At 60.0% G+C, this 53,524-nt stretch carries 42 protein-coding genes, 3 tRNA genes and 1 pseudogene (1 of these 46 only partly in view); 30 read left to right on the top strand and 16 right to left on the bottom strand.

From position 1 onward, the window contains the following. From AC559A_RS03665 to AC559A_RS03635, 7 genes are all read left to right on the top strand, one after another. The coding region (locus AC559A_RS03665) for a proton-conducting transporter transmembrane domain-containing protein (protein WP_498816301.1) at positions 1-459 on the top strand (459 nt) is incomplete at its 5' end. Between the two features lie 51 nt (positions 460-510). Then, positions 511-1,026, top strand: coding sequence for a 4Fe-4S dicluster domain-containing protein (locus AC559A_RS03660; RefSeq protein WP_498816300.1), 516 nt, complete (start codon positions 511-513; stop codon positions 1,024-1,026). A 77-nt stretch (positions 1,027-1,103) separates the two neighbouring features. Beyond that, positions 1,104-2,273: a sulfite exporter TauE/SafE family protein gene (locus AC559A_RS03655; RefSeq protein ID WP_498816299.1), complete on the top strand. Its 1,170-nt coding sequence runs from the start codon at positions 1,104-1,106 to the stop codon at positions 2,271-2,273. An 81-nt stretch (positions 2,274-2,354) separates the two neighbouring features. After that, positions 2,355-2,975 (top strand): hypothetical protein, encoded by a 621-nt coding sequence (locus AC559A_RS03650; RefSeq protein ID WP_498816298.1) that lies wholly within the window; start codon positions 2,355-2,357, stop codon positions 2,973-2,975. An 86-nt stretch (positions 2,976-3,061) separates the two neighbouring features. Beyond that, a complete protein-coding gene (locus AC559A_RS03645; RefSeq protein WP_498816296.1) occupies positions 3,062-3,985 on the top strand; it encodes a phosphate/phosphite/phosphonate ABC transporter substrate-binding protein in 924 nt (307 codons plus the stop codon). A gap of 96 nt (positions 3,986-4,081) precedes the next feature. Then, on the top strand, positions 4,082-6,175 hold the full coding sequence (locus AC559A_RS03640) for an ATP-binding protein (protein WP_498816295.1): 2,094 nt from the start codon (positions 4,082-4,084) through the stop codon (positions 6,173-6,175). Then, entirely contained in the window at positions 6,175-6,537 is a 363-nt protein-coding gene (locus AC559A_RS03635) for a response regulator (RefSeq protein ID WP_498816294.1), read from the top strand. Before AC559A_RS03640 ends, AC559A_RS03635 begins: the two co-directional genes overlap by 1 nt. A gap of 34 nt (positions 6,538-6,571) precedes the next feature. Here AC559A_RS03635 and AC559A_RS03630 read toward each other — a convergent pair whose 3' ends face one another. Next, positions 6,572-7,006, bottom strand: coding sequence for a HEPN domain-containing protein (locus AC559A_RS03630; protein WP_498816293.1), 435 nt, complete (start codon positions 7,004-7,006; stop codon positions 6,572-6,574). Further along, positions 6,993-7,319, bottom strand: a complete 327-nt coding sequence (locus AC559A_RS03625; protein ID WP_498816291.1) for a nucleotidyltransferase domain-containing protein — start codon at positions 7,317-7,319, stop codon at positions 6,993-6,995. The genes AC559A_RS03630 and AC559A_RS03625 overlap by 14 nt, the downstream gene beginning before the upstream one ends. A 151-nt stretch (positions 7,320-7,470) precedes the next feature. On the opposite strand from AC559A_RS03625, the gene AC559A_RS03620 reads away from it, so the two are divergent. Both AC559A_RS03620 and AC559A_RS03615 read left to right on the top strand, forming a co-directional pair. Beyond that, the gene (locus AC559A_RS03620; protein ID WP_498816290.1) at positions 7,471-10,062 is read left to right on the top strand and encodes a PEP/pyruvate-binding domain-containing protein; all 2,592 of its coding nucleotides are present in this window, start codon (positions 7,471-7,473) and stop codon (positions 10,060-10,062) included. Further along, positions 10,035-10,421: pseudogene (locus AC559A_RS03615) on the top strand (protein-tyrosine phosphatase family protein); the annotation flags it as partial. The gene AC559A_RS03620 and the pseudogene AC559A_RS03615, both read left to right, overlap by 28 nt. Positions 10,422-11,414: 993 nt before the next feature. On the opposite strand, the gene mtgA reads toward AC559A_RS03615, so the two are convergent. Then, the gene (gene mtgA, locus AC559A_RS03610) at positions 11,415-12,350 is read right to left on the bottom strand and encodes a monofunctional biosynthetic peptidoglycan transglycosylase (RefSeq protein ID WP_498816289.1); all 936 of its coding nucleotides are present in this window, start codon (positions 12,348-12,350) and stop codon (positions 11,415-11,417) included. A gap of 242 nt (positions 12,351-12,592) precedes the next feature. Between mtgA and rdgC the strand changes: the two genes are divergently transcribed. Beyond that, entirely contained in the window at positions 12,593-13,714 is a 1,122-nt protein-coding gene (gene rdgC / locus AC559A_RS03605; protein ID WP_498816287.1) for a recombination-associated protein RdgC, read from the top strand. Between the two features lie 142 nt (positions 13,715-13,856). Here the strand turns inward: rdgC and AC559A_RS03600 are convergent. From AC559A_RS03600 to AC559A_RS03585, 4 genes are all read right to left on the bottom strand, one after another. After that, positions 13,857-13,932 (bottom strand) — tRNA-Thr (locus AC559A_RS03600). Between the two features lie 123 nt (positions 13,933-14,055). Next, entirely contained in the window at positions 14,056-14,514 is a 459-nt protein-coding gene (locus AC559A_RS03595; protein ID WP_498816286.1) for a hypothetical protein, read from the bottom strand. A 79-nt stretch (positions 14,515-14,593) separates the two neighbouring features. Further along, on the bottom strand, positions 14,594-15,466 hold the full coding sequence (locus tag AC559A_RS03590) for a menaquinone biosynthesis protein (protein ID WP_498816285.1): 873 nt from the start codon (positions 15,464-15,466) through the stop codon (positions 14,594-14,596). Positions 15,467-15,534: 68 nt separating this feature from the next. Further along, positions 15,535-16,206, bottom strand: coding sequence for an adenylate kinase (locus tag AC559A_RS03585; RefSeq protein ID WP_028572441.1), 672 nt, complete (start codon positions 16,204-16,206; stop codon positions 15,535-15,537). Positions 16,207-16,394: 188 nt separating this feature from the next. Here AC559A_RS03585 and AC559A_RS03580 point away from each other — a divergent pair, with 188 nt between their 5' ends. The 5 genes from AC559A_RS03580 (at position 16,395) to AC559A_RS03560 (ending at position 22,842) form a co-directional block, all read left to right on the top strand. Next, positions 16,395-19,334 (top strand): insulinase family protein, encoded by a 2,940-nt coding sequence (locus AC559A_RS03580; protein WP_498816284.1) that lies wholly within the window; start codon positions 16,395-16,397, stop codon positions 19,332-19,334. 171 nt (positions 19,335-19,505) lie between these two features. After that, entirely contained in the window at positions 19,506-19,901 is a 396-nt protein-coding gene (locus tag AC559A_RS03575) for a cytochrome c3 family protein (RefSeq protein WP_498816282.1), read from the top strand. 136 nt (positions 19,902-20,037) lie between these two features. Next, positions 20,038-21,762, top strand: a complete 1,725-nt coding sequence (locus AC559A_RS03570) for a hypothetical protein (protein ID WP_498816281.1) — start codon at positions 20,038-20,040, stop codon at positions 21,760-21,762. A gap of 116 nt (positions 21,763-21,878) precedes the next feature. Beyond that, a complete protein-coding gene (locus AC559A_RS03565) occupies positions 21,879-22,073 on the top strand; it encodes a hypothetical protein (protein WP_498816279.1) in 195 nt (64 codons plus the stop codon). 19 nt (positions 22,074-22,092) lie between these two features. Continuing rightward, entirely contained in the window at positions 22,093-22,842 is a 750-nt protein-coding gene (locus AC559A_RS03560; RefSeq protein WP_498816278.1) for a ubiquinone/menaquinone biosynthesis methyltransferase, read from the top strand. On the opposite strand, the gene AC559A_RS03555 is transcribed toward AC559A_RS03560, so the two are convergent. Next, positions 22,839-23,030 carry a DUF2065 domain-containing protein gene (locus tag AC559A_RS03555; protein WP_498816276.1) on the bottom strand — a complete coding sequence of 64 codons (192 nt, stop codon included), beginning with the start codon at positions 23,028-23,030 and terminating at the stop codon, positions 22,839-22,841. The two genes, AC559A_RS03560 and AC559A_RS03555, sit on opposite strands and share 4 nt — an antisense overlap. Before the next feature lie 101 nt (positions 23,031-23,131). On the opposite strand from AC559A_RS03555, the gene mqnB reads away from it, so the two are divergent. The 7 genes from mqnB (at position 23,132) to lon (ending at position 31,346) form a co-directional block, all read left to right on the top strand. Continuing rightward, positions 23,132-23,926 (top strand): futalosine hydrolase, encoded by a 795-nt coding sequence (gene mqnB, locus AC559A_RS03550; protein ID WP_035261708.1) that lies wholly within the window; start codon positions 23,132-23,134, stop codon positions 23,924-23,926. Then, positions 23,914-24,738, top strand: coding sequence for a 1,4-dihydroxy-6-naphtoate synthase (locus AC559A_RS03545; RefSeq protein ID WP_498816274.1), 825 nt, complete (start codon positions 23,914-23,916; stop codon positions 24,736-24,738). Before mqnB ends, AC559A_RS03545 begins: the two co-directional genes overlap by 13 nt. A gap of 396 nt (positions 24,739-25,134) precedes the next feature. Continuing rightward, positions 25,135-25,218, top strand: a tRNA-Leu gene (locus tag AC559A_RS03540). Positions 25,219-25,444: 226 nt separating this feature from the next. Then, positions 25,445-26,791, top strand: coding sequence for a trigger factor (tig, locus tag AC559A_RS03535; protein ID WP_498816272.1), 1,347 nt, complete (start codon positions 25,445-25,447; stop codon positions 26,789-26,791). A gap of 205 nt (positions 26,792-26,996) precedes the next feature. Continuing rightward, positions 26,997-27,593 (top strand): ATP-dependent Clp endopeptidase proteolytic subunit ClpP, encoded by a 597-nt coding sequence (gene clpP, locus AC559A_RS03530; protein ID WP_028572449.1) that lies wholly within the window; start codon positions 26,997-26,999, stop codon positions 27,591-27,593. An 8-nt stretch (positions 27,594-27,601) separates the two neighbouring features. Next, positions 27,602-28,849: an ATP-dependent Clp protease ATP-binding subunit ClpX gene (clpX, locus tag AC559A_RS03525; RefSeq protein ID WP_028572450.1), complete on the top strand. Its 1,248-nt coding sequence runs from the start codon at positions 27,602-27,604 to the stop codon at positions 28,847-28,849. Positions 28,850-28,883: 34 nt separating this feature from the next. Then, on the top strand, positions 28,884-31,346 hold the full coding sequence (lon, locus tag AC559A_RS03520) for an endopeptidase La (protein WP_498816270.1): 2,463 nt from the start codon (positions 28,884-28,886) through the stop codon (positions 31,344-31,346). Between the two features lie 487 nt (positions 31,347-31,833). On the opposite strand, the gene AC559A_RS03515 is transcribed toward lon, so the two are convergent. Beyond that, a tRNA-Lys gene (locus AC559A_RS03515) sits at positions 31,834-31,909 on the bottom strand. 142 nt (positions 31,910-32,051) lie between these two features. Here AC559A_RS03515 and AC559A_RS03510 point away from each other — a divergent pair. Further along, positions 32,052-33,950: a protein-disulfide reductase DsbD family protein gene (locus AC559A_RS03510; protein WP_498816268.1), complete on the top strand. Its 1,899-nt coding sequence runs from the start codon at positions 32,052-32,054 to the stop codon at positions 33,948-33,950. A gap of 50 nt (positions 33,951-34,000) precedes the next feature. On the opposite strand, the gene AC559A_RS03505 is transcribed toward AC559A_RS03510, so the two are convergent. Then, entirely contained in the window at positions 34,001-35,074 is a 1,074-nt protein-coding gene (locus AC559A_RS03505; RefSeq protein WP_498816266.1) for a glycosyltransferase family 2 protein, read from the bottom strand. A gap of 143 nt (positions 35,075-35,217) precedes the next feature. Here AC559A_RS03505 and AC559A_RS03500 point away from each other — a divergent pair, with 143 nt between their 5' ends. The 3 genes from AC559A_RS03500 (at position 35,218) to AC559A_RS03490 (ending at position 39,605) form a co-directional block, all read left to right on the top strand. Then, entirely contained in the window at positions 35,218-36,663 is a 1,446-nt protein-coding gene (locus AC559A_RS03500) for an ATP-binding protein (protein WP_156932933.1), read from the top strand. Positions 36,664-36,751: 88 nt separating this feature from the next. Further along, positions 36,752-37,378, top strand: coding sequence for an XTP/dITP diphosphatase (locus tag AC559A_RS03495; RefSeq protein ID WP_498816265.1), 627 nt, complete (start codon positions 36,752-36,754; stop codon positions 37,376-37,378). Between the two features lie 418 nt (positions 37,379-37,796). Beyond that, the gene (locus AC559A_RS03490) at positions 37,797-39,605 is read left to right on the top strand and encodes an N-acetylmuramoyl-L-alanine amidase (protein WP_498816264.1); all 1,809 of its coding nucleotides are present in this window, start codon (positions 37,797-37,799) and stop codon (positions 39,603-39,605) included. 282 nt (positions 39,606-39,887) lie between these two features. On the opposite strand, the gene AC559A_RS03485 is transcribed toward AC559A_RS03490, so the two are convergent. The 4 genes from AC559A_RS03485 to AC559A_RS03470 all read right to left on the bottom strand — a co-directional run bounded on the left by AC559A_RS03485 (position 39,888) and on the right by AC559A_RS03470 (position 44,286). Continuing rightward, positions 39,888-41,084, bottom strand: a complete 1,197-nt coding sequence (locus tag AC559A_RS03485; protein ID WP_498816263.1) for an NAD(P)/FAD-dependent oxidoreductase — start codon at positions 41,082-41,084, stop codon at positions 39,888-39,890. A gap of 42 nt (positions 41,085-41,126) precedes the next feature. Next, positions 41,127-41,963 (bottom strand): rhodanese-like domain-containing protein, encoded by an 837-nt coding sequence (locus AC559A_RS03480; RefSeq protein ID WP_498816261.1) that lies wholly within the window; start codon positions 41,961-41,963, stop codon positions 41,127-41,129. Between the two features lie 47 nt (positions 41,964-42,010). Beyond that, complete coding sequence (locus AC559A_RS03475; RefSeq protein WP_498816260.1) at positions 42,011-43,399, bottom strand: deoxyribodipyrimidine photo-lyase; 1,389 nt, start codon at positions 43,397-43,399, stop codon at positions 42,011-42,013. A 137-nt stretch (positions 43,400-43,536) separates the two neighbouring features. Next, complete coding sequence (locus tag AC559A_RS03470; protein WP_498816259.1) at positions 43,537-44,286, bottom strand: polysaccharide deacetylase family protein; 750 nt, start codon at positions 44,284-44,286, stop codon at positions 43,537-43,539. Between the two features lie 42 nt (positions 44,287-44,328). On the opposite strand from AC559A_RS03470, the gene AC559A_RS03465 reads away from it, so the two are divergent. Further along, positions 44,329-45,537, top strand: a complete 1,209-nt coding sequence (locus tag AC559A_RS03465) for a glycosyltransferase family 4 protein (protein ID WP_498816258.1) — start codon at positions 44,329-44,331, stop codon at positions 45,535-45,537. Here AC559A_RS03465 and AC559A_RS03460 read toward each other — a convergent pair. Then, on the bottom strand, positions 45,488-47,539 hold the full coding sequence (locus AC559A_RS03460; RefSeq protein WP_498816257.1) for a SpoIIE family protein phosphatase: 2,052 nt from the start codon (positions 47,537-47,539) through the stop codon (positions 45,488-45,490). The two genes, AC559A_RS03465 and AC559A_RS03460, sit on opposite strands and share 50 nt — an antisense overlap. 92 nt (positions 47,540-47,631) lie before the next feature. Between AC559A_RS03460 and alr the strand changes: the two genes are divergently transcribed. From alr to AC559A_RS03445, 3 genes are read left to right on the top strand one after another with little or no spacing between them, the layout of a single operon-like run. Beyond that, positions 47,632-48,786, top strand: a complete 1,155-nt coding sequence (gene alr, locus AC559A_RS03455; protein WP_498816255.1) for an alanine racemase — start codon at positions 47,632-47,634, stop codon at positions 48,784-48,786. A gap of 20 nt (positions 48,787-48,806) precedes the next feature. Beyond that, complete coding sequence (locus AC559A_RS03450; protein WP_498816254.1) at positions 48,807-51,251, top strand: MFS transporter; 2,445 nt, start codon at positions 48,807-48,809, stop codon at positions 51,249-51,251. Positions 51,252-51,271: 20 nt separating this feature from the next. Continuing rightward, entirely contained in the window at positions 51,272-52,798 is a 1,527-nt protein-coding gene (locus AC559A_RS03445) for a glutamate-cysteine ligase family protein (RefSeq protein WP_498816253.1), read from the top strand. A 161-nt stretch (positions 52,799-52,959) separates the two neighbouring features. On the opposite strand, the gene AC559A_RS03440 is transcribed toward AC559A_RS03445, so the two are convergent. Beyond that, positions 52,960-53,524 carry the final stretch of an ABC transporter substrate-binding protein gene (locus AC559A_RS03440; protein WP_498816251.1) on the bottom strand. It continues 599 nt past the right edge of the window, so 565 of the gene's 1,164 nt are visible here — the last part of the coding sequence; the start codon falls outside the window, past its right edge — the gene reads right to left on this strand; its stop codon occupies positions 52,960-52,962.

Here is a 53,524-nt window from a genome sequence, read left to right as displayed (position 1 = left end):
GTCTACCTCTTAATGAACCTGGCCTGCTTCTGGGTGATCTGCCGTTTGTCCACGGACGGCCGCAACCTCAAGCTGGATGACTTAAACGGCCTGTATCAGCGTTCCCCCGGTCTGGCCCTGGTCCTGGCCGTGTCCGCCTTCGCCCTGGTGGGCCTGCCGCCCACAGCCGGGTTCATGGGCAAGCTGTTCCTGCTCAACTCCGCCTGGATGGCCGGCTATCACTGGCTGGTGATCGTCGCGGTGCTCAACTCGGCCATCGCCATCTACTACTACCTGAACCTGGTCCGCCACGCCTATACCCGTGACGCGCCCGTCAGCGCATCAGGCGACGTTCAGACGGTTCCCAACCCCGGCCTGCTCTGGGGTGGACTGCTCGCAGCCGCCGTGCTCTGGCTCGGCGTCGCGCCGGGGACGATCTTCACCATGGCCCAGGTCGCTGGTACTGCTCTGTTGCCGTAATTCTCCGAACTGATCCGTAACTGACTCTTAACCCTTGAAGGAGGTGTCCTTGTGAGCAAATATTTCATTAAGACAAACCAGAACCGCTGTATTGGGTGCAAGGCCTGCGAGGTCCATTGTCAGGCCAAGAACCGACTCACGCCGGACATGAAGTTCGGCCAGCTCATCTCCGTCGGGCCGATACGCCGCAAAGGCCTGCCCAAGATTCTGAGCATGTTCATGCCGTGTTTTCACTGTGAAAAACCCTGGTGCGTCGCGTCTTGCCCCACCGGGGCCATGACCCGCCGCGACAAGGATGGCATCATCTATGTTCAGGAAGAACTCTGCGTCGGCTGCAAGGCCTGCATCATCGCCTGCCCCTGGAAAGTTCCGCAGTGGGACGATGCCAGCGGTCGGGCCTTCAAGTGCGACTTCTGCATGGACCGTGTGGACCAGGGTCTGAACCCCGCCTGCGTCACCGGATGTACGGCCCACGCGCTGGACTTCAAGCGTCCCAACGTGGCTTCTCGTGAAACCAGGGAAGAGTATGGCAAAGGGGTTTTGATGAACAGGCTGAAGGATCGATAGCAGCACGCAGATTTTTAACAGCGACTGTTCAGTGAAGAATCAACCACCACAATTTAACGTAAAAGAGAGGAAGATGTATGCACAAAAAACTGGTTCTCGTACTGGCGTTGCTCATTGCATTCGGTGCGATTTCCATCGTCGCCGAAACATCCTGGGCTCAGGTGTCCAACCTCCAGGAGGCCATTGACGCTGCTCCCAGAGGCACGGAACGGGGCGAAATCGATCCCGCCGCGCCCCTCGGCTATCTCGGCATTCCGGGCGGTCCGCAGATCAACCTGATCCTGGCCTTCATCTGGGCCATCTGGGTCGGCTGGATTTTCTCCACCGTGGGCGCATTCGGCGGGATCATGGCCGGCGTCGGACACATCACGGTCTACGGGCTGGGCAACTATGCCGGTACGTTCCGACAGACCGCCCCGACCATCAACAGGGCCGTCACGGACTCCATCCGCGTCTCCAACCAGTTCATGGTCGGAACCAGTGCTCTGATCTCCTCCATCAACTACTACAAGATGGGCCGGCTCGTGTTGCCGGTGGCTGCGGCCCTGGCAATCGGCTCCATCGCTGGAAGCTATCTGATTCCCTTGCTGACAGCCGGTAAAGTATCCTTCCGCGATTATGTCGGGTACTTCGGAATCTTCGTCTTGTTCCTGGGCTGCTATATGCTCTACGAAACCACGCCGCGCGGTGCGGCCGGCAAGAAAAAGGCCAAGCAGGCCGCGGACGCTTTTGAATCCACGATGAAAAAGAAACGATCCGGCGAGAAAGTGGACACTAGTGAACTGGGCGTGAAGATGACCACCTTCTCGGTGTCCCGGATCGCGTTCACCTTCTACGGCGTCGAATTCTCCTTCAATCCCTTGTTTCCGGTTCTCGGCGGCTTCGTCATCGCGGCCATCGCGGCCTTCCTGGGCGTGGGCGGCGGGTTCATGCTCGTGCCCTTCCTGACCAGCGTCACCGGCCTGCCCATGTACCTCTCCGCCGGCACGTCCGCCCTGGCCGTGCTCATCGGGATGATCACCAGCATCCTGAGCTATCTGCAGCAGGGCGTTCTTGTTCACTGGCCGCTCATCGGCACCCAGCTGGTGGGCATTGTCGTCGGCTCCATGGTCGGTCCGTACACTTCCCAGTACATCCCGGACAAATGGCTGAAACGCGTGTTCATCGTCCTGGCCTTCTACGTCGGTCTGGACTTCATGGCCCGCGGCTTTCTGGGCAAGAACATCATGACCATGTTCTTCGGCTAGATCGACAACCTTCTTGGAGAAAAAGGCTGGCGGCTACCGTCAGCCTTTTTTTTCCCTTCAATCTGGGATATGTAATCCTCTATGCAAGAAATTCACGAAATCCTCGGCTCCATCCATCTCTGGCTGGATGCCTTCCTCATCTCCGCCTTTCGCCTCCTTTCCAATCCCGTCAGCGGTTTTTTCTTCGGCACATTTATTTTGACCGTCTGGTGTACCCTGGTCGGCGAGCTGACCTCTCTCGGGGTCGGGCGCATGAACCGTAAGTATATCAAGAAATTGGAACAGGAGTCCATCCGCCTGCACAACCTTTCCGTGAAGGCGATCATTCACAAGGACAAGGAGAGCTACCGGGCCTGCAACAAGATGGCCAATGAAGCCTGGGGCAAGTACTTTTTCGCCACCATTTCCCAGGGCGCGGCTTCGGTCTGGCCCGTGCCCTTCGCCCTGGCCTGGATGCACACCCGGTTCGCGGCCGTTGAATTCGAACTGGCCTATCCCATCCCCCTGCTGCCCGAGGTGGTGGGCTATCCGGCCGTGTTCATCCCCATGTACATCCTGGTCCGGATCTGCTTTGCCAAGCTCAAACCCTGGCTGCCCTTTTTCCATGGCGACGACGCGCCCAAACTGCGCCGTCCAGGGCAGGAAGAGGAAAAAATGATTACCTGGGCGGACGTGGACAAGCACAAAGGGTTGCCGGGTTGATCGCTTCGCCGACGTGCTCTCGCAACCGTCCTCCCTACCCCAAGGTTCCGCTGTCGCAGCGGCCACGTTCCGCCGGAGGCCCCGTAATGCCCAGACATCAGCTGATGATCCTGCCCGTCTTGTTGTTTCTTTTCTTCCTGACGGCGTGTGGCGATCAGCCAGAACCCGTCAAAGTAGACTTGACCTTGCGCGAGGAACAGGCATCCGGAGAGCGCCAGCCGGTGATCACCTATGCCTATCTGCCCCAGTTCTCGCATACCGTTTCCTTCGAGCGGCATCACAAGCTGGTCCAGTATCTCTCTGAAACCACGGGACTGAACATCCAGCAGATCTTTCCTGAAACCTTCCATGAGCACATGCTCATGGTCGCCCAAGGCAAGATCGACATTTCCTACGCCAACCCCTTTGTCTACGCCCTGACAGCGGAGCATTCAGGCGCCAAGGTTTTCGCCAAGATCGTGGAGCCCCGCGGCGAAGCAACCTTTGGGGGTCTGATCATCGCCCGGGCGGACAACCCGGACATCCGCACCCTGCAAGACTGTCGAGGCAAACGCTGGATCGCCGTGGACCAGTTCTCAGCAGGAGGCTATCTGTTCGGCCTCGGTCACTTCATGGATAACGGTATCCGGCCCGAGGACTTTGCGGAAATCGTCTTCGCTCCTGGACCGGGCGGCAAACAGGAAAGCGTCATCCTCGGCATCTACGCCGGGCGCTACGACGTGGGCACGGTTCGTGAGGGTGCGTTGGAACTACTGAAGGACAAGATCGACCTGGACCAGATCACCATTCTGGCCCGCACCCCGCGCTACCCGGGCTGGAGCTTTGCCGCCCGGGCCGGATTGGCTGACGAGGTTGTCCGGGACATCAAGGAGGCCATGTTCGTCCTGGACATCGCTGACCCGGAACACCGCCTGATCCTGGAAAGCGCGGCCATGCGCGGCATCCTCCCGGCCACCCCCGAGGACTTCGACCCCGTGCGCGAGCTGGTCCGGCGGGCCGGGCTGGAATAGCCGCCGACGGGGTCGCCCTCAGTCCGTTGAAAAACGCCCAATTGCTGCGTCGCTGCAATTGTTTTTGCCAACAAAGGACTTTTCCAGCACTCAGCCATGCACGCCGTTCTCCAGTACCTTTCCCGCCTTTCCTTCCAGACCAAGATCAATCTCGGCCTGGCCCTGATCATCGTCTGTTTCGGCCTTCTCCTGGGGGCCATCAACTACGCGGTCAGTTCCAGGGCCGTGCTTCGGGAAGCCCTGCTCCGGGGTGAAGTGCTCTCCGTGAACCTCTCGGCCCGCTCCACGGAGTCCATCCTGTCCATGAATTTCCTGCGACTGACCAACCTGGTGACCGAAATGGTGGACAGGGACGACCAAAAGGACCTGATCTACGCCTTCATCGTCGACCGCCACGGCCAGGTCATGGCCCACACCTTTCGCGACGGGTTTCCCGTGGCCCTGCTCCAGGTCAATCAGGTGGAGGACCACCGGCCCTTCGCCATGCGCTTTCTGGATACCGGGCGGGAACGGCTGTACGACTTCGCCGCGCCGGTGATGGTCGGAACCTCGCGGCTGGGCACGGTGCGCATTGCCTTGTCCCACACCACCATCAAGGCGGCCATCGACCGCCTGATGTGGATCAACCTGGCCGCCACCGCCGGGGCGACCCTGTTGGCCCTGATCGGCGGAAGCTTCTTCGCCCGCACCGTGACCCGACGGATCAACGCATTGCGCCACTCCGCGGAGCAAGTGGTCAAGGGCAACCTGGATGTGCAGATCAGCCCCGCTCCGGGCAGGAACTGCTGGGAAATCATGAACTGCAAGGAGCAGCGTTGCCCGGCCCACGAAGACCGTCTGCGCCGTTGCTGGTACCTCGCCGGAACCTTTTGTCCGGACTGCTCCCCGGGCAGCTTTCCGGAAAAGCTCGACGACTGCCGGAACTGTCCGGTCTACCGCCGCAACGCCGGCGACGAGATCCAGAGCCTGGCCGAATCCTTTGACTTCATGGCCCTGACCTTGAAGAACCACATCGAGGAACTCCGCCGTTCCGAGCGCAACCTGGCCCGACAAAAACAGCTGTTGAACACCATTCTGGACGTCACTCCGGACATGGTCACCCTCCAGGACGAAGAGCTGACCTATCTCGCCGTAAACAAGGCCTTTTTTCGCCATGTGGGCCGGGAGGAGTCCGAGATCATCGGCAGTACGGACTTCGACATCTTCAGCGACGAGCAGGCGGACCGAAATTTTCACGAAGACATGCAGATCCTGCTCACCAGCCATCCCCTGTCCAAGGAAATCATGACCCGGGGGAGCAAGGGCAAAAAATGGCACCATGTGGTCAAGGTTCCGGTGGTGGAGAACGACAGGATCATCGGACTCCTGACCACGGCCCGGGACATCACCGTGGTCAAGCAATACCAGGAAAAACTGATCCATTCCCAGAAAATGGAGGACCTGGGACGGCTGGCCGGAGGCGTGGCCCATGAAATCAACACCCCGCTGAGCATCATCCTCGGCTACTCCCAATTGTTGCTCAAGGATTTCCCCACCGACGACCCCGTGGCCCAGGACATCGGGATCATCGAAAAACAGGCCCAGGTCTGCCGCAAGATCGTGGCCGACCTGCTCAGTTTCTCCCGAACCACGGAACAAGCCGCCCAGCCCATGGACATCAACGACTCGCTGCGGGAGGTGTCCGCGTTGGTGGAGCACATCTTCAGGCAGAACCGGATCGTCATCAACCTTCGTCTGGACGATCGGATTCCGCCCATTTCCGGGGACAAGGAGCGCCTGAAACAGGTCTGGATAAATCTGTTCAACAACGCGGCGGACGCCATCGGGATGGACGGATGCATTTCCGTCACCTCCAAGCTCTGCGCCCATCGTCGCCGGCTGGTGGTGGCCGTGGCCGACACCGGCGGCGGGGTGGCCGAGGACGACCTGGACAAGATCTTCGAGCCGTTTTTCACCACCAAGCCCGTGGACAAGGGCACGGGCCTGGGGCTCTCCGTGACCTTCGGCATCATCAAGGACCATGGCGGCCGGATCAGCGCCATCAGCCCGGTGCCCAGCGAATACGTGGACGTCACCCCGAACTGCTCCGGCTATTCCGGACCGGGAACGGTCTTTTTCGTGGAGCTGCCTCTGGAAGGCAACGAACTCCCCCCGGACGAGTGCATTGAAATTCCCAAAAAGGAGGCATGATGGCCGAAATTCTGGTTTTGGACGACGTCTTGGACGTGGGCGTGATGCTGCGTCGCATCCTGACCCGCAAGGGCCACCAGGTTCATGTGTTCAGCGACGAGGAGCCTGCCTTGGAGCATGCCCGCAAAAACCCGGTGGACATGGCCATCCTGGACATCAAGCTGAAGAAGATGAGCGGCGTGGAAGTCCTGGATGAGCTGAAAAAAATCAACCCGAAGATCCGGGTGATGATGCTCACCGGCTACCCCACCCTGGAAACGGCCAAGGAGGCCTTACAGTTGGGAGCGGACGAGTACTGCGTCAAACCCATCGACATCGACGAACTGGAAGAGAAAACCGCCGAGATTCTGGCCAAGGGGTGAGGGGAGGTGCTGAAGATGCTGAAGAATGCGGTTGCTAGGGTGCGTAATCGCTTTCCCGCACTGGCAAGCCCTTATCGCTCAGTATCCGAGCAATGTGTTGCCTAACCTTTTTTGCGAGGGCAATCGCGAAGAGGGCTTCTGATTTGCTGACCTCGTCGTCCAGGCCAGGATATCGTGTCGTAACGGCAAACGGGGTCAACGCATCCGCATCCTGCAACGTTTGGAAGATGTCGTCGCCGCAGAGACGAATCAATTTCCTTATGTTGTGGGTGTATGGAAAGTCGATGTCGCTGAAGACCAAAAAAGCCTTGATGTACTTTTCAGCGCACTGTTGCGCGTGATAGGCTATGAGACGGTACGGACACCCACTGGCAAGCCGCAGGGCGTGTTCGGCCAATCGAAGGTCTTCCTCGGCAAAGTGCATCCACTTGCGAGCCTTTTCAGCCAACATATTTTCAGACTCGTTCATAAATGACCCTGCCATGGCCCCCGGCATGTCGGGCTATGGTGCCTGGAATGCGTTTTTCAATCTCGTACTCATCAGGAGTGAGAATCATCACATCCACGGCATGTTGCACATCGTCAAGCGCCCTGTTCATCTCGACCATCATTTGCCTTCTTTTGCCGCGAAGATCCGTGATGACCAGCAGATCGACGTCGCTCTTCTCATCCGCGGCCCCAGCGGCCTGGGATCCGAACAGTATGATTTTCGACAACTGGAAGCGAGAACTCAGCTTGTCCCGGATATGGAGTAGTTCTTGCTCGGTCACGGTGGTCGCCATGTGATGCCCTTGCCTGATTGGTTGATCATTTTTATGGCAATTTCATTCATTATCGAAGTAGAGTCAATCCTTTCGCTGCAACGCTCCAGCGCGGAAACGATACCCCTCTCAATGCATTTCTGCCAGCACCCAACAAAATCAAGGAACCACCATGGCTCTTGCATCCATCAAGCGCTGGGCTGAACGGGTCTTTACCCCGGATGAGGCGGTGCGCCGCCAATTCAGCCTGTTTCGCGAGTTGCTGCATGAAGACAAGCTCTGCCTGAAAGCCATTGCCCGCCTGGAAGAAATCGGCCGGGAACCGATTTTGGTCGACTGGTCACGGGTGGAACTGCTGACGCGTCACCTTCTGGACGATATGGACCGACTGGCGGACCGACTCCAGGGCATGGCCCCGGACGGCTACCCGGGCCTTGCCCCGGCTTGCGGGCGCATCCGCGAGGAGATTGAAATCCTGCTTGGCCGGGAAGACTGGCGAACGGAAGGGCCGTACGTGCTGCATCTCGAAAAAGGCCCCGCCACGGAGGGCGACCACGAAGTCATGGGCGGCAAGGCCCGTGGGCTGGCCCGGATCATCGCCCAAACTGAAATTCCGGTGCCCCCGGCCCTGGTGGTTACCACCAACGCCTACCAGCGCTTTCTGGAGTCCAACGGGCTACGAGAGATGATTCGCAAGAAGCTCCTGACCCTGGACTTTCGCCGACCCGAACGCCTGGAGCGGATCGCGGCCCGGATCCGGGAAGTTATCCTCCAGGGCGACGTTCCCGAGGACATGACAGAGGAGATCGAAACGGCCCTGGACCGGCTCAGCGCCCAGGCCAAAGCCCTGTCCGGAAGCACCGGCAAGACGCCGGTGGAACTGCTACTCGCCGTACGTAGCAGCGCCTTGGCCGAGGACGGCGACGCCTCTTTCGCCGGGCAGTACGCCACGCGACTCAACGTCTCCCGCCGGGATTTCTGGTCCGCCTACAAGGACGTCCTTGCCGGGAAGTTCACTTCCAAGGCCCTGACCTACCGCCTGCACTACGGACTGAGCGACGCCCAGACGGCCATGGCCGCGCTGGTTCTGCCGATGGTCGAGGCCAAAGCCAGCGGCGTGGTCTACAGCCGCGACCCGCTGGACCTGTGCAAGGGCGCCTGTCTGGTGATCTCCGCCGTGGCCGGGGCGGGAAGCAGATTGGTGGACGGCAGCGCGGTTCCGGACACCTTTCTGGTCTCCCGCCAGGATCCGGCCCGTTTTCTGGCCAAGCAGGCCGCTCCGGAACAGGACGACCGCCCCCTGCCCACCTTGCGACGCGACGAACTCTGCCTGGACGACGCCTCCGCCACGACCCTGGCCCGGTGGGGCTTGGAACTGGAGCAGGTCTTCGGTTGTCCCCAGGACATCGAATGGGCCCAGGATCACTCCGGCAACCTGATGATCCTTCAATCCCGCCCGATCCACGTCACAGCCACGGGGGAAGACAACGACAGCGCTCCGTCGGGAGTCATGGACGAGGCGGACCGCGCCACCCCCCAGCCCTCGGACCACGTGGCCTCGATCCTGGACCTGGGCACTCCGGCCAGCACCGGGGTCGCTTCGGGCCGGATACACCGCATCACTTCGGAAGCGGACCTGGACGCCGTGCCCCAGGGGGCCGTGGTCCTTGCTCCGGGCATTCCGCCCTCCCTGGTCCAAATCGTCCACAAGGCGGCCGGCGTGATCGCCGAGCAGGGCGGCAAAGCCAGCCATTTCGCCTCCGTGGCCCGGGAGTTCGGCCTGCCGGTGATCGTCGGTATCGGCAGCGGGGCCGCGATCCTGGAACAGGACCGCCTGGTGACCATGGACGCCCACCGCGGCGTGGTCTACGACGGCGAAGTCCGGGAGCTGCTTCAATGGCAACAAAAGCAGCGGGCCAAGCCGCCCACACCCTTCCAGCGACGGATGGCCCCGCTGCTCAAGCTGATCGCGTCCCTGAATCTGACCGATCCGGAGGCCGATACCTTCACCCCGGAGCACTGCCGCAGCGTGCACGACGTGGTCCGGTTCGTTCATGAGCACGGCACCCGGGAAATGTTCTCCCTGATGGACGTCAAGGGCCGGGGCATGCGCCGAGCTAAGCCGCTGGAAAGCGAGATTCCCATCGTGATGCACGTCCTGGACCTGGGCGACGGGCTTCACGCCGGGGCCGAGAACGAGCGCGCCCTGACCCTGGAGCACGTCCATAGCGGGCCGATGCTGGCCGTGTGGGCCGGACTGACGGACAAAGACGTGGCCTGGTCCGAAGGGCTACTGCATCTGGACTGGGAACGCTTCGATCAGGTCAGCGGCGGCATCTTCAGCCTCAAGTCCTCCCTTTTAAGCAGCTATGCCCTGCTGGCCCGCCACTACGCCCACCTGCTACTGCGCTTCGGCTACCATTTCGCCGTGCTGGACTGCCTGGCCGGAGAACGGGCCGAGGAAAACTACATCCAGTTCCGGTTCAAGGGCGGAGGCGGAGCCGACGATAAAAAAGCCTGGCGCCTGGAGATGATCCGGGCCGTGCTCCGGGCCTTTGACTTCCAGGTCCGAATCCGGGAAGACCTCCTGGAAGCCAAATGCACCCGCCAGGACCAGCGCCGCACCGAGCTGCGGCTGAACATCCTGGGGTACCTCCTGGGACGCACCCCTCTGCTGGACATGGCCCTGGAAAGCCGCGAACATGCGCTACGCTTGGCTGAGGAGATGCGGACCAAATGGAGCCGGCCCGAGGAGCGATCATGAGCGAGACAGGAGCATACCCCCTCTACTGGGTCACCCCGAACCTAGCCACCGGACCGGCTCCCATGTCCTACGACCACCTGGACCATCTCCGGGCCGAAGGCGTGGATGCTATTCTGAATCTGTGCGCCGAATACTGCGACCTGCACGACATCGAATTCAAGCAGGGCTTCGAGGTCCACTATCTGCCCATCGAGGACGAGGAAGCACCCCAACTCCAGGCATTGGAAGAAGCCCTGGCCTGGCTGGACGAGGCCATCTACCTGGGCAAGAAGGTCTACGTCCATTGCCGCCACGGCATTGGGCGGACCGGAACCGTCATCTCGGCCTACCTCCTGCGGCGAGGCCTGGGCAGCAAGCTGGTCAAGCAGAAGATCAAAAAGCTGCGCTCCCAGCCGGCCAATTTCGATCAATGGTGGCTGGTGCGCAAAATCGGCAAGAAGGAAGGCCGACTGACCATACGGGAACCCTCTCTGGAATGGAAGTCCCTGGTGGACCTGAGCCCGTTCTTCGCGGACCATGAAGCCCTGCTTTTCGAGATCGACAATCGCCTGCGGGAGCAGGGCGTCGACGCCCTCTGCGGGGCCGACCATGCCGTGTGCTGTTCACGCTGCGACGTGGAGGTATCCCTGGTCGAAGCGGCCCATCTGACGCACCATTTGAACCGGAAAATGCATAGCGCCCAACGGTTGGAGGTCATCAAGCAGTGCGGAGAGATTTCCAGGGCCTGTCGCGCCCTTCGCAAGCGCTCCAGAGAGCAAGGCGAGATCGACACACGGCTCAGCGCTCCGCAAGGTCACATCTGTCCGCTGTCCAGAGACGAACGCTGCCTGATTTTTTCCTCTCGCCCGCTGTCTTGCCGGTTTTCCGACCTGCCGGAAACCTCCTCCGAAATCGCGTTCATCAAGCACTGCCAAGACCGTACCGAGGAATTGTCCCAGGGGCTGTTCCTGGCCCTGGCCGGAAAATTTCCCCACCGCAAACACCTCTCCTTTCCTCTGATCGACGTGGTTTCCGGGAGGTTCATCCAGTCTTTTTTTCATCTGTTGTCCGGCCAGAACGCAGTGCCTGATGCCGGAACGAGCCAGACTGGAAGGATTGAACAGCCTCTTCCAGGCAGCACGCTCACGAGCCAGGGGGAATAGAATTAGGCGACGTTCATTTCCCTGATCTACCTGATCTACCTGATCTACCTGATCAGAGCACCCACCAAGGAGCTACTCGGCCCACAGCAATTCCACGTCCAACGTCCAAGAACCCGGAATTGCTGGAGTAAGCAGAAAATCTGTATCAATCCAGCTCTAGATTTACAGAGCGCACAGTTTTCAGCCATCATGACATCCCTTCCTCAACGTTCAGAGATGCTTCAGGTAGGACGCACCGAGATTGTTCATCTGCCTCTCAATTTGCCGAGTTCTTTGCTGCATGTACCCGGAAGGGGCAACGATGCTGAACCTTTTTGGATTGGGCAACACGGCGGCCATGAGCGCAGCCTCTCTCCTGGTCAGCTGAGAAGGCTCCTTACCGAGGAATATCACTGCCGCTGATTGCACCCCATAGACGCCGTCCCCAAACTCCGCGATGTTGAGATATATTTCCAGAATCCGTCTCTTGGACCAGAGCATCTCCATCAATAACGCAAACCAAGCTTCAAAACCTTTGCGCACAAAACTTTGGCCTTCCCACAGAAAAAGATTCTTGGCTGCCTGCTGTGTTATAGTGCTGGCTCCACGAATTCGCCCTTTGGTTCGCCTTTCTTCCAGAGCGTCACTAATGGATTGAAAATCAAACCCTCTGTGGTGTGGAAACTTCTGGTCCTCAGACGCAACCACGGCAAGGCCCATGTGCGGCGATATGAACTCCCAGTCTACCCATTGGTAATGGATTCGTGCAGACTTTTCCTGCTGAAACAAGCCGTCCAATTGTCTTTTGACCATGAACGCACTGGTTGGGGGAGGAACAAAGCGAAGAATTCCTATCAGGAAAACTGAAACGATCACCAAGGTAAAAACCGTAAACGCAACCATTCGTACGATAAATTTAGCGAGAATTAGCCGCCTCTTCGCTTTTGAGCTTGTTTTTCTTGATTTATTTCTTTTAAACATTTTCAAAACTTGATTATTTGTCGATTGCTGCAGCTCACCGAATCGCCAGCCAACCCGTGAACGTCTTCCGGAGCCAGGGATTATCAAAACCAGGACGTGCCAGGCAGGACGAGCCGCATGGCGTTCCTTGACCTTCAGCCAGCCGTCTTCTAGGGAAAGCTCGCTTGTTACCACCCTGATGCGCATGTCGTTTCCGTGAAACCATAACGTTGAAAAACTCCCAATTGCTGCGTCGCGGCAAAAAGTTCAAACTCTCACGTATCAATAAATACGCTTCGACCTTGATTCGATTGCCAGGATGGCAAATTGATAATGTGGCGAAGCCACAGCCCGTAGGGGCCGGACACAGGACGTGTCCGAATAGCTTTTTCTTGAACGGACTGCCGACAAAGGACGTTTTCAACACTCAGATAAAGGAGAAATATTTCATGGGATTTTTCAGTTCCTCTTCGCAAATATCGCGTTTTGCCCTGCCTAGCCTGGATGTCGCTGACTTCAAGGAAAGGCTGACCGCCTTCGCTTTCCAGGATATCGAGAAATCAGCCGAAGAACTTTCCGTCGGCTGGACCTCCATCGATGACATGGACGATACGACGTTCGCCCTGACCCCGATTCAGAAGGGGGTGCTGTACACCTGGGCCTTGCGCATCGATACGCGCAAAGTCAAGCCCGCTGTGTTGAGCCGTCTGGCCAAGAAACGCATCACGGAAGAAGCCGACCGGGAGGGCAAGGCCGTGCCCAAGGACCGGCGTCAGGAGATCAAGGAACAGACCAAGCTGCACCTGCTGATGAAGACCCAGCCCGAGGCCCGGACCATCGACGTGCTCTACGCTCCGCAGGAAGAGGTGGTCTATTTCTTCTCCAACAACAAGTTCGCGGTGGAAACCTTCACCGAGCTTTTCGAGCAAACCTTCGGAGTGGAACTGGAACGCCTGACTCCAGCCTGGCTGGCCAGACGCCTGGCGGGTCAAAAACGGGCCGAAGAGGTGTTCGAGGCTGGCATCGACGCCTATGACGCCCCTTTGCCGACCACAGTCCCCTCGTTGTTCCTGGCCCACTTGTTGCGCACAGCCGTGGATGGCGGGTCCATCAACGGGGTGCACCTGGAGTCCGGCGGGAAAGTGGCTTTGGAAAAGCTCGTCGGCGACGGTCTGGAAAAATGCACGGTCTCCGGCTGGCAGGGCGAACCCATGGATGAACTGCTCATCGCCATGGCCGACGCCAAGCGCATCTCAGCGGCCAACCTGACCCTGAACGACGAAAACACCCAGGAATCCTGGTCGGCCAGCGTGAGCGCAAACTTCGAGATGAACGTCAAAACGCCCAAGGTCGATGTTCAGGACAAGGAAGACCTGGACGGAGTATTTCTGGAAAAATTCTTCCTGGTCGAACGGTTCTTTCAGATGTGGGACGACCTGTACAAGGAGTTTCTCGCTGCCTGGACCCCGGCCCTGGAAAGAGAGATCGCTGCATGGGCAAATCGATTAGCGCCGGGCAAGCAGGATGAAGGTAAGGAAGTAGGAGCAACTCCGGACACCCGTGCAGTATAGGGCACAGCGTCGGCCATCGTCGGAAAGCCGAGTACGCCGGAGGTGAAGTGGACCCCATTCTTTGGACAGGAGTTGGACAAAATACTTCCAGCATTAAAAAAGGGTTTGCGATTTTCATCGCAAACCCTTGATTTTTTTTTCCTGGAGCCGACGAGGAGATTTGAACTCCTGGCCTGCTGATTACGAATCAGCTGCTCTACCAACTGAGCTACGTCGGCGTTGGTGGTGGTGTATTCAAAAAGCCAGCAAGTCGCGACTGTGGATATGCTCCTTGCCGGTTTTTTTCGTCTCTTCCCGGAAGCGGTCCGGCGATCATCGGGGTGGCCGGACCGAGGCGGGGATTACAGTTCTTCTTGAAGATCCTCAAGCATTTTCTGGATCTCTTGCAGCTTGGACTGCTGAGCCTGCGTTTCCACCTGGGTGCTCAGGTAGTTGATCTTATTCGCGGACTCGGTGAGCATGCTGGAGAGAACCACACGCTTGGCTTCCTTGGGCAGGTCCTTCAGGCTCTCAACCAGGGCTTCCATTTCGCCTTCCAAGTCGGCCATCTGGCCCTGAACCGCGACCAACTCTTGCTTCACGCCTTGAACTTCATCCAGCTTTTCGGTCACGCCGGTGATGCTCTGCTGCTGGGAGAAATAGAGAATGACCATCAGGACGACGGCCAACAGGGCGACGAACAGGGCGGCCTTGCCCAGATCACTGCCGGTTTTCATTTCGAAAGCTTCTTCGTCGATAGGTTTGTAACCAGCCTTGGGGGCTTCGGCTGTTGAAGCGGCTTGATGTTCCGCGGCACTCATTGAGATCCTCCTTATTCCATTGTTGATGAGACGGGGTCCGTAACCGTTTTGCGCTCAGTACTCAAAGATTGGTCGTTTATCAAGCAGCCAGGGCGAAATCACTCTTGTTCGGGCGGCTCCAGGTCAATCCGGGGACCGCGGGAATCATGCCCAGGCGGCGAACGAAATCGCCGAACAACACCAGTCCGGCCTGCTCTTTCGGGCCGAACGTATAGCGAATGCACTGCCAATATTCCTGTAAATCCTTCACGGTCAGCCAGTCCGGCCGTTCCAGCCGGGCGGCCAGCGGAAAAGGGTCAGCCCGAAATTCCCGAGACGCCGCGTAGAGCGCCTCGGCGGCGCACGTTAAAAGATGTTCGACACTGGGTGACAGATTGCGCCGAACCATCCAGACTCCGAAAACAAAGGGGAGGTTCGTGAACGCTCGCCACGCCTGACCGAGGTCGATCAAATGCCATCCTCGCGGCGGATCGCAATGCAGCCGCAAGGCGAAGTCTCCTATTTCCAGAAACGGCATACCATTGTCCAGCTCTTGACCGGGGTGCCGCTCGACCCATTCCGGCTCCGGCCATTGCCAGTGAAACCGCCATAAAACCCGCAGCAACGCCGTGGAACTTGCCGATGCGGAGGAAAGCCCCACCCGGAGCCCGGATGCCAAACGTTTCGGCATTTCCGAAACCGGAAACGGGCAGGCCAGCAGGACGCTGCGGACCGGCCCGTCGGAACTGATACTCAAGTCGGGCAGCAAGGTGTATCTGTCCGCCCGGGACAAGTATTCAAAAGAGGAAGAGGGCGCGACGTCAAGTCTTGCTTCAGCCAGGGCCTTGTTCAGGTCCGCGGGATGTCCGGCCACGATCCGGGTCAGGGCCTGTGTTTCGGGATCCAGGCGCTGCTGAAGCCCGTGAAACAGGGGCCAGACGTTCAGGTAGTCGATCCGTCCGATGCGGAGCATGGCCTTCTTCCTCTCGCCGTCGGCCCCGCCCCGCAGCGGGCGAAGGCCGAGGCCGACGGGAGATCGGGCTAGGGCAGTTGGGACAGCAGGGTGTCCTTGATGGAGTCGATGCTGCCTTCGCCGTTGAGTTCAATGTAGTTGGTCTGCCCCTTGGCGGCCAAATCCTTGTAGAAATACGCCGCGGCCAGGGTGCCGGTGGTGGTGTCGTAGTAGATGTCGTGCCGTTTGTTGATGGCGCCTTCATCCTGGTCGTCGGCCCGGGCCTTCAGGTCGCCGCCGCAGACGCGACACTTGTCGCCGTCGGGCTTGATGGCGTCGATGAAGATGTTGTTGGGGTGGTTGGGATCGTTGGCGCAGAGGCGACGCCCCATGATCCGATTCTTGGCCGTTTCGCGGGGAAGCAGTATCTCCACGACGTAGTCCAGCTTCATGCCGGCCTGCTGCAGGGCTTCCCAAAGCTTCTGGGCCTGGACCATGTTCCGGGGAAAGCCGTCCAGCAACCAGCCGTCTTTGCCCTGGGTCTTCAGGGTCTCCAGGACCATGGGAATGGTCACGTCGTCCGGGACCAGGTCGCCGCGGTCGATAAATTCCTTGGCCTTCTTGCCCAGGTCCGTGCCCTTTCCGATGTGCTCCCGGAAAATGCCGCCGGATTCGATGTGCGCCAGACTGTACTTCGATTTGATCAGGGACCCCTGGGTGCCCTTTCCACTGCCGTTGGGACCAAACATCAAAATATTCACGCCACAATCCTCCTTGTGATAAAAGTTACAAGGCGATACCTTGACCTCCGTCAGCTGTCAATGTCAATGAACCGGGTCGCCAAACTTACCCCATTGATTGATTTTTCTTTTTCGCGATTACGAATCCATCTTGCGGACATGCTTCTCGTCCGTCGCCAATCCATACCGTTCCAGGGAGAATACCAACCATGCCCCACGATTTCACGTTGCTCAAGGAAACCTTCATCACCGAACTTCAGTCCCGGGCCTTTCTGTATCGCCACGACCGAACCGGGGCCAGACTGTTGTCCCTGGTCAATAACGACGAGAACAAGGTTTTCGGGATCAGTTTTCGGACCCCGCCGGCCGACTCCACCGGGGTGGCGCATATCCTGGAGCATTCCGTGTTGTGCGGGTCGCGCAAATACCCCGTGAAGGAGCCGTTCGTCGAGCTGCTCAAAGGCTCGCTGCAAACTTTTTTGAACGCCTTCACCTATCCGGACAAAACCTGTTATCCCGTTGCCAGCCAGAACAGCAAGGATTTTTACAACCTGATCGACGTCTATCTGGACGCGGTCTTTCATCCCCGTCTGACCCCGGAGGTCTTCGGCCAGGAGGGCTGGCATTACGAAGTGGACGCGGACGGAGCCTTGTCCATCCAGGGCGTGGTCTATAATGAAATGAAGGGCGCCTACGCCTCCCCCGACGGCCTGCTGTCAGAATACTCCCAGCAATCACTTTTTCCGGACACCACCTACGGACTGGATTCCGGAGGCAACCCGGAACGCATCCCGGAGTTGACCTTCGAGCAATTTCTCGACTTCCATCGGCGCTACTATCATCCTTCCAACGCGTTCATTTATTTTTCCGGGGACGACGACCCGGATCGTCGATTGACCCTGATCAGCGAAGCCTTGCGCGAGTTCGACCGCCTGGAGGTGAATTCCCACGTTCAGCGCCAAGCTCCATTTACCGCGCCGACCCGTCAAACCCGTGGATATCCGGTCAGCGCCGGGGAAAAGAGCGACGGTCAGGCCATGCTCACCCTGAACTGGGTGGTGGGAGACGCCCTGGACGTGCGCGACGCCTTGGCCTGGCAGATTCTGGAATTCCTGCTGGTGGAGATGCCCTCCTCGCCCTTGCGCAAGGCATTGATCGACTCCGGCCTGGGCGATGATCTGGCCGGGGTCGGTCTGGAGGCGGAGCTGCGCCAGCTTTATTTTTCCACGGGTCTGCGAGGGATGCGGGTGGAGGACGCCGACCGGGTGGAGAGCCTGATCCGGGAGACACTGGCAGAGCTGGTTCGCGACGGCGTCCCCGCGGATCTGATCGAGGCGGCCCTGAACAGCGTGGAGTTCCGGTTGCGCGAGCGCAACAGCGGACGCTTTCCACGTGGCTTGGCGGTCATGCTTCAGTCCTTGATCCTCTGGCTGCACGACGCCGACCCCCTGGAAGGGCTGGCCTTTGAAGCGGATCTGAAGCGGCTGAAGGAGGATCTCCTGTCCGGGAAACGCATCTTCGAGACCATGATCCAGGACCGACTGCTGGACAATCCGCACCATGGCATCGTGCTCCTGACGCCGGACCCCGCACTGGGCGAAAGAATGCGCCGGGACGAGGAAGCGCGGCTGGCCGAGGCCCGGGCCTGCCTGGACGCGGCGGGTTTGGAGGCTGTTCGGCGACAAACGGAAAAGCTCAAAGCCTGGCAGGAAACTCCGGATTCGCCGAGGAGTTTGGCGACCATTCCGGGGCTGACCCGGGCCGATCTGGACCACTCCGGCAAGCACATTCCGCGGGCCGACCTGGACTGGGACGGCTGCCGCGTCCTGTTTCACGACCAGTTCACCACCCGCATCGTCCACCTGGAACTGGGGCTGGATCTGCGTCGTTTGTCCCCGGAAGACCTGCCCCACGCCGCCCTGCTGGGCAAGGTTCTGGTGGAGATCGGCACGGAAAAGGAAGATTACGCCGCCCTGGCCACCCGGATCAGTCGCAAAACCGGCGGGATCTGGCCGGAGTTGTTCACCTCGTCGAAACGCGCCGCGGATGACGATGATCCCGCGGCGTGGCTTTTCCTGCGAGGCAAGGCCATGGACCACGGGGTGGATGAGCTGCTGGCCATTTTCACCGATATGCTGCTGGCGCCGGCCCTGGATGACCGTCGCCGCTTCACCCAGCTCATCCTGGAAGAAAAGGCCGGATTTGAGAGAATGCTCATCCCTCGCGGCCATACCCTGGTCAACACCCGACTGCGGGCCGGTTTTTCCCTCGCGGACCAGGCCGGGGAGCAGATGAACGGCATTTCCTATCTCTTCTTTCTTCGGAAGTTGATCCAGGAAGTCGAAACCGACTGGGAACGGGTCCAAGACCGGTTGCGATCCGTTTTGGGTCGCCTGTTGGACAGGACCTCGATGGTGGTCAACGTGACCACGGAACAGGAGCTTTTCACCGCCATGGAGCCGAAGCTCAAGGGCTTTTTGGACGGTCTACCAAGCCGCGCAACCGTCGAATCACTCAATTCCGCCTGGAAGCTTCTGCCGGCTGAGAAAGGCGAGGCCCTGACCATCCCCGCGCCGGTGAACTACGTGGGCAAGGGAGCACGGGCTCCCAAGGATCTGCCTTGTTCCCTGGGCGCGCTGATGGTGGTGACCCGGTACCTGCGTACAGCGTGGCTCTGGGACCGGATTCGGGTCAAAGGCGGGGCTTACGGCGCGTTTTGCATTTTCGACGCCTTGAGTCGCGGGCTGACCATGGTTTCCTATCGGGACCCAAATATCGTCAAAACCTTGGAGGCCTTCGACACAACGGCCGGCTATCTGCGCACGAATCCCATCGGCGAGGACGAGTTGAACAAGGCCGTGGTCGGGGCCATCGGCGATCTGGACGCTCACCTGCTGCCGGACGCCAAAGGCCATGTCTCTCTGCGCCGCTTTCTGACCAACCAGGACGACGCGTTCCGCCAACGGGTCCGCGAGGAAATCCTGGCTTGCTCCGCGGCGGATTTTCGGGCCGTGGCCGACGTCCTGGACGCCTTCGGCGAACAGGGCCGGGTGGTGGTCATGGGCGGGGAGACGGCCCTCAACGAGGCGGCCGCCTCGCAAACAGGCCGCGACCTGCTCCAGGATTTGCGTACGACCAGTGTCCTCTGATTACGGCATGAGTGGTTCAGCAAGAATGAAGACGTGTTCGATGATTACCCGAGAGACGAGGCACGATCATGCGCCGCCGGTTTTCCACCTTGACTTCATCCGGAGTCCTGCCATAATGCTTTCAGGCAAGTTCTTTTTTACACAATCCCACGAAAAAGGAGGTGAATCACGATGAAAAAGTCTATCATTTCGATTTTGGCCGCGGTTGCTCTGGTGTTCGCATTTGTTCTGCCGAACCTGAACGCCGCCGACGTACCTGGCGACGACTACATGATCCCCAAGCCTGGCGGAGATTATGAGCCGAAGCAGCAATCCATTCCTTTCTCGCACTCCGTGCACGGGGACATTGATTGCTACGACTGTCACCACACCGGAGACGTCAATGAAGGCTGTATGGACGCCGGCTGTCACGACCTGTTCTTCCCGGAGACCCCCGAAGAGCGCAGGGACATCGCCTACTTCGAGAAGGCCTATCACGATCAGTGCATCACTTGTCACCGCGACCTGCGTCAGCAGGAACTGCCCACCGGTCCAGTGGCCTGCACCGGTTGTCACCCCAGGGACTAATCGTTTTCCCTGACGGCTTCCGCAATTCAGGAGGGGCCGCGGTCAGCCGCGGTCCCTCTTGTTTTTTGCGGTGGTCATGGTTTATGCAGACGCTGTCCAAGACGCAACGACCGTCACTTTTGCCAAGGAAGGGACCATGCCCAGTGCCGCCAAAGACGAAATCATCGACCTGACCGACATCGTTGAAGAGGGTCACCCCGAAACGCCGAACCTCAAGACCGCCAAGCCTTCCGCCGCGACGGACGAAACCCTGGACGATCTGGATCTGGAAAGGGAAATCGACCAGATTTTCGCGGACCTTGGCCCCCCCGAGAAGGATGGTCAGGGTGGCGCGTCAGGCAAGAAAGGCGAACCGGACTCGGATACGCTGGACCTGGACGACCTGTTCGAGGACAAGGGCGACCAAGCCCCGGAGGCTTCGGACCAGACTGACGGCATGTCCGCTGGTGAAGATTCGGCCCTGGATTTCGGGGAGGATTTCGAAAAATTATTCGATGAGGACGCCCAACCGAAACAAAAGAATGAACGGGATTCAGACGCGTCCACCGAGGCTGCGCCGCAATCGACGGATGAACCGGACTGGTTGGCGGAACTGGACGGTCTGGGTCTGGACGAGGCCAAGCCCGAAACGGCGAGTGCCCCGACGGCCACTTCAGCTGATGTCTCGCCGGATCCCTCGGATGCCGCGACCGCTGACTCCGAAATGAAGCCTGATACAGACCTTCAGGACGTGCCGGAAACAGATCCGGAGTCAGGCTCGGAACCGGAAACCGCCCTGGAAACGGACCTGGGCACGACCGATGAGGTCCTTGAAGACGTTGCCTCCATTACCGAGAAAACCGCAAACGAGGACCCCGCCTTGGACGAGGCCTCCACGCCCAAGGCAGCCTTGCCTGAATCCGTTTTACAGCGTCTGCAAGAATTTGAAGATCGTTTGGCCGCTTTGGAAAATCGGGAGTCGCCCCAAGTCGACGTCCCTGAACCTGATCTGGACGGCCTGCTGGTCCAAATGGACCAGCGAATAGACGAACGTGTCGGGTCGCGGGTGGACTCCGTGCAACGGACGGTGGACGGCATGGCGGAACAAACGGAGACCGCCGTCGCCAAGCTCGTCGACGCCGAACTGGCCAAACTTTCCGAGTCCATGTCCGCTGAGGTCGAGCAGCGACTGAAAGAACGCCTTGAAGAGAGCTTTGCGGAGCACTTGGAAAAACGGCTGGAAGAATACAAGGCGTCCATCCAGGAGGACATCGCACAAAAGCTTGCTTCCTCATTGGATGAACTGAAACAAGACGACGGCGATCAACCGGAAGACCCGCGAATAGCCGAACTCGCCGCGGGCCAGGATGCGCTCAGGGAACGGATTGAGGAATTGGCCCAGAGTCAGGTCGCTGCCTCCGCCCCGGAGGAAAATCCGGACGAATCACTTGCTTCCACGCTTCAAGAGCGGGAAGACCATCTCGAAGCGCGCCTTTTGGAGACGATCCGTCAAGAAATGGGGAGCATGCGCGAGGACTGGGACGGGCAGAAGAACGCCCTGGCCAAGGACCTGGAAAACTCCTTGAACTACTGGGCCAAACTCCAAGACAAGTTCAAGGCGTTACAGGGTGAATGGCAAGCCCTGCGTCAGGAACAGGAATCGCCCCGGACCGGCGAGCAGGAAGCGGACGTCGCCGCTTTCCCGGATGGATGGCGGGATGAACTGACCGCGTTGCTGGACGAGCGTTTGGGATCCTTGCGGACGGAGCTGCGAAGAGAACTGACGGACGAGATGGACAAGGCCGTCCCGCTGGCCGCCGCGCGGATCATCCGTGAAGAAATCCAGGCCATGAGCCGGGAAGAGGAAGAGGCCGAACAATAGTTAAAATACGGGAGGGCCATCCGGTTTTTCCGTTTTTAACCCGCCCGGTCATTGATCATGGTGGTCAAGGCCATTTCCCCAGGGCGGGTTTTTTCTTTGCCGTGGAGGTCGCGAGGATGGATCAGACGCAAAAGCAGGCCCTGCAGGTGACCAAGGAAATCGTGGTCAAGTTCATCGAAACGAATCGGATTTCTCCGAACACCTTTCCGGAACTGTTCGGGGACATTTACCGCTCCGTTCTCAGCACTATTCGCAACGAGGCCGGGACCGGTACGCCGGAAGGCGACGACGACCCGGAGGCGGCAACGTGACGTCCATGGCGGCACCGGCATGAACCCGGACCACAAGGATCATGGACGCCGCGTCGTCGGCCTGTTCGGACGCATCGCGCCTTGGTACGATTTTCTGAATCACTTCCTGAGCCTGGGGTGCGACGTCGTCTGGCGCAAACGTCTCAGACGCTGCGTCCGGGTTCACCGGACCAACCGGGTCCTGGATTTGGCCGCCGGCACCCTGGACGTATCCCGGGAAATCGTCCGCCATATGCCGGACGTGGACGTCGTGGCCATGGATTTCTCCGAGCCCATGCTGCGTCGCGGACAGCGCAAGATTCGCGGTAAGGGACAAGAAGGAGGCATCCCTTCACGCCCACGCATCCAGCCGGTGGTGGCGGATGGACGGGCTCTGCCCGCCCGGGACGAATGCGTGGACTGCGTGACCATCGCCTTCGGAATCCGCAACATTCGCCCCAGGGAAGCGGCGTATCGGGAAGTGCTCCGAGTGCTCACGCCGGGAGGGCGATTCTGTATTCTGGAGTTCGGGGCAGGCCGTCAAAAAATCCTTCGCGGATTCTACAACCTTTACCTGCACCGCGTCCTGCCCCTGATCGGACGGATATTCTCCGGTGACCCCCAGGCCTACCGCTACCTCGCCGAATCGATCCAGGAATTTCCGGACGCCGGGACGTTGTGCGGGGAACTGCTTCAGGCAGGGTTTGCCCGAGCCTACTCCGTGCCCATGACCTTCGGGATCGTACAGCTGCACATCGCCGAGAAAGCCGGGACGGAGCGTGAAGTCTAAAAAAACTTTCGGGCCAGGGCCAAAAAAAACAAACCGGCGATAATCGCCGCCAAGCCCATTTTGCGCAGCGTGGACGGCGGTCGTTCGGAGAGAAACCGCAAATACTCGGGCATCTTTTCGGACCACAGAAAATAGGGGATGCCTTCCATGATCAAGGCCAGGCCGAGAGCCGCCAACAACAGTTGCATGTCAAACGTCATCAGCGGCTGATATCGCTTCCCCAGGGACTTTGTCCAGAACGGCATGAGCCCCCCATTTCCCGCAACGGGACATCAACAGGTCGCCCTGCATGCAATCCCCGTCATTCGCCACCAAACGCATCCTGATCGTGGCCACGGCCACGGTCATGGAGATGCGGGCCGCTTTTCCGGGTCTTTCCCGACACGTGCCGGTGGAGCATGCGTGGAGCCGGCTGGGCGTTTCCAAAGGGGGACTTCAGGGACGGCCCTGCGGTGAACTGATCCTGCTGGTTACCGGGGTTGGACCGGTGAACGCCGGAATCTCCCTGGGGCGTCTGCTGGGCAGCCTGTCGACCGGTTCATCGGGAAACGCATCTGAACCCGTTGGCGTGCTGAACCTGGGCGTGGCCGGGGCCTTTTCCCTGGAACGGCTGCCTCTGGGAACGACCGTGGTGACGACAAAGGAAATCTGGCCGGAGTACGGCCTGTTGACCGCTTCCGAGCTTGACCCCAGGGGCATCGGATTGGCCCAGGGCAAAGCCGACGGCGAGCCGGTCTGGGATCGACTGCGACTCACGCCGGAAAGCTGTGCCCGACAAATGGGACTGGATATTTCCGGCCTGACCAAAGCGGTCGGCCTGACGGTGGCCGGAGTGTCCGGCACGCCGGAGCGGGCCGAGGCCCTGCGGACCCGATACGCCTGCGACATCGAAACCATGGAAGGGTTCGCCCTGGCCTGGACCTGTTCTCTCATCCGGGTGCCCTTCGTGCAGGTGCGAACCATCTCCAACCTGGTGGGTTCCAGGGATGCCGCGCACTGGGACCTGAACGGCGCCAAGCAACGCTTGGCCCTGGTTGCATCTGCACTGCTCGGCGATATTGAGGGAACTCCATGTCCGAACTGATCAGGCCGCCCTTGCCCCTGACCGTGGCCGTTTCTCCGTGTCCCAACGACACGTTCATCTTCGGCGCTTGGGTGCTCGGCCAATGCGCCCCCTTGCCGGACCGAACCGCGTCCTTCATCTGGGAGGACGTGCAGGTGCTCAACGAGGCCGCTGTTCGAAGAGAATACGACGTGATCAAGGTTTCCGCTGCCCAGGCCTTGGAACTGCTGGACGATTACGTCCTGCTCCCGGCGGGAGGAGCGTTCAGCAAGGTGCATGGACCGAAGCTGGTGACCTCCCCCCCCACCTCATCCTCATCTCCTTCAGGCGCTCCGCGGACCATCGCCGTGCCGGGGCTGGGAACCACGGCCGCGGCTCTGTTGCGCCGAGCCTGGACCGAACCGGCAGAGTTGATTCCGGTGCGCTATGACCGAATCGTGGACATGGTGCTGCGCGGCGAGGTGGATGCCGGGCTTTTGATCCATGAAAGCGCCCTGCTGCTGGACAGGTACGGGCTGTCTTGCATCTTGGATCTCGGCCGCTGGTGGGACGAACGAACGAACGGCCTGCCCCTGCCCCTGGGGTGCATCCTTGGACGGCGGACTCTGGGCATTGAGACGTTGGAGCGGATCACTGGGCGGATTCAGGCCAGCCTGAGCCATGCGTCCCACGCCCCGGACTCCATCTGGCCCCTGGTCCGTGCCCTGGCTCAGGAAATGGACGACGAAGTGCTCCGGACCCATATCCGAACGTATGTCAATCATTACAGCCGGGATATGGACGAGGAAGGCACGCGCGCCTTGGAATACCTGAATGGGATGATCCATGCATAAACGTGGACGTTATCAGTCCGTTGAAAAACTCCCAATTGCTGCGTCGCTGCAAAAAGTTCAAACTCTCACGTATGAATAAATACGCTTCGACCTTGAACTTTTTTTGCTCCTTGCACTTGGGGTTTTTGAACGGACTGCCGGATAAGGACTTTTTCAACACTCAGTTATCGAAATCGAATCGAAATCGGAATTGATGTCCAAACAAGCCTGTTGTCAGGCCTTGTGACGAGTTTACTTCTAGCCGATTTTGATCACGATTTCGATACCGATCCGAATAGCGCATGAGAATCGAGAACGAATTCGCCCTGGTCGCCGCGTACCGCGCTGTTGACACGTCGTCCTCCTCCTGACTACTTTCCCCCCGGAAACAGCTCTTTCTCTTTATTTCCACGATACGCGAGGGTGGCGGAACTGGTAGACGCACCAGACTTAGGATCTGGCGGCTTGTCCGTGGGGGTTCGAGTCCCCCCTCTCGCACCACTTCAACCGGCCGTGTCGCGCCGCGCAATGCGGCCCCGGCTCGGCGGCCTTCTCATTCATTGCGGTTTTTTAATAAAAACGATATACTTTTCCACTTTTTACCTTGAGAGAATTCCGTGCGGCGGCCTTTCCGCCACGAGCGGACCTCTCTCGCGATTGCGCCGCTTCGGCCAGGTCGAGCGGCCTCGCCTTTTTTCGTCAATAACTCCAAGGAGGAATCGTTCATATGCAGCATGAAGTGCTCGAGCCGACACCGGTCAAACGCACCGTGAAAATCGTCACCCCGCCGGAAGAGGTCAATTCGGCCTTGGCCGTGGCCATTGCCCTGTATCGCAAGGACGCCGTGATCAAGGGCTTCCGCAAGGGCAAGGTGCCCTCGTCCGTCATTGAGGGCATGTTCAAAAAGAAGATCTACGAAGAGGCCACCAACGACCTGATCAACTGCCACATCAACGAGGTGATCAACGAGATGCAGGTCAAGCCGCTCTCGAGAATCGACGTGGATGCCGGCGAATTGGTCAGGGACCAGCCCTTTGAATACACCATCAGTTTTGAAGTGGCCCCGGAGTTTGAACTGCCGTCCTACGAAGGCGTCGCCGTGGAAGAGGAAAAAGCCCAGGCCAGCGAGCACGACACGCAATTGGTCGTGGACCGGATTCGGCGGAACATGGCGGAAATCGTCCCCCTGGAAGAGGATCGTCCCGCTCAGGACGGAGACGTGGTGGTCGTGGATTTTTACGCATCCCTGGACGGCAGAACCCTCGACGACTTCAAGGCCGAGAATTTTCAACTGGAGTTGGGTCAGGGACAGGCGCTGCCGGAGTTCGAAGCCCTGATCCAGGGCATCCGTCCCGGCCAAGGCACGGAATCGGATATCTCCTTTCCGGAGGACTTCCTCAACGACGCGCTGGCCGGAAAAACCGTGACCATGAACGTGAAACTCCAGGAGATCAAACAGAAGAAGCTCCCGGAAGTGGACGCGGAACTGGCCAAGAAAGCCGGCAATTTCGATTCCGTGGAGCAGCTGCGTGAGGCCATCGAGAAATCGTACGTCGAATCTCGAAAACGCGTGAACAAAGCCGCCGCGCAAAAGAAGATCCTGGACGACCTGACCTCGCAGGTGGATTTTGCCTTGCCCGAGTCCATGGTTACCGAGCACATCGATCGAATGGTCGAAGAAATGCAGCATCGTCTGGAACGGATGGGCAAGCGCATCGAGGCCCTGGGCAAGCCCATGGAGGAAATCCGGGAACAGTTCCGGTCCAAAGCGGAAGATCTCGTCAAATCCCAGCTGTTTCTTTTGGCCGTGGCCACCAAGGAGAACCTGCGCGTTTCGCCCATGGAAATCGATGCCTTCTTCCGAGACATGGCCCAGCAGACCGGGCAGGACGCTCAGGGATTGAAGCATTTTCACGAGCAGAACAACCTGATGCCGGCCGTCAGCGACCGCATCCTGGCGGACAAGGCCATCGAATTGATCTACTCCAAGGCCCGGATCACGGAGGTCGAACCCCAACGGCCCGAGGAATCCGACTCTGAAAACGCCGAATCCCAAACCGAAGCAATGTCGTGACCCCTTGCGCCATGCCGCGAGGAACGTCGGCAAGCCCGCTCCCCCCGAAACATTCCGGGGCGGCGGGCTTGCCTTTGTCGTTTTGATTGCTACCTACAGAATCGCGTAAGAACGACCGCGTCCCACCTCTTCACGGGTCCGCGACCTCTCGCCGGCCGCGGGCTTCGCTGTCGGCCACTCAACTCCAGGAGGAAACATCATGCCCATGGGCGTGCCCATCGTCATAGAAACCACGGGGCGGACGGAACGGGCCTACGACCTGTATTCGCGTCTGCTCAAGGACAGGATTTTGATCCTGGGAACGGCCATTGACGATTACGTCGCCAACTTGGTTTGTTCCCAGCTTCTTTTTCTGGAATCCGAGAACCCGGAAAAAGAAATCAACATGTACATCAATTCCCCCGGGGGCTCCGTCACCGCCGGTTTGGCCATCTACGACACCATGCAGTACATATCCTCCCCGGTGGCCACGCTTTGCCTCGGACAGGCCGCCAGCATGGGTGCGTTGCTGCTCACCGCCGGAGCCAAGGGAATGCGCTACGCCCTGCCTAACAGCCGAATCCTGATCCACCAACCCATGGGCGGTTTCCAGGGCCAGGCCACGGACATCGACATTCAGGCCAGGGAAATCATCCGCCTGAAGGAAAAACTCAGCGAAATCCTGGCCTCGCACACCGGCGCGGACCTGGCAAAGGTCCGCCACGATACGGAGCGGGACTATTTCATGAGTGCGCAGGAAGCAGTGGACTACGGGCTGATCGACAAGATTCTCTCCTCCAGATCGCAACTGAAGTCATCGTAGAGGTTTGTATGGCCAAAAAGAAATCCAATCAGCCGCATTTGGGATGCTCGTTTTGCGGTAAGAGTCAGGACCAGGTTCGTCGGCTGATCGCCGGACCGGACGTGTACATCTGCGACGAATGCGTCATCCTGTGCGAGGAAATCATCAACCAGGACGACATGGAAACGGAGCTGCAGGACGGACGACTGCTGACTCCGGAGGAACTGCACAGGAAGCTGGACGAATTCGTAATCGGACAGCAGCAGGCCAAGAAAATCCTCTCCGTGGCCGTGCACAATCACTATAAGCGGGTCTTCTACGCCCCGCAGATGACCGACGGCGTAGAGTTGGACAAAAGCAACATCCTGTTGATGGGCCCCACGGGCTCAGGCAAGACCTTGCTGGCCAAAACCCTGGCTCGGATCTTGAAAGTTCCCTTTGCCATCGCCGACGCCACCACCCTGACCGAAGCCGGATACGTGGGCGAGGACGTGGAAAACATTCTGGTGCAGCTGCTCCAGAACGCGGACTTCGACATCGAAACGGCCTCCAAGGGGATCATCTACATCGACGAGATCGACAAGGTCTCCCGCCGCTCCGACAGTCCCTCCATCACCCGGGACGTCTCCGGCGAAGGTGTCCAGCAGGCCCTGCTGAAGATCATCGAGGGCACGGAGGCCAACATCCCCCCAAAGGGCGGACGCAAGCATCCTCAGCAGGAATACATCCGGATGAACACCTCCAACATCCTGTTCATCGTTGGCGGGGCGTTCATCGGTCTGGAACGGATCATTCAGCAACGCACCCAATCCAAGTGCATGGGCTTCGGGGCCGCCCTGACGTCGCCCAATAACGAGGATGCCTGCTCCTTCCTGGACCAAGTCCAGCCCATGGATCTGATCAAGTTCGGCTTCATCCCCGAACTGGTGGGACGGCTGCCCATTCTTGCCTCGCTCAAGGACCTGACGGAGGACGACCTGGTCCGCATCCTGACCGAGCCGAAAAACGCCCTGATCAAGCAATACCAAAAATTGTTCGAGATGGAGAACGTCCGCTTGCGCTTTACCCAGGACTCCCTGCGGGGCATCGCCCGCCAGGCCATTGAGCGCAAGACCGGGGCCCGAGGGCTGCGCAACGTGCTGGAGACCATCATGCTGAACATCTCCTACCGGCTGCCGTCGCTGACCGGCGTCAAGGAGTGCGTGGTCAACCAGTCCGTGGTGGAGAACGAATCCGAACCGCTGTTGATTTACGAGCAGGAAGTCAAGACCGCCTGAGCGCAAGGCCGCGTGCCTTTGCAAAGGATAGCCCATGCCGGAGAAGAAAGAGAAAAAAAACCAGATCGGCGTCGCGCCGGAAATCCATCTGCCGTTGATGACCTTGCGGGAAGTGGTCATGTTCCCGCGGGCCATCATGCCGTTGTTCGTCGGACGTGAGACGTCCATTCGGGCCATTGAGCGCGCACTGAACAAGTTCGACAAGCAGATCTACCTGGTCACCCAAAAACATCCCGAGGCCGAGGACCCGTCCCCCGACGACCTGTACGACCTGGGCACGGTCAGCCGGATTCTGCAGTTGCTCCGGCTTCCGGACGGGACCATCAAGGTGCTGTTCGAGGGACTTTACCGAGCCACGTGGTCCAAGGAGTACGGCATCCAGGAGATTGAGCCCGGATACCCCATGGTCCTGGCCCACGGAATGGTCGGCGAGGACGCGGCCACACCGGAGGCCCTGGCCTTGATCCGAGCGGTCCAGGACTCCCTCCAGGACTACGCCAAGATCAATAAGAAGCTGGCTCCGGAAACCATGGCCGCCATCAACTCCCTGAACACTCCGGGGCGACTGGCGGACAGCCTGATGCCGCACTTGAAAGTTCCCTTCGCGGACAAACAGGCGGCCCTGGAACAGCCTAATCCCCAGGTTCGCCTGGAAAAGGCCTACGAGTTGCTGCTCAAGGACATTGAGCTGACGTCCCTGGAAAAAAAGGTCAAAAGCCGAGTCAAGCAGCAGATGGAGCGCAACCACCGGGATTTCTACCTCAACGAGCAGATCAAGGCCATCCAGAAGGAAATGGGCCGGGGCGAGGAGGAGGCCGGCCAGGAACTCGAAGAATTGGCCAAACAACTTGAAGCCCTGGATCTGCCCAACGAGGCTCGGGAAAAATGCGCCAAGGAAATCAAGAAACTACGGCAGATGTCGCCGCAGTCAGCGGAATTCACCGTGGTCCGCAACTACGTGGATTGGATACTGAACCTGCCTTGGAACGCCATCCAACCCACCTCCCTGGACCTCAAGGCCGCCCAGACCATCCTGGACGAGGACCATTTCGCCCTGGACAAGCCCAAGGAGCGGATTCTGGAATACCTGGCCGTGCAGACCCTGGTGGAGAAGATCAAGGGCCCGATCCTCTGCCTGGTCGGGCCTCCCGGCGTGGGCAAGACCTCTTTGGCCAAATCCGTGGCCCGGGCCATGGGTCGGGAGTTCGTGCGCATCTCCTTGGGCGGTGTCCGGGACGAGGCCGAGATTCGCGGCCACCGGCGGACCTACATCGGAGCCCTGCCGGGCAAGATCATCCAGTCCCTGCGGCGGGTGAAATTCAATAACCCGGTGTTCTGCCTGGACGAAGTGGACAAGATGAGCACGGATTTCCGAGGCGATCCGTCCGCCGCGCTTCTGGAAGTGTTGGACCCGGAACAGAACGACGCCTTCAGCGATCACTATCTGGATCTGGATTACGACCTGTCCAAGATCTTCTTCATCACCACGGCCAACACCCTGCACTCCATTCCCGGCCCCTTGCGGGACCGCATGGAGATCATTCGACTGCCCGGCTACCTGGAAGTGGAAAAGACACGCATCGCCAAGGACTTTTTAACGCCCCGCCTGCTGACCAAGCACGGCCTGACCGCTTCGGACATGACCTTTTCCGAGGGCGCGGTTCTGGAGATCATCCGCCGCTACACCCGAGAGGCCGGAGTGCGCAACCTGGAGCGGGAAATGGCCTCCATCTGTCGCAAGGTGGCCCGCAAGGTGGTGGAGGAAGGACGGGCCGACAAGCCCGTGGCCGTGAGCAAGACCATGGTCGCCACGTACCTGGGCGTGGCGAAGTTTCGCTACGGCGAGCGGGAGGAGCGGTCCCAGCCCGGTGTGGCCACGGGACTGGCCTGGACCGAAATGGGAGGTGAACTGCTTCTGGTGGAGGTCTCCCTGATGCCGGGCACCGGCAAGGTGGAGATCACCGGCAAGCTGGGCGACGTGATGCAGGAGTCGGCCCGGGCCGCCTGGAGCTATGTCCGCTCCCGCTCGGACCTGTTCGGACTGCGCCCGGACTTTTACAAGGAAATCGACATCCACATCCACGTTCCGGAAGGCGCCACGCCCAAGGACGGCCCCTCCGCCGGAATCACCCTGGCCACCAGCGTGATCTCGGCCCTGCTCAACCTGCCGGTGCGCAACGACCTGGCCATGACCGGGGAAATCACCCTGCGCGGCCGCGTACTGCCCATCGGCGGAGTCCGGGAAAAACTTCTGGCCGCGCACCGCGGGTTGATCGCCAAGGTGATCATCCCGGCGGACAACGCCAAGGATCTCAAAGAAGTCCCGGCAAACATCCTCAAGGACCTGGAAATCATCACCGTGGAACACATGGACGAAGTCCTCTGCCACGCCCTGACCGTGGGCGTGCGCGAAGACATTTTCTGCGTCTCCCCCACGGACATTCTGCCCCTGTCCCGCCGACTGCTCAAAGAGGAACATCAGCCCAGGACGCAGTAAACGAGGCAAGCGATACCCGCCACAGGAACAACAAAGAAGCGGCAAAGCTGATCAAAAAAGGGGTTGGATGATGCGATCATCCAACCCCTTTGAATTTTCTGGCAATGTTGGCACTGCCGGCGAAATTGGCGCAACACCCGCAACCAAGTGGCACAATACTGATACAACGCAAACATGACTGATCACGTAACGCCTTTGTTTGTGAGGAAATGCAGGCGTTTTCCGATTCCTACCCATCCGTCGAATAATCATTTTTTAGACAAAAGGGAGGAAGGGCAGGCGTTTGACGGGCTTTTTTTTCGCCTTGTCTTGCACCCTTCCGTCATGGCATAGGTAAGCAGGACAAAAGCGGAAAAACCTTTTACCCGAAAAACACGGGACAACCCTTTGCCCGAAAAAAGTGGGATAGCAGCGAGGAAAAAATGACCATTCCAAAGAAGCGCACAAAAAAAGGCTTACGATTTTCATCGTAAGCCTTTGATTGTTCTGGTGGGTCACCAAGGAATCGAACCTTGAACCTCCGGATTAAGAGTCCGCTGCTCTGCCAGTTGAGCTAGTGACCCAGGGACGTGCCGCTCGCGGCAAGACAGCACCTATAGACCTCACTCATGTACCTTGTCAAGGCGGATTTGAATGAAGCGTATTTTTTTGAGGCATCAAGCGGAAAGTATGGAACGAGGCAGGTTCGTTTCGGGACGGGCATGGTTGTTTGGTTCTTACCTGCTGTTGATCGGTCTTGGGATCGCCCTAGGGGCCGGGATCGGCCCTTGGGAGCGATTGGCTCGCGGTGACGCGGCTCCGGCACCGTATTCGTCCAGGCTGGAGACGTATGTGCTGGATGAGGATTTTGGCCTATTGCCCGCGGGCGCGACGGTGGGGGTGTATTGGGTGACTCCGGCACCGGGCTGGTACGCTTACGGGCACGAGCCCGGTGCCACCGGCATGCCGACCACGTTGCAGGCCATGCTCGCGCCGGGCGAGGAATATCTGCGCGTGCTGTATCCTCCGGGCGTCGTGATCGAGGACAGCCTGGAGCCCGGTGTGATGGTGGAGGCCTTCAAGGAGGCCACTCCGCTTTTCGTCGTTTTACCCGGCGAGGAGGTTTTGCGGGAACGCGACGTTCTTCATGTCCACCTGCGGATGTTGTTGTGCTCGGATCGCAGTTGCTGGCCCATTGATCTGCGCGAAGATCATGAGGTCGCGGACCTTCTGAAGCGAACGCGTCACGTTTCGGAGGATGAACCGGACTGGACCGAACGGCTGTTGACGGCGGCCCCTGGAGCCACGACGACCCCGTTCGTTCGGCCCGGTTCCGCAAGCGCTCCGGTCACGGAGTCGGCGCTCATCGAATTCGCTCCGGAGCGGCTTGAACCCGTTTCCTTTCAGCCCGGGTTGGAGGTTCGCGGCTTGGGCAAAGCCTTGCTGCTGGCCCTACTCGGGGGATTGATCCTGAACTTGACTCCCTGCGTGCTGCCCGTGGTCAGCCTGAAGCTGCGCGGTCTGATTCCGGATGCGTCCTCCGGGGATATGGAAAGCCAGCGCAAGGCGTTCCGGGATCACAACCAGCTCTTCGCCTTGGGCATTTTGACGTTTTTCATGATTCTGGCGTTTCTGCTCTCCCTGACCGGGATGGTCTGGGGCCAGATATTTCAAAGCCCGACCACGGTCATCGTCCTGGCCACGCTTTTACTGGCTTTGAGCCTGAGTCTGTTCGGCGTCTTCAATCTTCCGGTGATCGATCTGAAGATGGGTCGCAAGGGGGAATCCTCCCTGTCCAGCGAGGGACAGGCGTATTTCACGGGGATGTTGGCCACGCTTTTGGCCACTCCGTGCAGTGGGCCGTTTTTGGGCGGAGTCCTGGCCTGGACCCTGGTCCAGCCGCCGCTGGTGGTGGCCGGGGTGTTCTTCTGCGTGGGTCTGGGCATGGCCGCGCCATACTTCGTAGTCAGTTTCTTTCCCAATCTGGTCCGCTTCCTGCCCAGACCCGGCAACTGGACGCTCTACCTGGAAAAGGCCCTGGGGTTTTTGCTTCTGGCCACCTGCATTTACCTGTTGACCTTTCTGCCCGGTGAATTCCTGTTCCCCGTGCTTATCTTGTTTTGGGCCACGGGCATGGCCTCCTGGATTTGGGGTGGATGGACGAATCTGTCGCATTCGGCCTTACGACGCTGGTCGATACGGGCCGGGGCCTTGGTTCTGGTGCTGGCCGCGGGAGGCTGGGCCTTGACCGCCAAGCCCGTGTCCAGCGATTGGGAGCCGTTTTCCTCGGAATTGTACGTCCAGGCTCTGGGCACGGACCGGATGCTCGTGGAATTTACCGCGGAATGGTGCCCGAATTGCAAGTTTCTGGAAAAAACCGTGCTCACTCCGGGCAATCTCGCCCCGTTTCAGGACAAGTACGGCCTGCGCCTGGTCAAAGTGGACCTGACCCATGACAATCCGGACGGAATGGCCCTGTTGCGCGGCCTGGGCAGCCAAAGCATCCCCCTGGTGGCAATCTTTGATCGCGGCGAATCGGCGGAGCGTCCGATGATTCTCCGGGATCTCTTCACCTTGGGACAACTGGAGCAGGCCCTGGAGACGGCTCTAAGAGACGGCCTCTGAACCGTAATGAGGAGCGACGATCTGGTCGGGGTTGGGTGAAGCGCCCGGCCTTACGCCGCCAACAGATAGTCGCGACCCGGAAGGTATCCCCGCCCGCGCAGGAAGTGCTCGATGTCTTCGGCCCCGCCGTGCCCGGCGACGTAGGAAACCAGAAAGGCCCGTCCCGGAGAAGGAGCCTCGTCGCGGTGGATGACGGGACGACCGGCCACGCGACGATTGATCTTGCGCGGATCGATGTCCAGCCAGGCGGTGATCTCCACGCCGTGATCCAAAAGCATTTCCGCCCGACGGCGAGTGATTCGGCCTGCGCCCATGACCATGATGCGGGGATGGTGCGGATTATGCTTCGCCAGCCATTTTGCCAGATAAGCGGCCTTGACGGCGTAGAATTCCCGGACGCCGTAGCGAGGGTGGGTCCGGGAAAGGCGATGCGGAGGGTCGTTCCAGACGTAAAGCGTCTCGGGTAGTTTGGCCATGCGCACGCCGAGGCTCAGCCAGCGCAGCCAGAGTTCATAGTCTTCGGGAAACGGCCCGTCCCGATAGACGCCGAACCGGTGAACCAGTTCCTTGCGGAACAGTACGGTGGGATGGACCAGGGGGGATTCGCGGAACCGGCCCAAGCTGATCCGTTCCTGGGTCAGCAGAGTGTTGGTCCAATCCAAATGTCGTTTGTACCCTCCGGCATGTTCCGCGCTCCCGCCGAACGCGGCCCGGCAGGCGACGAGGCCGACGTCCGGATTTTGCCGCAGGAAGTCGACCTGTTTTTGGAGTCGCTCCGGATGGCTTACGTCATCGGCGTCCATGCGCGCGATGTACTCGCCGCCCGCGGCGGTCAGCCCGTGATTCAGGGCCTGAACGATCCCTCCGTGCTTGATTCCCAGCACCCGCACGCGACGGTCGTTCCGGGCATATTCCTGAAGGACGGCTCGGGTGGCGGACGTTTCCGGCGCATCAGGAGGTTCGGGGCCGCCTGGGGTTCCGCGAGGGCCGTCCCCTGGACGGTCGTCGGAACCGTCGTCCACCGCGATAATTTCCAGGTCCGTGAAGGATTGACGCAACAGACTGTCCAGCGCATCCGGCAAGGTAGCGGCGGCGTTGTGGACGGGCAGAAGAACGGAAATCATGGCAATTCTTGAATTCTTGGCAAAATGGCGTAAAGGTCCGAAGGACATGCCGGTGGTTGAAACAAAGGTCAAGCCCGATTATGCCGGGAATATCCGAATATAATTTTGGGTAAAGTCCGGACAAGAATCCCAAGGAGCCCGCCGTGAGACGACCTCGAATCTCCCTCGGGGTGAAAATTCTGGGATTGATTTCCCTGGTGACCTGTTTGGTGTTTTTCGGCCTTTTCGCGGCCAATTACTACTGGAAACAAAAGATCACCATTCACCAGATCGACCGCCTGGGCCTGCGCGTTTCCGAATTGCTGAGCATGGCCATCGACGGCCCGATGCGCCGAGGCGACAATCCCGGGACCCATGAGCAATTTCGTATAGCCTCGGATTTGTACGAGGACATCCGGATCTACCTGACGGATTTCCGCGGCAACATCACGTATTCCACGGAACCCGAAACCCTGAGACGCGACCTGCTTGACCTGTACGACCATTCTGAGGTCCGTGACATGCTCGACGTCAGTCTGACCGAGGGGATGGACTCGGGCATGCTTTTGGAACTGCGGGATCGTCCCTACTACCTGCGCGTCAGGAGCATCACCAACAGTCCGGAATGCCACCATTGTCACGGCGCAAGTCAACCGACCCTCGGCGCGTTGTTCGAGTTTCAAGACATGCACGAGGACTTCTCCCAGCTCCGGACCATGCAGATGTACGGCGGGCTGATGGCTTTCGGCGGGCTGGCGGCGCTGTTGGCCTGCGTTTTGTTTTATTTGCGCACGCACCTGCTGGACCGCATCGGCAAGCTGTCCCGGGTCAGTCAGGCGATTCGCCGGGGAAATTATTCGGAGGACTTCGGCATTCAGGGCTCGGATGAACTCAGCGAATTGGGGCACAACCTTTCCACCATGGTCCACCGGCTGCAGGCCGCGGAGAAATACGCCGCCATCGGCGAGTTTTCCACGTACATCGCCCATGAAATCCGCAACCCGCTTTTCGCCATCGGCGGCTTTGCCAATACCCTGGTTCGAGCGCCGGGGCTGGACGACACCAGCATGCAAAAGCTCAGGATCATCCTCAGCGAATCCAAGCGGCTGGACGACATCTTACGGACATTCATCAATTTTTCGCGTCCCCTGGAACTGACCATGAGCCCGGTGCGGATCGACATGTTGGTAAAAGAGGTGGCGCGTTCCCTGGACGCATCCATCCTTGCCCCGAACATCCGTGCTCGACTGGATCTGACCGAAACGACCCCCTCCATTGTCACGGATCCGGAAATGGTCCGGCAGTGTCTGAAAAATTTGATCAAAAACGCCGTATCCACCATGCCTTCCGGCGGTGAACTGCGGATTTCCGTCCGAGAAGGCCGGGACAACGTTGTCTTGGAGGTCGCCGACACTGGGCACGGCCTGCCCAGCGATGTTCTGGATCATCCCTTCAATCCGTTCACTAGCCTGGAATTGGCGATGACCCGGAAGATCGTGATCGACCTGGGTGGAGAACTGCACCTGGAAAGCAGTCGGGAGACGGGAACCACGGCCACGTTGCGTCTGCCCAAGATCCGAAGCGCGGAGGCGGGAGTGAAAGGGGCCTGAGTCAGGAGTCCGTGGGCGGTGGGGGGTGTCAAGAGTTGGGGCGGAGATTGTGAATGGAACGTGAAAATACCGTGAGAGGGGAAGAGAGTTGGAACTGATCATTGCCACGAAAAATAAGGGCAAATCCGCAGAAATCGCTGCATTGTTGGAGAAATTCGACGTGCGGGTGCTGACCATGGACGCCTTTCCGGAAATTGGCGAAATTCCGGAAACAGGCGAGACGTTCGAGGAGAACGCCTTGATAAAGGCTAGGACCGTGGCCCGGTTGACAGGACTGACGTCCTTGGCGGACGACTCCGGTCTGGAAGTGGACGCCCTGGCGGATGCGCCGGGTGTGTATTCAGCCCGGTTCAGTGGCCCTGACGCCACGGATGAGACGAACAACGCCCTGTTGTTGTCCCGGCTGGAAGGAATTCCCTGGGAGGACCGAGGGGCTCGTTTCGTCAGCGTGATCGCGGTCCATGCCCCGGTGATGGGCGGCAAGGAATTGCTGGCCAGAGGGACATGGTCCGGCAGGATCGCGATCTCCCCTCAAGGCCGGAACGGCTTTGGCTATGATCCGCTGTTTTTCGACGAGGAACTCAGCCTGACGTCCGCCCAACTGGAACCGACCGAAAAAAACAAACGCAGCCACAGGGCCGCGGCCCTGCGCCGCTTGGCCGACGCCTGGCCAGACTTCATCCGCGCAATTCAGGGCAAGGGCTCGAAGGGCTAGCAGGAGGCCCCAGGGCAGATTTGCGCTCTGTAACATCTTCATAATACGAGAACATTAGACAGCTTGATGTTCAAAGTGCATCCCCATGGGGCACCCGCATACGTCGAAATTAAAATCGCTCTCAAAATCGGAAAGTTGTCAGAAACCGATTTCAATCATGATTTCGATTTGGATACCGACCAGATAACGTGTATGAGCCGAAATCAAATTAGCCCTGCAGGAGGCCCGGTAACCCCTTGACTTCAGGGCTAATGATGGTCACTTTGAAGTGCGCGACTGCCATTGGCGGTCCTTCCCGGCATCTTTGCAGCTTTTCTTGCCGCCATTCCGAGTCCCGGTCCTGCAACGATTCGTTGTCGCGGCCCGTTTCACAACCCCGATCTTACATCAGAATCTCTTCAGACACGCCGAGGCGCCCATGCCGATACGCCATCTCTGGATACTGTTTTTCGTTTTATTCTTGTCGTGTGGTGGGCCGCTGCCAACCTTCGGCCATGCCAGCGCCGAGCGCGACTACACCAGCGCTTGGAACGAATTTCAGCGCCTGCTCAAGGAGCCGGGCCAAGCCCAGAACCGCAACGCGTGGCTGGCCGCGCGCAACATGTTCAACAGCGCTTTTCAAAAAGCCCCGGAAGGACCCGAGGCGCCCAAGGCATTATTCTATCTTGGTCGGGTCCACGAGGAAATGGGGTTGCGCTTCGGTCAGGCTTCGGATTTTTCTCAGGCCGCGGACTACTATGGGCGGGTCGCCCTGCGGTTCGCCAACCATACCTGGGCGGACGACGCCCTGCTGCGCAAGGCCAAAATTCATCTGGAACACCTGAATGATTCGGCCCAAGCGTACATCGACCTGCTGTCCATCGTCCACAATCACTCCAAGGGCGACATGGCCCCGCAAGCTCAGGCCATGCTCCGCGAGTTGGACTCGACATTCCTGGCCAAGGTCAACGCATCCGGGGCCGGGCCGGGCAGCGCGGTCGCGGCCACGGTCCCCACCTCTTCCTCCGCCCGGACGACCGAGCCCGCAGTCCAGGCATCCTTGAGCGGCCCGGTTACTTCGCCTTCGCGCTCCGCCGGTCCGGACCCCGACGGCGCACGCTTGACCCAGGTACGCTACTGGAGCAGCGACGAGTACACCCGTGTGGTGTTGGATGTGAATTCCGAGGTCGCCTACAGCCATCGCCTGCTCAACCCCGATCCGGATCTGGGGACGCCTCATCGGCTGCTGATCGACCTGCAAGGGACGGTTCTGGGGCCGGAAGCCCCGGCCCAACTCCATGTGGCCGACGGTATTTTGCGTCAAGTGCGTACCGGTCAGAATCAGCCCCAGGTCAGCCGGGTGGTGCTGGACATTCAGCGCCTGGAAGACTTTCGCGTCTTTACCCTGGAAGGCCCGTTCCGGATCGTGGTCGACGTCAGCGGGGCCAAATCCAAAGTCTTGGCTGGCGCGCGGGCTCCGCAAGCGTCTGCCGCAGGTCAACCTCGTCCGCAAGTCTCCCCCCGCTCTGAAGACGTGACGGGCAGTCTGATCGAACAGCTGGGGCTGACGGTCAGCACGATCATGATCGACCCCGGACATGGAGGAAAAGATCCAGGAGCCGTGGCTCACGGATTAAAGGAAAAAGACATCAATCTCCGCATGTCCAGAATTCTGGGACGGATGCTGGAGGAAAAAGGATTTCGGGTCCTGTACACCCGGACCACGGACGTTTTCATTCCCTTGGAGGAGCGCACGGCCATGGCCAACGCCCAAAAGGCGGACCTGTTCCTGTCCATCCACGCCAACGCTCATCCGAACCCGAACATGAAGGGATTCGAAATTTATTCACTGAACTTGGCCAGGAACCAGGATGCCGTGCGGGTTGCGGCCAGGGAGAACGCGGTGTCCTCAAAAAAAATCAGCGATTTGCAGCTGATTTTGACGGATCTGATGCTCAATTCCAAGATTACCGAGTCGCGGGAACTGGCCACCAAGATTCACGGAAACACCATCAATGGCATGCGCCGCACCCATCCCAAACTCGCGGACCGAGGCATACGGGAAGCCCCGTTCTATGTGCTGATGGGTGCCAAAATGCCGGCGGTGCTGATTGAAATGGGCTACTTGACCAACCGGGAAGAAGCCCGGCTCCTGAATACCGACGCCTATCTGCGGACCCTGGCCACGAACCTTCTACAAGGGGTCCTGGCTTACCGCGATCACATTGAGCGGCACGCGAAATTGTAGTTCGTGGAACCTCCGCCAAACCCGCTATTGCTTTTCCTGAAACAACGAAAAGGCCCCGCGGCGTGTTCATCACACCGCAGGGCTTTTTTTTGCGAAGTTGAAATATTGGTAACGACTCAGCTCATCCGGGTCAATGCGGCCTGGATAGCGGTAACGCGCCCGCCTTCGCGGTATGGCTGACTCGGGAACGGCATTGAAAAAAACGTCTTTCCTGCGAAAGCGGGAATCCAGCCTCGGGATGAGGCTCTACCCAAGCTTGTCCTGAATAGTTACAAATATTGTTCAGTGCGTTTCGGAGGGAGCGTTTGGGAGGAACTTCTTGATGAATTTTCGGTCGATAAAGTCCTTGATCCAAAAGGGCGCGCGTCCGCCGAAGGCGACGCCGCTTTTGTGCAGGATGCCTTGCCCCCCACCGATGTTGAAGATCAACAGGTAGGCTCCACCCGGATCAAAGGCTTTCAGAGAACGTCCTTCCAGTTGGGCCTGGAGGTTGTGCAGCAGCACGGGATTCTGACGCACGGCATAGACGCCCACCTTGTCCAGCGGTCTGGGCACAAAGGTTATGCAGTCGCCTCCGCCGAAAATGTCCGGGTGGGAAAGGCTTTGCAGGCATTGGTCAACCAGCAGTCCGCCGTCCTCGCTCACCTCCAGGCCGGACGCCCGAAAGACCGGCGAAGGCCGGACCCCCAGGGCCAAAAAAATCACGTCCTGGACATACCGCTTTCCGTTTTCCAGATGGATTTCTCCGGATTGCACGGACCGCACGTAGCTCCCCTCCACGACCTCGATTCCCCGTTTGCGCAGGACCTTTCCGGCCAGACGGCGAACTCTTTCCGGCATGTTCCTGAGCAGTTTGCCACCGGTAAACAGTTGCACGACGCAGCCGTTGCCCCCGTTTTCCCTGCCCGCGGACCAGCCGTTGCCCCCGTTTTCCCTGCCCGCGGACCAGGCGTTGCCGGCGATTTCCAGGGCCGCCGGACCGCCGCCGCACACTCCCACCCGGATCGAATGATCACGGGTCAGTTCATGGACGCGTTGGCGGGCTTTCCAGAGTTGTTCAATGGGTTTGGCCGGGAAAACGGACCGTGATGCAACGGCCGCCCCCGGTCCATTCGCCCCATCCTGATTGTCGCAAGCGACCACCCCCTGAGGGACGAAGCTGCCCAGGTTGCAGCTCAGCACGTCATAGGGCTCTTCGTGGCCGGAATCCAGAATCACCACGTGACGGGCCGGGTCAATGCGCGCGACCTTGTCTTGGATAAAGACTCCACCCCGACTTTCCACCATGTCGCGCACCGGAAAACTGATTTCCTCCGGCTGGTAGGTCCCTCCGAGCATGCCCGGCCCCATGCCGGAGTAGTAGTGGCGCTCTCCGGGACCGATGGCGGTTACCTGATGACCTTTGGCCACCAGCTCCGGAATGGCGGCCATCACGGCCATGTGCGCGTGGCCGGCTCCGGCCAGGAGAAGTTTGGGCATGGCTCGACGTTGCTCCCTGTTGCAAAATGACTTCGGAAACCGTTACGCCCGTTCCAGCAGCTCGCCCAGACGCCGCAGGTGGTTTTTCTCCTCGGCGGCCATGGCTTCGAGAAAGGTTCGGACATCGCCCTGGGCCTGAAAAGCGGCCCGGGAATACAGATCCAGGGCCTGGGCCTCCACAGCCATGGCAAAGTCCACGATATCCTCGGCGCGACTCAGGTCCACGCCCACGCGGCGCATGTGCTCCTCCAGGGGCATGCTTCCCTCGGGAACGGCGTCGCCGACGTCCTTCGGGATGTCGACCTCACGCATCCGCCGGGCCACGGCGGCTTTGTGCTTCACTTCCACATCGGCCAGGGTCTGGAAAAGTCGGGCGGCCTCCGGATCGGCCACCTTGCCGATCATATCCCGATAGAACGCTTCCAAAGCCGCCTCCATGAGATAGGCTGCGTGCAGGGTCCGCTCCAGGGACATGGACGACCTGAAGTGTTCCAACCCCAGTTCATAATCCCCGTAACCGGTCCAGCCGTTCCAGGCCTTGAAGCCGCCGCTGAGGTTCAGAACCCGCTCAAAGCCTCTTCCGGCCAGCATGTGGGCCGCGACCTTGCTCCGGCCGCCGATGGCGCAATAGACCAGGAGCGGTTTGTCCTTGGCCAAGTCATCAAGTTTTTCGTCCAGATCGGCCACGGGCAGCAATCGCGCTCCCGGAAGATGGCCTTGACGGTATTCCTTGTGTTGCCGAACGTCCACGATTTGGATCTCCGGTTCCGTATCCAGCAGATTCCGAGCCTGTTCGGCGTTGACGGAGGAGACCCGAGCGTCGCCGGGCGAGGCGACCAGGGATTTGATGGATTTGAGCAGATTGAGCCAACGGGGCATGCGCGAATCCTCGAGGTTTGTGGTGAACCAATGGCCGCGATGGGTGGCTAACGGCTCGCGGGACCGTCCTTTGGAGAAAACCGGCGGATGTATTCCGGAACATCGAACTTACGGGCGCAGCCGGTAGCGCTCATGTAGCGGATCTGTCCGAAAATCGACCGCTCGAACCAGGGCCGATCATGCACGCCTCCGATGCTCCAGGCAATACCGGCGTAACCGTTGGGATCCCGTCCGTCCAGTTCGTACGTGTCGTTGAGCAGGATGGCGATCTTCACGGCCTCCTCCGGGGACGGGGTCCACTCCAGGATTTTCTTGGCCCAGTACATGCGCATGTAGCCGTGCATCTTTCCGGTCTCGGTCATTTCCCGCTGGGCCGCGTTCCAGAGCGGATCATGGGTGGCACCGGTTTCGAAAGTATGAAAATCGTAGATGTAATCCCGCTTGTCCGCGCGATGCTTGTCCAAGGTTTTCCGGGCCCAGTCCGGAAAACCTTGGACCCGGTCATAGGCTTGGTTATACCAGCAAAAATTGTCCGCCAATTCCCGGCGGACGATCAGTTCCTCCAGAAAGGCTTCTCTGGACTCGGTGGATGCCGATGAGCGCAACACCTCCCACGCGACGCGCTGGGCCGAGATCTGGCCGAAATGCAGATAAGGGGACAGGTTGGAAAGCACCGGAGCGTTGGGGTCGTTACGTTGGGAGTACGCGTCCAGACGATGCTCCAGAAATTTCCGGAACACCTCCTCCCCACCGCGTTCGCCCGGGCGGAGCCAATCCACTTCCGCCACGTCGCTGTTCGCTTGGAGACGCTTTCTGACAGCGTTCCAGTCCGTGGCCCTGTTGAAGGCATCCGCCGAGGGTGGCGCGGGGAAAGCGGGAACCTCGGGAAACGGCGTCAGAAACTCATCCAGCTTGCGGTGAATCTTGGGACGGAGGGTCCGGGCCGCGTACTCCTGCTTTGGGGAGACCTCCCGGCAGGGCACGATGTTATGGGCATCCACTTCAAAGAACGGAATGGTCAGATTCGCCAGCACGTCCTGTTTCCAAACCCGTTTGACACGCAACGGATCGAAGTCCGTGACCAGGGCCCCGGCCTTCATTTCATGAACCATACCGAGCACACTCCGGGGAACCTCCCCCAAACGGAGTACAAAAGGGATACCGCGGCGGCGCAGGTTCGCTTCCACCTCGGCTAGGCCGTTGAGCATGAATCCGTACTGGCGAATGGTCGCCCCCAGAAAGGAAGGCGACAGACAAAAGACCACGACCAGCGGGACCTCGCGCTCCAGAGCCAAGTTCGCGGCGAAGAGCAAGGCCCAATTGTCCAGGACCCGCTGCTCCCGGCTCATCCAGTAGACGACCGGGCCGCCTGGGGTCTCGCTGATCTGGTTGAGCCCCGTGACGCGGGCGGGATGGACTCTTTGAGTCCGGCTCATGATTCAATGCCTCCAAGCTTGATTCAAGAAGTGCGCCCCACGCAAGCAAAGCCAACGCATCACCTGGGTTCGTCGTCGGTCACAAAGGTTGAGCCGAAGTTTTGAGCAGGTTGTCAGATCCTTCCCCCCGAAGTTGATTAATCAATCTCTTTGCCACGCATCAGCCGCGAAAGCCGTTTCAGAGGATTCATCGGCCTGCGAACCCCGAATCTCTTGATCAGGAATGGGTTTTGGCCGTGACCGTTCACTCCCGGATCCAAGGTGACCGCGGTCTGGTATCCCGCCTGCCGGACACATTCGACAATCTGAGGCGTAACCTCTCCATATGGATAACAAAAGGACAGTACCGGGACCTGAAAAGTATCTTCAAGCATCTTGCGCGAGCCGTCAATTTCCTGCATGGCTTGGCGGCGCGGGATTGCGGGCAGATGGGGATGGGTCATGGTGTGCGAGCCGATCCTGAAGCCTTGGTCCAGCCACTCCCGGATCTGTTCTTTGTTCATCAAGGAACCGACGACTTCCCCATGGACAGTATCCCAAACATTGGTCTTGCCGAGCATCCCGGCCACGATATAGAGCATGGCCGGGGCCTGATGCCGTTTGAGAATCGGGGCGGCATTCTCCAAAACATTGGAATAGCCGTCGTCAAAGGTCAGGACGGCGTTTTTTTGGGCATTGTCCGGGGCAAACGAGGCAGGCAGGTCCACAAAAGAAAATCCTGCGGCCTTCAGTTCCGCGAGCTGGCGGTTGAGTACTCGCGGACTGACGTACAGTCCTCGGATACGGGCTTTCCATGGACAAGAGCGGATATGATGATAGGTCAGAACCGGAACGCCGGTTTGGAAAACATCGCGCATCCGGTTGAGTGAGGTATAGTTTTTGTTCATGGGCCATGCCCAGGGATTGGGCATTCAAAGAGGTTAAAGATTGTGCGTATTTTACATGTGAATGCCGGACGTAACTGGGGGGGCAAGGAATCCCGGTTGCTTACGGAAATGGAGTGGTTGGTCCGTAACGGCCATGAAGTTTTTCTGGTCTGTGAACCGGACTCTCAGCTTTACATCGTCGGCCGCGGCAGGGGCCTGCCCGTGCGGGCTTTGCGGATGCGCAAACGGCATAATATTGGGGCGGCGTTGAATCTGCGGCGTATTGCCCGGATGTTCGACCCGGATGTCGTTAACATTCATACCGGCGTGGACGCCTATCTGTGCGCTTCCATGAAACTATGCGGTCGGCCCACTGTGCGCATGCAGAACATTCATGTCAGCGGCCGCCAAAAAGTTTCCACGCGCCTGAGCTATCGTCTTTTCTGCCACCGGATCATCTGTCCAACCACGATTCTCCAACGCACCCTGACCACCGAGTTCGGCTTCGCCCCGGACAGGATCGACATCATCCCGGACGGCGTTGATGTTGCAAAATTTCACCCAGATCATGACAGACAGCGGTTTCGGGATGCATTACAGATCAAGGACGATCAAATACTGGTGGGGATGGTCTCCATGCTGCGCCCTGAAAAAGGGCATCATCTTTTTCTGCAAGCCGCAAAAATGATCCTGGCCAAAAGAACCGACTGCAGGTTTGTCATGGTCGGCTCGCCCACCAATGATGCACGCTCCGTTCTCACGGAGATTCAGGAGACCATTCGACAATGCTGCGGCAGCCTTGATCCGACCAATCCAATCGTGCATCTGGACTTTCGCGAGGATATTCCGGAAGTTCTCTGCGCCCTGGACATCTTTGTCCAACCGTCACGCTATGAAGCTCAGGGCTTGGCCATTGCCGAAGCCATGGCCTGCCGAACAGCGGTCGTGGCGACAAATGTCGGCGGCATTCCGGAACGGGTCCGGCACGCCCAAACAGGCCTGCTGACCGAACCGGCCAATCCGGATGATCTCGCGGGGCAAATTGAACTCCTTGCGGACAATCCCAGCCTGCGGGCCAAGCTGGCGGAAAATGGTCATACCCTGCTCCGTGAGCAAGGAACCCTGGACCAGACCATGCAAAAGACTCTGGCATCGTATGCCCAAGCCGCCAGACAGGTTCGGGGGGGGACACCGCATACCGAAATGATCAGGTTGCAAGATCTTACCCCTGCCCACCTCCCGGTCCGGCGAAGCGCAGGCAGAGGGCGGTGATGTCGTCGGATTGCTGGGCCGCGCCCACATGCAGGGCCACGTCCTCCAACACGACCTGGATGGTCTGTTCCGCGGAGACAATGGGAGCGGCCTCCATCGTGGTCAGCAGGCGCTCGTCCGAATACACGGCCAGTTCCTCGTCCATGGCCTCGGTGATCCCGTCCGTGTACAGAAAAATCATCTCGCCAGGGGCCAGGTCAATTTCCAAGGTATTGTAGGGGATGTCCTCCACGGCACCGACCATGGGACCGCTCCGGCCTTCCAGAAAGCGCACCCCGTCATGGTTTTTAATCACCGGCTTGTTGTGCCCGCCATTGGCGAAAAGCAACCGCCCGGTGCGGGTGTTCAGAACGCCAACGAACAGGGTCACGAACATGGAATTGGGATTATCCGGGGCCAGGTCGTTGTTCATGATTTCCATGATTGGGCCGGGATCGCGATCCCTGGCACCAGCGGTGCGCAGCAGGGTTCGGGTGATGGCCATGAACAGGGCCGCGGGCACGCCCTTGCCCGAGACGTCGCCCACGGCAAAACAAATGTGGTCCTCGTCCATGAAGAAGAAATCGTAGAGATCCCCGCCGACTTCCTTGGCGGACTTCAGCGTGGCGAACAGATCGAACTCCCGGCGCTCGGGAAAGGGTGGAAAAGTCTTGGGCAGCAGCCCGAGCTGGATTTCCCGGGCCACGTTCAGCTCGCCTTCGATCCGCTCGTTGGCCGCCGTGGTTTCGATGAGCGACCTGATGTTCTCGCGCAGCGACCCTTCCATGAACATCAAGGCCGTGGCCAGACGCCCCACTTCGTCCTTGTGTCGTTGAGGCAAATGGCGAATGGCCGCGGATTGGTCCTGAACCTCCTGGGCCGTGAAATCGGTTTCCGGCAGGGCCTTGGCGTAGTCCGCCAGGGCGTTCAACGGCTTGGCGATCCGCCCGGCCAACACCAACCCTAACACCAGCCCGGCCAGAAGCACTGCCAGGATGATCCCGGACAACCTGGCCACGAGGTTCCGGGCCGGCGCCTCCACCTCGTCCACGTAGGTCAGGGCCGCGACATACCAGCCCAGGGCCCGGAAATAGCCGCAAAAGACTTCCTGCTCGCGGATATGGCCCGCGGCGTCCGCGGCTTGCGGTACAAAGCGCATGGATAAGCGATCCCTGGCCGCGGCCAAGCCCTTCAGCTCATCCAACAGCGGCTTGCCGGTCAGGGCGTTGATGGCCGTGCCCGGATCTAAGTTGTTATCCTCCGGCCCGATGAGCACTTCGCCCTGGGCGTTGAACAGGATCACGGAACCCGACTGGGCAATCCGGATCTTGCTGAAATTGGCCCGCAGGTTGTTCAGCAGTTCCTCCAACTTGCGCTCACCTTCCTGCTCCAACTCATCGATGTCCACGGCAGCGCCGATGATCCAATCCGTGGGGGGATAATGGACAAACCACCCGAATTTCTTTATCGGCTGGCCGTGCCCGGTCCAGGTCCAATAAAACATGCTGGAGATCTCGCCCAGGCGCCGCGCTTCCGAGTTCACGGCTTCGGCCATCGGACTGCCCTTGATATCCCGGAGCAGGTTCAAGTCACCTCCTCGGGCGTCCGGATCCGGGTGGGCCAGAAGCGTACCTTGGGCATCGAAAACAATGAACTCCCCCTCCTCGGCCAGACGAGGGCGGCTCAACCAGTCCAGGGCTCGGGATTCAGCCCTAGCGCGGGATTCCCCCGACAGGTCGGACATGGTAAATATCTCGTCCAGCGTGGTTCGTGCGACCATGGCCAAGCCGCGCAGGGCGCGGCGGTGGGCGTTGACCGCGTCCACCCGGCTGCGCACCAGATCCCGGTATCCGCTTTGGATGTTCAGCTCCACCAGTTCCAGCACGTTGCGGGCGCTGCGCTGTTCCGCCTCGAACATGGCCTGCTTCACGTCCCGGTCGGTGAAATAGAGGACGAACACGGTTACAAGGGCCAGAATAACGCTGACCAGCAAAAAAATTTTCGTTTTCAGGGAATGAAACACTGTTGTCTCCGTACGCTCGCAACGCGGGGTTGATTGAGGGCCGATACAACATGAACGTCCAACAACACAAGCGGCCGTCCTAGCCGACCCTCTTGCCCACCACTCCCATGCCCCAGCCTGCTTCCTGCCCGGACCTGACCGCCGTCATTCACCTGGACCGCCTACGGTCCAACGTGGCGCTGGTCCGCGCCCGGGTTCCGGCCCATGTCCAACTGATGGCCGTGGTCAAATGCGACGCGTACGGCCACGGCGCGATACCCATCGCCCGGGCGCTCAAGCAGTGCGCGGTTGATCAGCTGGTAGTCGGCTCGATCACGGAAGGCATTGCCCTGCGCCAAGCCGGTCTTTCCGGCCCGATCCTCGTTCTCAGCGATCCCTTGCACCCGGACTTGCGCGACGCCTTGACGCATGAGCTGACCCTGACCGTGGCGGATGAGCCGTTCGCGGCCCGGCTGGCCCGGTTGCGGGTTCGTCCGGGCCAGGTCGTCACGGTGCATCTCAAGGTGGATACCGGCCTGTTCCGGTTCGGGGTCGACCCGGGCCGGGCCGGGCCGGTGATGGCCGACCTCGCAAAAATGCCCCATGTTCGGGTCGAGGGCGTGTACAGCCATCTGTCCTCCACCTTTCACGACGACGCAGCGAGCAACGCGTCCACCCGATGCCAGATCAAGGCCTTCGAGGTGGTCTGTGAACACTTGGAGGAGCAAGGCCTGCTGCCGCAGATGGTCCACCTTGGAAGCTCCACCGGCCTGCTGGGCTTTCCCGACGAACTTTGTTCCACCCGGTTCAACGCCCTGCGGGTGGGCACGCTGTTCTACGGCTTCCTGGAGCGGTCCAACACCTGGACGAACCGCCCCAGGCCCATTGCCGAGCTGACCACGCGGATCTTGCAGGTCCGCGCGGTCCGGGCCGGCGTCCACGTCGGATATCATCGCGCCCACCGGATGGCCCACGACGGACGGATAGCGGTGATCCACGGCGGCTATACCCAGGGCCTGCACGGCGATCTGGCCGGGAATTTCCAGCCTTTGGTCCAGGGTCGGCCCGCCATGCTGCTCGGCAAACCGGCCCTGGCCCAATCCCTGCTTGACGTCAGCCATGCCCCCCGGGTTCAACCCGGCGACGAAGTGCTCCTGGCCGGGGAAGCGGTGAACATGCGCACCGTCGGCCAAGCCTTGGGCCGATCTACCTGGGAACTGCTCGCCCCGATGCTCCAGGCCGCCCGCAAAATCTATCCGCAATCCTGAACACTGAACACTGATTGGCCATGCGCGACACCCAAAAAATCACCCTCATCGCGATCCTGATCCTGCTCCTTTCCCAGGCCTTCATGATCGTGCTGGTGGCCAATTCCTTTGAAAAAATCCACGTGGCCTCGGAACTGGCCCGATACGTCGTGCCCCAGAAGGATTTTAAGCGCCAGGTGGAGGGCGCGTTGCGCTTCGGCAAGCCCCTGGACAACCTGCTGGGCATGGACAAGCTGCTGGCCCGATCCGCGGAGAGTTACGACGATCTGACGAATATCGCGGTCTATTCCGCGCACGGCGATTTTTTGTACAGCCTGCGTCCCATTGATCAGTTCCCGGCGTTTCCGGATCTCCCCCCAAGCGCACAAAGCAAGACCATTTCCCTGGCCGATCCCCTGCTGGATGCCCGGGAAACCCCGGAAGCCTATCAAATTGCCATGCCCCTCTTTGGGCCGGGACAATCCTGGATGGGTGGCGAAAGCCCTTCTGCTTTCGCTGGAACCGTGGTCTTCGCCTTTTCCAAGCAAAACATCCGCGATGGCGTGCGGCTGTTTTGGCAGCAGCGCCTGTTCTACGGACTGGCCATCTCCGCCGCCGCGGCCCTGGCCCTGTTCCTGCTCCTGCGCCAGGTCCGGGGGGGGGATATGACCGCCCTGCGCCGGAAGATTTTCGTCCGCGTGCTGCTGGTCACGATTCTGGCCCAGCTCGCCTTTTCCGGCCTGAGCGCCCACCAATTCCACCATAACCATGTCCGCGTGCTGACGGAACGGGTTCAGGCCCAACTGGACCTGTTGCGCCAGGAGGTGGAGCGGGTTCTGGCCCGGGGGATCACCCTGGAACGGGTCAGCCGGATGGACGAATACCTGTTGGAAATTCTGGAGAACAATCCGGAAGTGACGAGGTTGGTTCTGCACGACGCGCAAGGTGCTCCCCTGGCCCAGGCCCAGGGACAGACCCCGACCCAGGAACAAGAAGCGCAGGACCAGGCCCAGGCCGCAGAGGAAACGAGACGTCCATCGTGGTTTTTGTCCGCCGCCGACTTGACCATCGTCCTGCCCGTGACGGGACCGACCCCGGACATCCAGGTTGGCAGCCTTCGCGCCACGTTAAACGCCAACGTCCTGCTCGCCGTGCTTTGGAAAATCCTGGTGGACTCGCTGACCGTGGCCCTGATCGCCTCGCTGTTCATCGTGGAGCAGATCTATTTTATGGTCAGCCGGATCAAGGAACGTCCCGAAGAAAACCGCCCCCTCAACACGGAACGGGAGAACCTGGACACCCTGTTACTGGCCCGATTCGCGGCCTTCGCGTTCCTGTTCGCCTTTGCCCTGCCCGTCTCCTTCGTGCCGCTGCAAATGCGCGAGCTGTACACTCCGATGTGGGGCCTGCCCAGGGACATGGTTCTCGGGCTGCCCATTTCCCTGGAAATGCTTTGCGCCCTGCTGGCCTCCCTGATTGCCGGGGCGACAGCGGACAGCCGGGGCTGGCGGCCGCCGTTCCTGGCCGGGGTGCTGGTCACGGCCGCGGGCCTCTTTTTCTGCTCCCAGGCCGAAACCGGCCTGCAGTATATTCTGGCCCGCGGGGTCTGCGGCCTAGGCTACGGCCTGTCCTGGATGTCCCTGCAAACCTTTCTCTTCACCCAATCCACCCCCTCCACCCGGGCCCAGGGGAGTTCCCATTTCGTGGCCGGGATTTTTTCCGGACATATCTGCGGTACGGCCCTGGGCGGAATCCTGGCGGAACGGATGGGCTTCAACGCGGTGTTTCTGGTCGGGGCGATGCTGATGACCTGTTCGCTGGTCCTCTTTTACCTGTTCATGCGCCGGATTCCGGACCAGGTCGGACAGGGCCCCACGGTTCTGGTCAAACCGCGGGCCCTGCTGCGCTACCTGACCAACCGGAACACCTTTGCCCTGATTTTTTGCTGCGTGATCCCCTTTTCCATTTGCCAGGTGGGGCTGCTTTTCTTCGCCACGCCGCTGTATCTGGACCAACTGGGCGTGAACCAGTCGGACATTGGCCGGGTGTTGATGATCTACGGTCTGTCCGTGGTCTACCTGGCCCCCCAGATCAGCAAGATCGTGGACCGCCAGGAACGGAAAATGCCGTTCATCGCCGTGGGCGGCCTGGTCGGGGGGCTGGGCCTGGCCCTGCTCTTCGTGCACCAGGGCTTCATGGCGGTGATGGCGGCCATTTTCCTGCTCGGCGTGGCCAGCAGCATCGGCTCCTCGGCCCAGACCGCCTTTGCCCTGAAATCGCGCGCCACCCAGGAGCTGGGCCCGGGCAAGGCCATGGCCATCCAGCGGGCCATGGACAAGCTCGGTCAGATGCTCGGCCCGCTTCTGCTTGGTCTGCTCATGTCCGGCGTCAGCATTGCCCAGGGGCTCGTGGTGCTGGGTCTGGGCTACATGCTCCTGTCCGGACTCTTCCTCGTGCTGGCCCGGGAGCGGGAGTCCGATGGATGATGGACGGGAAGAGTGAGCCCATGGCCGCAACGGGAACTGACCATTTCAGTCTGGGCGTGGAGCTGGAAATGCCCACGGCTGATGCCTCCACAGGCGCGACCCATCCGGTGCGCGGCTTTTTCGCCAATCTGGCCCAAATCCTCGCGGACCAGGGCCTAACCCTGGGCCTGACCCAGGGCCTGACCACGCAACCCCTGCACGGCAACGGGCGGGAATACGGTCTGCGCAGCCCGCGCGGCGTGCACTCCATAGACAACGGTTTCAACAATCTGGAAAGCTCCCTGGGCCCCGTGGCCGCCGGAGAAAGCAGCCTCGACACCCTGGCCGCGATGATCCGCCGGGAAATCCGGGACGTCAGCGCGGCCCTGGCCCGGGAAGGGGCCATGCTGGTCAATTTCAGCGAGCATCCCGACGTGGTGGTGAACGAGGACTTCTATTTCGCGCACCGGGCGCCCAAGGCCCTCTACGACTACCAGATTCTGCACCGCGGTTGGAACCATATGTCCGGGTTCGACGCCAAGGCCCAGAACAGCCCCAGCACGGGGATGGATTTCAGCCAGGCCGTCAGCGGCCTGAACTGCCTGGTCGCCCTGGCCCCGGCCTTCATCGCCCTGTATGCCAACAGCCCGTTCGAGGCCGGCAACCGCACCCCGGACAAGGAAAACCGGCTGACCATCTGGCCGCGCCAGTTGGATTGCTCCCGGATGCCCGGCGACCGCAAGCTACATCGAGCACCCGTTCGGCCCTTTCGGAATATGGCGGATTATCTGACGTGGATGTTCGGCCCGGACACCCAGATGTGGTTCGCCGAACATCGTGGCCAGGGCAAAAGCATCAGCCAGGCCTTGCTCGCGCCCGGCGATCCGCCCCTGCTGGATTTTTTGCGCGGCGGTCCGCGCTGGGTCGTGCCCTATGGACCGGGAAACGCCAAAATCGTGACGCCTTCCATCCGCCACCTGGAAGACCACCAGTTCACCCAGTACGGCGACTGCCGGTTGCGGTACGCTTTTGCCGACCCACCGCCGGAACTGGAGCGTTTCCTGGCCCTGCTCGACGAACAGCCAGACCAACTGGAGACCTTTTTTCAGGACCACACGGCGTACTGCTACCTGGAAGGCCGCGCCGCCGGGGCCACCTTCGCGGACCAGGAACTGCTGGACCTGGCCGGAGAGGAGGCCGGCGCCTCGGCAGCCGTATCGCCCAGTGCGCTGCAATATGGATTGTTGCGGGATTTGGACCGGACCAAACGGCTGGTGGCCGGCCATGCCTGGTCGGAGTGGGTCGGCCTGCGGGAGCAGGCCGTGCGCAATGCTTTGGACGGGGAGTATGGCGGAATCAAACTACGCCGGGTCTGCGCCGCGGTCCTGGAAATCGCCGGCAACGCCTTGGCCGCGGACCAAGCCTGGACCCTGGCCTATCCGCTCTGGGTCCTGCGGACCGGAAAAACCGGAGCGGACCGGGCCCTGGCCCGATTTGCGCGAAGCAGCGGCCCGCCGACACAGCGCCTGCGCGAGCTGATTCTGACCCGCCGGGTGATTCCGGTCTGATTCCCTCAGCCTCAACCCCGACAAACGCTGTCCACAGGTAGCAGGGGCGACCGGCCGGTCGCCCCTACGGGCGTGGGCATGAACAACCGTACCCGGAAGCGTCAAGCAGTATTCCTGGAAACAAGTGAACCATCCCACGTTGTCGGTGGTCGTTGGCGGGTCTACTCCCCGCCCACCGGCTCGATCTGGTCGTAGACCTCGTCCGCGGCTGCCAGGATGTCGAAGGGCGGGTCAAAGCCGATCATTTCCGCCGTTCGCAGATTGATGGCGATCTTGGGTGGGGCGTTCCAGCGTTGCGGCAGGTCACGGGGCTTGGCGCCATTGAAGATCTTGGCCACTGTTTCGGCATGAAATCGACCGACATACGCGAAACCGGCCTGGGCAATACTCAGCAGAGCGCCGTGCCTGACAAACTCCGAACCGGCCATGGCGAACGTGGCCACGTTGTGCTCCAGGAGCGGGGGAAGCAGGCTGGGCAGGTTGGGCAGTCCCTCGCCCCGGTGAACCGTGATGTACAGGGCCTCCACCTGGGGAGCCAACTCTTCGTAGCAGGCCCGAACTTCCGCGGAGGCCTGTTCCAAGGTGACGTCATTGTTTCTGGCGAAACAGTGGTGCAAGGAGAAGCCGCGCTCTTTGGCCACCAATTCGGCCTCGTCCAGGGCCGCGAAGGTCCGGCCTTCCACGCTGTCCTCGTAGACCAGCCCCATGCTGGTAAAGCCGATGATG

Origin of the sequence: Desulfonatronum zhilinae, from assembly GCF_900182865.1 — a bacterium.
GTDB lineage: Bacteria > Desulfobacterota > Desulfovibrionia > Desulfovibrionales > Desulfonatronaceae > Desulfonatronum > Desulfonatronum lacustre.
Note: the sequence above shows the minus strand (reverse complement) of the source record. Positions and strands in the feature narration are given on the sequence as shown.

What these genes read in the sequence shown, in the direction of transcription:
- AC559A_RS03655 (WP_498816299.1), top strand. Translation starts at nt 1,104, where the DNA reads ATGCACAAAAAACTGGTTCTCGTACTGGCGTTGCTCATTGCATTCGGT.
- AC559A_RS03650 (WP_498816298.1), top strand. Translation starts at nt 2,355, where the DNA reads ATGCAAGAAATTCACGAAATCCTCGGCTCCATCCATCTCTGGCTGGAT.
- AC559A_RS03645 (WP_498816296.1), top strand. Translation starts at nt 3,062, where the DNA reads ATGCCCAGACATCAGCTGATGATCCTGCCCGTCTTGTTGTTTCTTTTC.
- AC559A_RS03640 (WP_498816295.1), top strand. Translation starts at nt 4,082, where the DNA reads ATGCACGCCGTTCTCCAGTACCTTTCCCGCCTTTCCTTCCAGACCAAG.
- AC559A_RS03635 (WP_498816294.1), top strand. Translation starts at nt 6,175, where the DNA reads ATGGCCGAAATTCTGGTTTTGGACGACGTCTTGGACGTGGGCGTGATG.
- AC559A_RS03630 (WP_498816293.1), bottom strand. Translation starts at nt 7,006, where the DNA reads ATGAACGAGTCTGAAAATATGTTGGCTGAAAAGGCTCGCAAGTGGATG.
- AC559A_RS03625 (WP_498816291.1), bottom strand. Translation starts at nt 7,319, where the DNA reads ATGGCGACCACCGTGACCGAGCAAGAACTACTCCATATCCGGGACAAG.
- AC559A_RS03620 (WP_498816290.1), top strand. Translation starts at nt 7,471, where the DNA reads ATGGCTCTTGCATCCATCAAGCGCTGGGCTGAACGGGTCTTTACCCCG.
- mtgA (WP_498816289.1), bottom strand. Translation starts at nt 12,350, where the DNA reads ATGCGCATCAGGGTGGTAACAAGCGAGCTTTCCCTAGAAGACGGCTGG.
- rdgC (WP_498816287.1), top strand. Translation starts at nt 12,593, where the DNA reads ATGGGATTTTTCAGTTCCTCTTCGCAAATATCGCGTTTTGCCCTGCCT.
- AC559A_RS03595 (WP_498816286.1), bottom strand. Translation starts at nt 14,514, where the DNA reads ATGAGTGCCGCGGAACATCAAGCCGCTTCAACAGCCGAAGCCCCCAAG.
- AC559A_RS03590 (WP_498816285.1), bottom strand. Translation starts at nt 15,466, where the DNA reads ATGCTCCGCATCGGACGGATCGACTACCTGAACGTCTGGCCCCTGTTT.
- AC559A_RS03580 (WP_498816284.1), top strand. Translation starts at nt 16,395, where the DNA reads ATGCCCCACGATTTCACGTTGCTCAAGGAAACCTTCATCACCGAACTT.
- AC559A_RS03575 (WP_498816282.1), top strand. Translation starts at nt 19,506, where the DNA reads ATGAAAAAGTCTATCATTTCGATTTTGGCCGCGGTTGCTCTGGTGTTC.
- AC559A_RS03570 (WP_498816281.1), top strand. Translation starts at nt 20,038, where the DNA reads ATGCCCAGTGCCGCCAAAGACGAAATCATCGACCTGACCGACATCGTT.
- AC559A_RS03565 (WP_498816279.1), top strand. Translation starts at nt 21,879, where the DNA reads ATGGATCAGACGCAAAAGCAGGCCCTGCAGGTGACCAAGGAAATCGTG.
- AC559A_RS03560 (WP_498816278.1), top strand. Translation starts at nt 22,093, where the DNA reads ATGAACCCGGACCACAAGGATCATGGACGCCGCGTCGTCGGCCTGTTC.
- AC559A_RS03555 (WP_498816276.1), bottom strand. Translation starts at nt 23,030, where the DNA reads ATGCAACTGTTGTTGGCGGCTCTCGGCCTGGCCTTGATCATGGAAGGC.
- mqnB (WP_035261708.1), top strand. Translation starts at nt 23,132, where the DNA reads ATGCAATCCCCGTCATTCGCCACCAAACGCATCCTGATCGTGGCCACG.
- AC559A_RS03545 (WP_498816274.1), top strand. Translation starts at nt 23,914, where the DNA reads ATGTCCGAACTGATCAGGCCGCCCTTGCCCCTGACCGTGGCCGTTTCT.
- tig (WP_498816272.1), top strand. Translation starts at nt 25,445, where the DNA reads ATGCAGCATGAAGTGCTCGAGCCGACACCGGTCAAACGCACCGTGAAA.
- clpP (WP_028572449.1), top strand. Translation starts at nt 26,997, where the DNA reads ATGGGCGTGCCCATCGTCATAGAAACCACGGGGCGGACGGAACGGGCC.
- clpX (WP_028572450.1), top strand. Translation starts at nt 27,602, where the DNA reads ATGGCCAAAAAGAAATCCAATCAGCCGCATTTGGGATGCTCGTTTTGC.
- lon (WP_498816270.1), top strand. Translation starts at nt 28,884, where the DNA reads ATGCCGGAGAAGAAAGAGAAAAAAAACCAGATCGGCGTCGCGCCGGAA.
- AC559A_RS03505 (WP_498816266.1), bottom strand. Translation starts at nt 35,074, where the DNA reads ATGATTTCCGTTCTTCTGCCCGTCCACAACGCCGCCGCTACCTTGCCG.
- AC559A_RS03490 (WP_498816264.1), top strand. Translation starts at nt 37,797, where the DNA reads ATGCCGATACGCCATCTCTGGATACTGTTTTTCGTTTTATTCTTGTCG.
- AC559A_RS03485 (WP_498816263.1), bottom strand. Translation starts at nt 41,084, where the DNA reads ATGCCCAAACTTCTCCTGGCCGGAGCCGGCCACGCGCACATGGCCGTG.
- AC559A_RS03480 (WP_498816261.1), bottom strand. Translation starts at nt 41,963, where the DNA reads ATGCCCCGTTGGCTCAATCTGCTCAAATCCATCAAATCCCTGGTCGCC.
- AC559A_RS03475 (WP_498816260.1), bottom strand. Translation starts at nt 43,399, where the DNA reads ATGAGCCGGACTCAAAGAGTCCATCCCGCCCGCGTCACGGGGCTCAAC.
- AC559A_RS03470 (WP_498816259.1), bottom strand. Translation starts at nt 44,286, where the DNA reads ATGAACAAAAACTATACCTCACTCAACCGGATGCGCGATGTTTTCCAA.
- AC559A_RS03450 (WP_498816254.1), top strand. Translation starts at nt 48,807, where the DNA reads ATGCGCGACACCCAAAAAATCACCCTCATCGCGATCCTGATCCTGCTC.
- AC559A_RS03445 (WP_498816253.1), top strand. Translation starts at nt 51,272, where the DNA reads ATGGCCGCAACGGGAACTGACCATTTCAGTCTGGGCGTGGAGCTGGAA.